This window comes from Streptomyces sp. CB01373 (genome assembly GCF_002803075.1).
Taxonomy (GTDB): domain Bacteria; phylum Actinomycetota; class Actinomycetes; order Streptomycetales; family Streptomycetaceae; genus Streptomyces.
Genome location: NZ_NNBK01000030.1, coordinates 1 through 57,671, shown reverse-complemented (window position 1 = coordinate 57,671; position 57,671 = coordinate 1). Strand labels below are relative to the sequence as shown.

The 57,671-nt window shown below is 68.0% G+C and carries 39 protein-coding genes and 4 pseudogenes (1 of these 43 running past the window's edge); 26 read left to right on the top strand and 17 right to left on the bottom strand.

Features of this window, described 5'->3' with window-relative positions:
• From CG719_RS34225 to CG719_RS34215, 3 genes and pseudogenes are all read left to right on the top strand, one after another.
• Positions 1-262: the 3' portion of a transposase gene (locus tag CG719_RS34225; RefSeq protein WP_100572599.1), read on the top strand. 44 nt of this gene lie to the left of the window's left edge; the window shows 262 of its 306 coding nt (coding positions 45-306); its start codon lies beyond the left edge, outside the window; it ends in the stop codon at positions 260-262.
• Positions 259-861 (top strand): annotated as a pseudogene (locus CG719_RS37670) (IS3 family transposase); the annotation flags it as partial. The gene CG719_RS34225 and the pseudogene CG719_RS37670, both read left to right, overlap by 4 nt.
• 55 nt (positions 862-916) lie before the next feature.
• A complete protein-coding gene (locus tag CG719_RS34215; RefSeq protein WP_100572598.1) occupies positions 917-1,153 on the top strand; it encodes an integrase core domain-containing protein in 237 nt (78 codons plus the stop codon).
• Here CG719_RS34215 and CG719_RS34210 read toward each other — a convergent pair.
• The 4 genes from CG719_RS34210 to CG719_RS34195 form a co-directional block, all read right to left on the bottom strand.
• Positions 1,143-1,340 (bottom strand): transposase, encoded by a 198-nt coding sequence (locus CG719_RS34210; RefSeq protein WP_100572597.1) that lies wholly within the window; start codon positions 1,338-1,340, stop codon positions 1,143-1,145. The two genes, CG719_RS34215 and CG719_RS34210, sit on opposite strands and share 11 nt — an antisense overlap.
• Before the next feature lie 185 nt (positions 1,341-1,525).
• A complete protein-coding gene (locus CG719_RS34205) occupies positions 1,526-2,053 on the bottom strand; it encodes a hypothetical protein (protein WP_100572596.1) in 528 nt (175 codons plus the stop codon).
• Positions 2,050-5,022, bottom strand: coding sequence for a CHAT domain-containing protein (locus CG719_RS34200; protein ID WP_159025024.1), 2,973 nt, complete (start codon positions 5,020-5,022; stop codon positions 2,050-2,052). The genes CG719_RS34205 and CG719_RS34200 overlap by 4 nt, the downstream gene beginning before the upstream one ends.
• On the bottom strand, positions 5,015-6,163 hold the full coding sequence (locus CG719_RS34195; protein WP_100572594.1) for a hypothetical protein: 1,149 nt from the start codon (positions 6,161-6,163) through the stop codon (positions 5,015-5,017). Before CG719_RS34195 ends, CG719_RS34200 begins: the two co-directional genes overlap by 8 nt.
• A gap of 323 nt (positions 6,164-6,486) precedes the next feature.
• On the opposite strand from CG719_RS34195, the gene CG719_RS34190 reads away from it, so the two are divergent.
• The 4 genes from CG719_RS34190 (at position 6,487) to CG719_RS34175 (ending at position 10,840) form a co-directional block, all read left to right on the top strand.
• Complete coding sequence (locus tag CG719_RS34190; protein ID WP_159025023.1) at positions 6,487-6,777, top strand: hypothetical protein; 291 nt, start codon at positions 6,487-6,489, stop codon at positions 6,775-6,777.
• 328 nt (positions 6,778-7,105) lie between these two features.
• Positions 7,106-8,518: a family 2B encapsulin nanocompartment shell protein gene (locus CG719_RS34185; RefSeq protein WP_100572592.1), complete on the top strand. Its 1,413-nt coding sequence runs from the start codon at positions 7,106-7,108 to the stop codon at positions 8,516-8,518.
• Positions 8,519-8,601: 83 nt separating this feature from the next.
• Complete coding sequence (locus CG719_RS34180; protein WP_100572591.1) at positions 8,602-9,948, top strand: family 2 encapsulin nanocompartment cargo protein terpene cyclase; 1,347 nt, start codon at positions 8,602-8,604, stop codon at positions 9,946-9,948.
• Positions 9,949-9,976: 28 nt separating this feature from the next.
• Positions 9,977-10,840, top strand: a complete 864-nt coding sequence (locus tag CG719_RS34175) for a geranyl diphosphate 2-C-methyltransferase (protein WP_100572590.1) — start codon at positions 9,977-9,979, stop codon at positions 10,838-10,840.
• 171 nt (positions 10,841-11,011) lie between these two features.
• Here CG719_RS34175 and CG719_RS34170 read toward each other — a convergent pair.
• Positions 11,012-11,464: pseudogene (locus CG719_RS34170) on the bottom strand (response regulator); the annotation flags it as partial.
• A gap of 388 nt (positions 11,465-11,852) precedes the next feature.
• On the opposite strand from CG719_RS34170, the gene CG719_RS36035 reads away from it, so the two are divergent.
• Complete coding sequence (locus CG719_RS36035; RefSeq protein WP_199836889.1) at positions 11,853-12,110, top strand: hypothetical protein; 258 nt, start codon at positions 11,853-11,855, stop codon at positions 12,108-12,110.
• 632 nt (positions 12,111-12,742) lie between these two features.
• On the opposite strand, the gene CG719_RS34160 is transcribed toward CG719_RS36035, so the two are convergent.
• From CG719_RS34160 to CG719_RS34140, 5 genes are all read right to left on the bottom strand, one after another.
• On the bottom strand, positions 12,743-13,027 hold the full coding sequence (locus CG719_RS34160) for a hypothetical protein (protein ID WP_100572589.1): 285 nt from the start codon (positions 13,025-13,027) through the stop codon (positions 12,743-12,745).
• Complete coding sequence (locus CG719_RS34155) at positions 13,024-13,740, bottom strand: HNH endonuclease family protein (RefSeq protein WP_100572588.1); 717 nt, start codon at positions 13,738-13,740, stop codon at positions 13,024-13,026. The genes CG719_RS34160 and CG719_RS34155 overlap by 4 nt, the downstream gene beginning before the upstream one ends.
• A gap of 368 nt (positions 13,741-14,108) precedes the next feature.
• On the bottom strand, positions 14,109-14,975 hold the full coding sequence (locus tag CG719_RS34150; protein ID WP_100572587.1) for a hypothetical protein: 867 nt from the start codon (positions 14,973-14,975) through the stop codon (positions 14,109-14,111).
• A complete protein-coding gene (locus CG719_RS34145; protein WP_100572586.1) occupies positions 14,972-20,224 on the bottom strand; it encodes a caspase family protein in 5,253 nt (1,750 codons plus the stop codon). The genes CG719_RS34150 and CG719_RS34145 overlap by 4 nt, the downstream gene beginning before the upstream one ends.
• Before the next feature lie 158 nt (positions 20,225-20,382).
• Positions 20,383-21,054 carry a transposase family protein gene (locus CG719_RS34140; protein WP_199836888.1) on the bottom strand — a complete coding sequence of 224 codons (672 nt, stop codon included), beginning with the start codon at positions 21,052-21,054 and terminating at the stop codon, positions 20,383-20,385.
• Between the two features lie 184 nt (positions 21,055-21,238).
• Here CG719_RS34140 and CG719_RS34135 point away from each other — a divergent pair, with 184 nt between their 5' ends.
• Together CG719_RS34135 and CG719_RS37470 are read left to right on the top strand one after the other, a co-directional pair.
• Complete coding sequence (locus tag CG719_RS34135) at positions 21,239-21,658, top strand: hypothetical protein (protein ID WP_159025022.1); 420 nt, start codon at positions 21,239-21,241, stop codon at positions 21,656-21,658.
• Between the two features lie 95 nt (positions 21,659-21,753).
• Positions 21,754-22,143 (top strand): NUDIX domain-containing protein, encoded by a 390-nt coding sequence (locus tag CG719_RS37470; RefSeq protein ID WP_324839396.1) that lies wholly within the window; start codon positions 21,754-21,756, stop codon positions 22,141-22,143.
• Between the two features lie 962 nt (positions 22,144-23,105).
• On the opposite strand, the gene CG719_RS34120 is transcribed toward CG719_RS37470, so the two are convergent.
• Positions 23,106-23,294 (bottom strand): hypothetical protein, encoded by a 189-nt coding sequence (locus CG719_RS34120; protein ID WP_100572583.1) that lies wholly within the window; start codon positions 23,292-23,294, stop codon positions 23,106-23,108.
• A gap of 812 nt (positions 23,295-24,106) precedes the next feature.
• Between CG719_RS34120 and CG719_RS34110 the strand changes: the two genes are divergently transcribed.
• Complete coding sequence (locus CG719_RS34110; RefSeq protein ID WP_159025020.1) at positions 24,107-25,117, top strand: hypothetical protein; 1,011 nt, start codon at positions 24,107-24,109, stop codon at positions 25,115-25,117.
• Positions 25,118-25,364: 247 nt separating this feature from the next.
• On the top strand, positions 25,365-25,673 hold the full coding sequence (locus tag CG719_RS34105; RefSeq protein ID WP_100572581.1) for a hypothetical protein: 309 nt from the start codon (positions 25,365-25,367) through the stop codon (positions 25,671-25,673).
• A 121-nt stretch (positions 25,674-25,794) separates the two neighbouring features.
• Here CG719_RS34105 and CG719_RS34100 read toward each other — a convergent pair whose 3' ends face one another.
• The gene (locus CG719_RS34100; protein ID WP_100572580.1) at positions 25,795-26,718 is read right to left on the bottom strand and encodes an RNA polymerase sigma-70 factor; all 924 of its coding nucleotides are present in this window, start codon (positions 26,716-26,718) and stop codon (positions 25,795-25,797) included.
• Positions 26,719-26,875: 157 nt separating this feature from the next.
• Entirely contained in the window at positions 26,876-27,349 is a 474-nt protein-coding gene (locus CG719_RS34095) for a carboxymuconolactone decarboxylase family protein (RefSeq protein ID WP_100572579.1), read from the bottom strand.
• Between the two features lie 932 nt (positions 27,350-28,281).
• Here CG719_RS34095 and CG719_RS34090 point away from each other — a divergent pair.
• The 4 genes from CG719_RS34090 to CG719_RS36970 all read left to right on the top strand — a co-directional run bounded on the left by CG719_RS34090 (position 28,282) and on the right by CG719_RS36970 (position 30,749).
• Entirely contained in the window at positions 28,282-28,506 is a 225-nt protein-coding gene (locus CG719_RS34090) for a hypothetical protein (RefSeq protein ID WP_100572578.1), read from the top strand.
• Positions 28,503-29,567, top strand: a complete 1,065-nt coding sequence (locus tag CG719_RS34085) for a sigma factor-like helix-turn-helix DNA-binding protein (protein ID WP_100572577.1) — start codon at positions 28,503-28,505, stop codon at positions 29,565-29,567. Before CG719_RS34090 ends, CG719_RS34085 begins: the two co-directional genes overlap by 4 nt.
• Positions 29,564-30,382: a hypothetical protein gene (locus tag CG719_RS34080; RefSeq protein ID WP_100572576.1), complete on the top strand. Its 819-nt coding sequence runs from the start codon at positions 29,564-29,566 to the stop codon at positions 30,380-30,382. The genes CG719_RS34085 and CG719_RS34080 overlap by 4 nt, the downstream gene beginning before the upstream one ends.
• 106 nt (positions 30,383-30,488) lie before the next feature.
• Positions 30,489-30,749, top strand: a complete 261-nt coding sequence (locus CG719_RS36970; protein WP_324839413.1) for an ATP-binding protein — start codon at positions 30,489-30,491, stop codon at positions 30,747-30,749.
• On the opposite strand, the pseudogene CG719_RS34075 reads toward CG719_RS36970, so the two are convergent.
• Both CG719_RS34075 and CG719_RS34070 read right to left on the bottom strand, forming a co-directional pair.
• A pseudogene (locus CG719_RS34075) lies at positions 30,644-31,303 on the bottom strand (Helicase associated domain protein); the annotation flags it as partial. The gene CG719_RS36970 and the pseudogene CG719_RS34075 overlap by 106 nt on opposite strands.
• 2 nt (positions 31,304-31,305) lie before the next feature.
• Positions 31,306-34,257 (bottom strand): DUF4365 domain-containing protein, encoded by a 2,952-nt coding sequence (locus CG719_RS34070; protein WP_159025019.1) that lies wholly within the window; start codon positions 34,255-34,257, stop codon positions 31,306-31,308.
• Positions 34,258-34,552: 295 nt separating this feature from the next.
• On the opposite strand from CG719_RS34070, the gene CG719_RS36965 reads away from it, so the two are divergent.
• The 7 genes from CG719_RS36965 to CG719_RS36960 all read left to right on the top strand — a co-directional run bounded on the left by CG719_RS36965 (position 34,553) and on the right by CG719_RS36960 (position 44,806).
• Positions 34,553-35,716: a tyrosine-type recombinase/integrase gene (locus CG719_RS36965; protein ID WP_234375902.1), complete on the top strand. Its 1,164-nt coding sequence runs from the start codon at positions 34,553-34,555 to the stop codon at positions 35,714-35,716.
• Complete coding sequence (locus CG719_RS34060) at positions 35,713-36,255, top strand: hypothetical protein (RefSeq protein ID WP_100572574.1); 543 nt, start codon at positions 35,713-35,715, stop codon at positions 36,253-36,255. Before CG719_RS36965 ends, CG719_RS34060 begins: the two co-directional genes overlap by 4 nt.
• Positions 36,256-36,530: 275 nt before the next feature.
• A complete protein-coding gene (locus CG719_RS34055; RefSeq protein ID WP_100572573.1) occupies positions 36,531-38,600 on the top strand; it encodes a Shedu anti-phage system protein SduA domain-containing protein in 2,070 nt (689 codons plus the stop codon).
• A 464-nt stretch (positions 38,601-39,064) separates the two neighbouring features.
• Positions 39,065-39,982, top strand: coding sequence for a hypothetical protein (locus CG719_RS34050; RefSeq protein WP_234375901.1), 918 nt, complete (start codon positions 39,065-39,067; stop codon positions 39,980-39,982).
• Positions 39,967-43,482 carry a DEAD/DEAH box helicase gene (locus CG719_RS34045; RefSeq protein ID WP_100572571.1) on the top strand — a complete coding sequence of 1,172 codons (3,516 nt, stop codon included), beginning with the start codon at positions 39,967-39,969 and terminating at the stop codon, positions 43,480-43,482. Before CG719_RS34050 ends, CG719_RS34045 begins: the two co-directional genes overlap by 16 nt.
• A gap of 245 nt (positions 43,483-43,727) precedes the next feature.
• Positions 43,728-44,033 (top strand): hypothetical protein, encoded by a 306-nt coding sequence (locus CG719_RS36030; protein ID WP_199836892.1) that lies wholly within the window; start codon positions 43,728-43,730, stop codon positions 44,031-44,033.
• Positions 44,030-44,806: a hypothetical protein gene (locus CG719_RS36960; RefSeq protein WP_234375900.1), complete on the top strand. Its 777-nt coding sequence runs from the start codon at positions 44,030-44,032 to the stop codon at positions 44,804-44,806. The genes CG719_RS36030 and CG719_RS36960 overlap by 4 nt, the downstream gene beginning before the upstream one ends.
• An 830-nt stretch (positions 44,807-45,636) precedes the next feature.
• Here the strand turns inward: CG719_RS36960 and CG719_RS34035 are convergent.
• Positions 45,637-51,798 (bottom strand): DNRLRE domain-containing protein, encoded by a 6,162-nt coding sequence (locus tag CG719_RS34035; RefSeq protein WP_234375899.1) that lies wholly within the window; start codon positions 51,796-51,798, stop codon positions 45,637-45,639.
• Between the two features lie 379 nt (positions 51,799-52,177).
• On the opposite strand from CG719_RS34035, the gene CG719_RS34030 reads away from it, so the two are divergent.
• Together CG719_RS34030 and CG719_RS34025 are read left to right on the top strand one after the other, a co-directional pair.
• Positions 52,178-52,648, top strand: coding sequence for a hypothetical protein (locus CG719_RS34030; protein WP_100572570.1), 471 nt, complete (start codon positions 52,178-52,180; stop codon positions 52,646-52,648).
• Positions 52,645-53,016, top strand: a pseudogene (locus tag CG719_RS34025) (GntR family transcriptional regulator); the annotation flags it as partial. The gene CG719_RS34030 and the pseudogene CG719_RS34025, both read left to right, overlap by 4 nt.
• Before the next feature lie 355 nt (positions 53,017-53,371).
• Here the strand turns inward: CG719_RS34025 and CG719_RS34020 are convergent.
• A complete protein-coding gene (locus CG719_RS34020) occupies positions 53,372-56,026 on the bottom strand; it encodes a DEAD/DEAH box helicase (RefSeq protein ID WP_100572569.1) in 2,655 nt (884 codons plus the stop codon).
• Positions 56,027-56,940: 914 nt separating this feature from the next.
• Here CG719_RS34020 and CG719_RS34010 point away from each other — a divergent pair.
• On the top strand, positions 56,941-57,351 hold the full coding sequence (locus tag CG719_RS34010; protein WP_234375898.1) for a hypothetical protein: 411 nt from the start codon (positions 56,941-56,943) through the stop codon (positions 57,349-57,351).
• The last annotated feature ends 320 nt before the right edge of the window (positions 57,352-57,671 follow it).

Below are 57,671 nucleotides of genomic sequence, written 5' to 3'. Positions count from 1 at the left end.
CAAACGGGACGCGGTTGCGCTCGTTCGCTCCTCCGGGAAGACCGTCACCGAGGTGGCCCGGGAGATCGCGGTCAACGCCGAGGTACTGCGGAACTGGGTCAAGCAGGACACGATCGACCGTGGGCAGGGGGCGCCGGGAGAGCTGACGACGGCCGAGCGTGAAGAGCTGCGCCGGCTGCGGAGGCCGGCCGCCGAGCAGGCCGAGACGATCGAGGTACTGCGAAAAGCGGCGGTCTTCTTCGCGAAGGAGAGCGATCGATGAGCGATGTGTTCGCATTCATCGAGACGGAGAAGACCACCCATAACGTTGCTCTGTTGTGCCGGCTGCTGAAGGTGGCACGCTCCTCCTTCTACGCGTGGCTGGACGGCGAGAAGACGCGCTCGGCGAGGAAGGCCGCCGATGACGCCCTGGCCCACGAGATCACCGTGCTGCACCTCGCCTCCAAAGCCACCTACGGGGTGCCGCGCATCCACGCCGGGCTGCGCCGGCTCGGACACCGCGTGAACCGCAAACGGATCGAGCGCGTCATGCGTGAACGCGGCATCAGCGGTGTCACCCGGCGCAGGCGCAAGGGCCTGACCCGCCCGGCCAAAAGGGCGGTGCCCGCCCCGGACCTGATCGGCCGCGACTTCACCGCACCGGCGCCGGGGATGAAGCTGGTCGGCGACATCACCTACATCGCCACCGGCGAGGGCTGGCTGTATCTGGCGACCTGGCTGGACCTCGCCACCCGCGAGATCGTCGGCTACTCGATGGCCGACCACCACCGCGCCGGCCTGGTCGTGGACGCGCTGAAGATGGCCGCCGGACTCGGGCAGCTGAAGCCCGGATGCATTGCGCACTCGGACCGCGGCAGTGAATACACCTCCGACGAACTCCGGCGTGAAATAGGCAGGTTGGGACTGCGGCAGATTCATGGGCCGCACCGGCTCATGCTTCGACAACGCCGCCGTCGAGTCCTTCTTCGCACTGCTGAAGGAGGAGATCGGAACCCGCAGCTGGCCCGACCGGCCCAGCGCCCGCGCGGACATCCTCGCTTTCGTCGAGACCTTCTACAACCGACAGCGCCTACGCCGCCATCCACGCTGGGGCTACCTCACCCCGCTGGAGACCCGACAGCGCCTCGAACAAGAACACGCCCTCATGGCGTAAGCATCGAGTGTCCAAGATCAGGGGGAAGCTTCGTGTCCTGCTTGACCCAGTTCTGCAGTCCCTCGGCGTTGACCGCGATCTCCCGGGCCACCTCGGTGACGGTCTTCCCGGAGGAGCGAACGAGCGCAACCGCGTCCCGTTTGAACTCCTCCGTGTACCGCCTGCTGCGGTTGCTCTTACTTCCCACCTGGCACTACTTCCTCTGGAACCTCACGTCCCAGTCTCCAGGTGTCCACGATCAAGGGGAAGGTTCAACCGCTGTACCCCAAGGCCGGGATAGGACGGTCGAGTCAGACGGTCCTCGCCAGATGGCAGGGGTACCCGCCCAGACCCGACAGCGGAGATCTACCAGAAGATCTCTGACTCGGGTCACTAGGCCAGCGGCGGGGGTCCGGGGGGACCGCCGCCGAGGAGGCGGGCGACGGCCTCGGACAGTTCGCGCAGGAGCGGGGTGGACGCGGAGGGCTTGGACAGCCGGAACTCGAACTCCGACTTGCCCTCCTTGCGCTTGATCCGGATGTCCACCTTGGTCTGGAGCCAGGCGACCAGCGAGCCCAGTACGACGGCCGCCGTGACGGCGCTCTCCACGGACATCTGCTCGTCCGCCGGCGGGTCGGCGAGCACCACACCCGCGGGCCCTGCGGTGTCCGGGTCCGCTGCGATACGGGCGAGCAGCCCCCGGGCGACACTCAGCAACCGCTCTTCCGGCAGCCCGGAGACGGCGACGGGGGGCTGCCCGCCGGCCGTCAGCAGCGCCGCGAGCAGGGACTCGGCCTCGTCCATGTCCAGGGGGGCACGGCCGGTGTCGGCCGTGCCGATGTCCTCCGCGATCTCCTGCAGGGACAGCAGTACGGAGCGGTCGGAGAGCAGCCCGACCGTGTGGGCGGCGGACGTGGTCATGGATGCCTCCAGTCGTCGGAACCGTCGCTGAAGAGGGCGAGGGCCGCCCAGTGGTAGGGGTGGGCTTCCCAGGGCGTCCCCGGGGTTTCGAGCATGTTCTTCTGCGCCTGCCAGAAGGCCCGCCACAGCGGTTGGCCGGGATCGGAGCGCAGTTGGCTGTAGAAGTCGACCAGGAAACGCCGTGAGCTGTGCTCATCGACGTTCCACAGGGCCGCGACGACGGTGCCCGCGCCGGCGTACAGCAGGGCTTGGACCAGCCCCTCGACATCTCCGGCGGAGTGCTCGTCGCGCAGGCCCGAGGCACAGGCCCGCAGGGTCAGCAAGCGGGTGGGCAGCACGTTGCGGGCGAGGTCCCGGGCGGTCAGCATGTAATCGAGCCGGGCGATCAGGGACTGTCCCCCAGGCATCTTGCTAGGACGGCGGCCGTGCTGCGCGAGCAGCAGTCCCGAGTCGAGAGGTTCGCGGGTGTCGAAGTACCCGTGGCACGTGATGTGCGCGACGGTGGCCGTGCCGAGTCGGTCAAGGACCGCCTGCCTGGTGGCGTCCTCCCCGGTCAGCGCGGTGGCCGGCCAGCCCGCTGCCTTCAGCAGCCCGGCATCACCCTCCAGCCGTCCGGGTACGGGGTCTTCGCGGGCGGCCACCGAGGCGCAGAAGACCTCCGGCGGTCCCGCCGGCCGGTCCCGCCGCGCCTGGTCACGGGCGGCCGCGTACAGCAGTGCGCTCGCACCGCTCACGTGTGCGACGGCGTGCCGGGCCCCGAGCGGCGGACCCTCCGGGGTGGGCACCGCCGAGAGCGGCAGACCGTGCAGGGGGCCGTCGCTGCAGACGTAGAGCAGGTCACGGCCGGCGGTCAGCGGCAGGAACGCGACCAGCAGCGGCGTCAGTTCGGCCAGGAAGGAGATGTCGCGGCGCCCGGGACGCCGCGGGTGCAGCGGAGCCAGCGGCGGGAAGTCGTGCGGTGAGCCGTCGAAGGTCCGTCGCAGCCGCTGGCCCAGCCCGGTCAGCTGCGATCTCCCCACCGGCACCCGTGTGGCGGTCAGCCGGTCGGCGCCCGGCACGTACGTGAAGACGGTGGTCTCCCGGGCGCCGCAGTGAAAGGACACGTAGGCGATGTGCCCGGCGCCGGGCCGGGAGCGCAGCCAGCGTCGCAGGTCCGCGAACCGGAACGGGCGGCCCCGGCGCAGCCGTACGTAGTCAGGGGCGTGCGCCGCCATGAGGTCGTGGACGCCGGCGAGCCGGGCCGCTGCGGTGCGTTGGTGTCCGGGGTCGGACGCCGGGTCGGTGAGCGCGGCCAGCAACTCCTCTTCCGCGCGCCGCAAGTCCTCGGGGACGCCGTCGGGAGGCGTCATGGGCGCCCGCGCCATGTGCTGGAGGAGGGCTCCCGCCCGGATATCCTCGTGCAGGTCGAACGCCAGCTCGGTGGGCGTGCGGGAGTCGGGCAGCCGCAGGTCCTGTCCGTGGTCGAGCAACAGGTCCGCCAGCCGCCCGTGGACGTGGCGGTAGTCCGTCACCACCGCGTGGTGGTCGGCGGAGGTGCCCGCGATGCCGTCGAGGTCCGCGGCCATCCCCGAGCAGGCCTGCCACAGGACGTCGAAGGCCTCTTGAAGGGTCCCCGGCGGGCCTTCCTGTCTGTGCCACAGCAGGAGGCCGTCGACGAGCTCCCCGGCTGCCATCAGCCGCCACTTGCGCCCCTTGGTGGCGGCGTCAGCGGCGAGTGCGCGCAGGAGCACCACCGCGGACTCGTGACGTCCGCGGCGCTGCAGGAGTCCGCCATAGCCGCGCCGCACGGACCAGGTCAGCAGCCAGTCGTCCCGTTCCTCTGCCAGGAGGGGCGCTGCGAACACCACCGCCGTCTCCAGCAGTTCGTCGTCCCCGGGCAGGACCTCGTGCAGCCGGGTCAGGGTGTCGACGACGCCCTGCCGGGTCGCCTTGGCGGCGAGTGCGCTCCAGAAGCCCTGGGTGTACGCCGTGAGCGCCCGCTCCAGGTCCGCCTCGTCCCGCGCCAGGTCGCCCAACCGGAACCAGGCCGCGGACTGGCTGACGCCGGTCACCTGGAGCTGCTGGAAGACGGCGAGGACGTGCAGGTGGTGGGAGCGCGCGGCGTCCCGGTCCCCGGCTTGGCGCAGTGCCGTCCCCAGGTTGTTGAGGGCCGCGACGAACCATCCCGGGTCGCTCAGCGTCCGCGTGAACGCCACGATCCGGCGGTACTCGGTGAGCGCCTGCCGGTTGCGACCGGACGAACTGTACGAGGCCGCGAGGCTGGTCCATGCCCGGAACTGCCAGGACCCGTCGCCGGAGCGCACGGCGTGGTCGATCGCCCTGCGGTAGGAGATCCGGCCGAGGCGGTGGTCGTAGACGTCCTCGTGGAGGGAGCCGCACAGGATGTGGAAGCGGGTGGCGAAGATCTCCGTGGTCACCGAGTCCGCGAAGACGGACTCCGGCAGCTCCAGGTCCGCCAGGACGTCGAGCGCCTCCCGGGGCCGTCCAGCCCCGCGTAGCCGCTCCGCCAGGTTCGTCCGGACGCTGACGACGGCGAGCGACTCGCGCGGGTCGACGAGTGGCACCCCGGCGGCCTGGTGCGCTGCCTGCAGTGCCAGGTCCAGCTCTCCCCGGTCGAGCAGGTCGGCGACGTCCCGTTCGCGGAGCGACCGTTCCAGGTGTTCCGGGGGCTGCCGGTTACCGGGCCAGGTGCTGCGCCCGTGGCCGGCTTCCCTCCGGGCCTGCGCCTGTGCCATCAGCTCGAACAGGTCGCGACGTTCCCCGACCTCGTCGGCCAGGGCCGCCACCAGCGCTGCCTCGGCAGGGCGCCCGTTCTCCAGCAACCACTGCTCACAGGCGCGGAGTTCATCGATTACGGCGTTCGCGTCGTACGGCTCCCGACCGTACGACTCCAACAGGACCGCTTCCACCTCCTGGGGCGTCTGTGCCGCCAGGAGCCGCTGCGCCACGTCCCGCTCCCGCTCATGCATCCCCGGCCACCCCGGTGATCAGCGCTTCGGCCCCGACGACCCGCAGCATCACGCCGACCTCTTCTCGGTCCTGCGCGGTGGGAGCGGTCTGCACGGCACGCACGCAGTGCCGGCGCGCCTCGGCGAGGTCGCCCCGGTGCCAGAAGAACTGGGTCAGGTGGAAGTGCGCGTAATGGTCACCGTCCCGGTCCGCGGCGAGGGCCTGGGCCGCACGCAGGGCTTCCGCCCGCTCTCCCCGCGAGTCCAGTGCCGCGATCAGCCCGATCCGGTACTCGGTGGCGTCCGGATACTGCCGCAGCCGGTCGCGGATCTCCGCCTCGGCCTCCGGGTCGCCTTCGATGGTACGGCCGATCAGATCCCTGGTGCGGCTCGTGAACGCATCGACGTCCGACTCGAAGGACGGATTCCGGCGGGACAGCTCCCGCAGCCTCGCCAGCACGTCCGAGTGCGGGGCCGTCTCTTCCAGCTTGCGCAGCGCTTCCGTCTGTTCCTCGACCAGCTGGGCCTGGGTGAGCACCAACACGAGGAGCTCCAGCACGGCCGCGTCGGACGGGGCCTCGGCATGCGCGGTGCGGGCCGCGGCGAGCACCTCGTCCACGGTGACGTTGCCGCCCGGGGAAAGCATCACGGTGCGCAGCAGCCCGGTCAGCCGGAGCCGGTCGCCGGCCTCGCCGCAGCCCGCGGCGAGGCGTTCCCGGAGGGCCGCGATCTGGAGTTCCTGCAACCGCAGTGTCTGTGCGGCCCGGCCGCGGGCTCCCTGGAGTTCCCGTGCCCGCGCGTCAATCAGGGCCACCGCCTCCGGGTGGTGGGCGAATGCCTCCCGGGCCCGCCGTAACGCGTCGGCCGCACCCTCGGGCCGGTCACACAGCACGCGTGCGAAGGCCAGGTTGAACCACACTGGGAGCGATGACGGTTGCAGGCGCGTCAGGTCCGCCCACTCCCGGGCCGCCAGTTCCGGTTGACCGCGCAGAGACAAGGCCAGCGCATACCGCCTCAGATGCGCCGGGTCACCCCCGGCGGCCCGCTCGCGGAGCTCCGCCAGCCGCTGCCCGGCCGAGTCCGGGGGCAGGCCGGGGAGCTCCTGCGCCAGCTCGACCTCCCCCGGAGTGTGGTCGATCGCCCAGTTCCATGACACCGACACCCGGCAACCCCCGTCGTCCCCCGCGCACCCGGCCCGCCATGGCGCACGCCTTCCGACGTCCGCCGCAGCAGAACCGAATGTACGTCACCCGGCGCACGGCGGGGTCCCGAATCGGATGGCCGCCAGGCGTTCGGGCGGCGCACCGTTAGTGTGATGCGCCTGAAATGGTGGCTCTTAAGTCTGTAAGCTAATTTCATGGCGTCTCGGGGTCCTCGTGCAGTCGAAGTCGTGCTGTCTGCCGAGGAGCGTGCGGAGCTGGCATGTTGGGCGGGTGGCGCGGTGTCGGCCCGTGTGCCGGGCACGGCAACCCGTGGCGCAAGGGGATGATCGGTGAAGCGGCGATGGCCGCGGCCCGGACCGACACCTTCCTCGGAGCCCGCTACCGCAGACTCGTCAAACACCGGGGACACAAGAAGGCCATCGTCGCGGTGGCCCGGTCCATGCTGGTGATCGTCTGGCACATCATCAACGATCCCGCCGCCCGCTTCGAAGACCTCGGGCCCGACCATCACCAACGCCTGGTCAACCCCGTCCGCAAGACCCAAGCCCTCGTGCGCCAGCTCCAGGCCCTTGGCCACCAGGTCGCCCTCACCCCCATGGAAGCTGTGGGCTGAGCACCACAACCGCTCCAAGCCCGTCCGCCCGGCTGACGCCGAATGGACGCTGCCGCCTGCCCGGCTGATCTGGGATTTTCCGTTCAGAGGGTCTGGCTGGAGTACTAGGCGCTGTTACATCACCGGCCGTTAAACCGCCTGCAGTGGGTTGTCACTGTTTCGAGGTAAGCATCTCGTCTACTTGATGGACGGGAGCCCTTCGGCGGCTAGCTTGCTGGTGGTGGACGGAGTCTCTGGCTCCCCCGCTCGTTGCCCACTCCTCCCTGTCTCCCGGTCGGCGCACCTTTGTGTGCCGGACGCCCTGTCGTGCAAGGAGAAGCTGCATTCGATGACCGTCGACAGCAGTTCGGAAACTCAGACCACGGCCCCGCAGCAGTCCCTGAGTACCGCCGCCGCCCGCAACCTCGCCACGACCACGAAATCCGTCCCGCAGATGCAGGAGATCACCTCTCGGTGGCTGCTGCGGATGCTGCCCTGGGTCGAGACCAAAGGAGGCGCCTACCGGGTCAACCGACGGCTGCGCCATACCGTGGGCGACGGGCGCATCGAGTTCGTGCAGGAGGGCGCCACGGTCCGGGTGATCCCGCGGGAGCTCGGCGAACTGGCCCTGCTGCGCGGCTTCGAGGACACTGACGTCCTGACCGCCCTGGCGGACCGCTGCACACAGCACGACTTTGCGGCAGGCGACGTCCTCGCCGAGCGAGGCAGCCCCGCCGACCGGATCCACCTGATCGCCCACGGCCGTATCAACCAAACCTCCGAGGGAGAGTACGGCGAAGAGACCGCCATCGCGGTCCTCGCCGACGGCGAGCACTTCGGTGCAAGCGCCGCCCTGCTGGACCCCGACGCCCGCCACAACTGCACCTTCACCGCACAAACCGCAGGCACCCTGCTCACGCTCTCACGCACCGACTTCGCCGCCGTTGTGGCCTCCGCGCCTCAGCTGCAGAGCCACGTCGACGGGTACCGCTCCCGCAGCCGGAAGCGGCAGAACAAGCACGGTGAGGCGGAGATCGCACTGTCGGCCGGCCATGTCGGTGAGGTCGACTTGCCCGGCACCTTCGTCGACTACGAGCTGAAGCCCCGCGAGTACGAACTCTCCGTCGCTCAGACCGTTCTGAGGATTCACACCCGGGTCGCCGACCTCTACAACGGGCCGATGAACCAGACGGAGCAGCAACTCAGGCTGACCGCTGAGGCCCTGCGTGAGCGCCAGGAATACGAACTGGTCAACAACCGCGAGTTCGGGCTGCTGCACAACGCCGACTTCAAGCAGCGCATCCAGCCCCGCTCCGGCCCGCCGACCCCGGACGACATGGACGATCTGCTCTGCCGCAGGCGCGGCACCAAACTCTTCCTCGCCCATCCCCGGACCATCGCCGCCATCGCACGCGGCTTCAACGCCTGCGGTCTCTACCCCGACCACGTCGACCTCGGCGGACAGTCGGTCCCCGCTTGGCGTGGCGTCCCCATCCTGCCCTGCAACAAGATCCCGATCAGCAAGGAACAGACCAGTTCCATCATCGCTATGCGTACGGGGGAAGACAGCCAGGGCGTCATCGGTCTGCGGCAGACGGGACTGCCCGACGAGTACGAACCGGGCCTGTCCGTGCGGTTCGCGGGCATCAACGAGCAGGCGATCATCTCCTACCTCGTCACCACCTACTACTCCGCCGCGGTGTTGTTGCCCGACGCTCTTGGCGTGATGGAGAACGTGCAGATCGCTCCCCGGCCGCACTGAAACGCGGGGCCGCGCGGCATGCCCTGCCCCCTTGGGCCGCTCGGACAACGCAACGCCCACCTCACCGCACCAAGGAGCCGTCGATGCCCAATTCCGGGTCCCTCGGACCACCCTCTCACCACTCGCGGCCGACGCCGCCTTCAGCCGTACCGGACGCGGCCGCACATACAGCCGTACCGGACGCCGCCGCAACGACCACCCCGGGTGCTCCGGCCCGGTCGTCCGCCGCCGATTTTTTGGCGGCATTGCATCCGCCCGTCGCGATTCCCGCCCCGTCACCGCCCCCGGCGGCCGCCCCTGCGTACACGCGTGAGGCCACAGCGACGAGTTCAGCGCTGCAGCGGATCCTGCGCGGGCCAACCGGATTGGGCACGAGTGCCCTCTCCCTGACCCGAAGAGATGAACCCCTGTTGCCGGATCCGACGCCCGCGGTGGCAGCGTCGCCCGCCGAGGGACAAGCCGTCCCCGGCCTCTACCACCACCCCGTCCCGGAGCCCGACCCCGTACGAGTCGAGGAGGTGAGCCGCCGGATCAAGCGCTGGGCCGAAGACGAGATCCAGCTCTACCCCGAGGAATGGGAGGGGCAGTTCGACGGCTTCTCCGTGGGCCGCTACATGGTCGGCTGCCATCCCGACGCACCCACGGTCGACCATCTGATGCTCGCCACCCGCCTGATGGTCGCAGAGAACGCCCTGGACGACTGCTACTGTGAGGACCACGGCGGATCACCCGTCGGTCTCGGCGGGCGCATCCTCCTCGCACACACCGCGCTCGACCACCTCCATACCACTGCCGAGTACACGCCGGCATGGCAGAAGTCGCTCACTTCGGACGCCCCGCGTCGGGCCTACCACAGCGCGATGGACTACTTCGTCAGCTTCGCCACGCCCTCCCAGGCCGACCGCTACCGGCACGACATGGCCCGGCTCCACCTGGGCTACCTCGCCGAGGCCGCTTGGGCAGAGACGGATCACATCCCGGAGGCGTGGGAGTACCTGGCAATGCGCCAGTTCAACAACTTCCGGCCATGCCCCACGATCACCGACACAGTCGGCGGCTACGAACTGCCCGCCGACCTGCACGCCCGACCCGACATGCAGCGGGTCATCACCCTCGCGGGCAACGCCACCACCATCGTCAACGACCTCTACTCGTACACCAAGGAACTCAACAGCCCAGGTCGGCACCTGAATCTGCCCGTGGTCATCGCGGAACGCGAGCAGCTCTCCCACCGCGACGCCTATCTGAAGGCCGTCGAGATCCACAACGAGCTGATGCACGCCTTCGAGGCCGCCGCGGCCAACCTCGCCAAAGCCTGCCCCGTGCCCACCGTGCTGCGCTTCCTCAGGGGCGTGGCCGCCTGGGTCGACGGCAACCACGACTGGCACCGCACCAACACCTACCGCTACAGCCTGCCCGACTTCTGGTAAGGAAACGGACCTCTCTGTGACCACTGACATGACCTCCACCGGCACCGCGAAGATCCCGGCCCCGGCGACGCCCTACCAGGGGGACATCGCCCGGTACTGGAACAACGAGGCACGACCGGTCAACCTCTGCCTCGGTGACGTGGACGGGCTCTACCACCACCACTACGGCATCGGCGCCGTGGACCACGACGCACTCGGCGACCCGGCCCACAGCGAGCACGAAAAGAACCTCATCGCGGAGCTGCACCGGCTGGAGTCCGCACAGGCAGAGTTGCTTCTGGACCATCTCGGGCCCATTCAGCCGGGCGACACCCTCGTCGACGCCGGCTGCGGGCGCGGGGGAACCATGGTGATGGCCCACCACCGCTTCGGCTGCAACGTCGAAGGCGTCACGCTGTCCGTGACCCAGGCCGACTTCGGCAACAAGCGCGCACGGGAACTGGGCATCGCAGACCACGTTCGCTCCCGCGTGTGCAACATGCTCGACACACCCTTCGACAAGGGCAGCATTGCCGCCTCGTGGAACAACGAGTCGACCATGTACGTCGACCTGCACGACCTGTTCGCCGAGCACTCCCGCTTCCTGAAGGTGGGCGGCCGGTACGTGACGGTCACCGGCTGCTGGAACCCCCGCTACGGCCAGCCTTCGAAATGGGTCTCCCAGATCAATGCACACTTCGAGTGCAACATCCACTCCCGCCGGGAGTACCTGCGCGCCATGGCCGACAACCGGCTCGTCCCGCAGACCATCGTCGACCTCACCCCCGACACCCTGCCCTACTGGGAGCTCCGAGCCACATCCTCGCTGGTCACCGGGATCGAAGAGGCATTCATCGAATCGTACCGAAACGGCTCCTTCCAGTACGTCCTGATCGCAGCGGACCGCGTGTGAGCCGTGTTCGCGAGTTGGCCGGCCAACGGCGACCCCGGCCCCGCCGCGTGCTCCCGCCCATCTGCGGGCCCGCAGCGGCTGTACTACCGGCGGGGCCGCAGGACATGCCGAAGATCCTTATCGTCGATGCTCGAGCGTCGCCAGAACTGCAGTCATCGCCAGCAGGTTGCGGTCAGCCTCCAACTGGTTGAGCCGCGTCTCCAGGTCGGCGATGCGCTGCGTCCGGTCCAACAGCGCATCGCCCAGGACGTCGCCGCGGACGCTGGACCGCCGGGAGACATGGTCGGCGTCAGCCAGCTGCTGCTCCAGGATCTCCACCGCGTGCTTGGGGGACGATGCGGCGTCTACCGCCGATCCGTACAGGCTCCGTACCAACTCGATGGCCTCGGTGGTGACTGCGGTCCCACGATGCTCGGCCACATCGGTGAAGAGGTCGCTGATTACCTGCCACGGAGGTAACCGGGTGCCGTTCAGGTAGCGCGAGACCGTGCCCGGATCGAGTCTGCGCCGGGCCGCGTACCGACGGACGGACAGGTGAAGGCTCTCGAAGAGCTCGCGCAACGCCTCGGCCAACGCCCGCGAAGCATCGTTGAGGTCGTCTCCCAGAGGTCGCAGTTCACCCATTGCTCTCCTCCTCGACCGTGCTGGCGCCAACGGTGTTTGGCGGCTGGAGGGCGCTGGCGAGCAGAAATACCAGGGCTGACCTCAGTGACAGCAGAGGACGGTCCACCGTGCTCTCCATTCATCCAACCCGCCGCTGTGCGACAGGACTTGTTTCCCATCCGGCCGATTGCGGATGGAGAAACCAGGATGAACGAAGACAGAGGTGTTGCAGTCCACGATCCGAAAGCGGGGCAGTACAGACTGCCTGTTGCGTAGGCGTTGTCGCCGTTCACGGGTCACTCCTGGCTGGTCAAGAGCTTGATAGCTGGCCTGTTGCCAGAGCGTTGCTCTGCAACGCTGCCGATCTTCAGCAGCGCCCACCGTGGAGCAGCTCAGGTCGGCGGACCGAATGCGTGGGCCGGGCCTGATCCGCCGACTGGCCCACCCGGCCGAGCCGAAACGCCCCCCCCGCACCCGCGGACACATCGTCCGTGCATGCGGTACCCGCAAGACCCTCATCGCGCTGCGCGCCGCCGAGAAACCGCAAGCCGCGCACCTGAGCCCCGGCGCCACCAAGGTGTGGGCGCCGCCCCGGATCCAGCAGATGCCCGGAGAGAGCTGCTGCACCGTCGGCAACGCCCTGGACCCGGCACCGGCACCGCACTGAATGGGGTGTCTGGCTCCGGCGAAAAGCTGCTTGCACCTTCCCCGCCGCCTCCGCTGTGGCCTAAGCCGGCCTCGTAGTGGGCCAGGCGCCTACGCTGGTCGAGGTTCTCACTCTGTGCGATTTCGAGAGCCTTGCGAAGTCTCGCAACCTCCTCACGAGAGCCTCTTGCTGCCGCGTGAGGCGGATGCTCAGTGGCCTCAGGCGGCGGAGGCCGAGGAGGCGCCTGGCGGATCGGCATGCGCCGGCCGAGATCGTCCGTGATGGACACAGCCGACCTCCTCAGGCTGAGGAAGCGCGTGCGCTGAACTTACAGGGCGGCCCCTGTCCAGTGCGCGGAGTGCGGGGCCGCCCCGGCCATGCGTCCTGTCAGCGCAAGGCACTACCCGAACGCTAAACCCCAGCCTTCGGCTTCGCCCCTTGCTGTGCATCGGCCGAGTGAGCACCGGCTACGGCCTCCCGCACGCGATACGCCCGACCGGCCGCACCCCCGGCGCCATGTTTCAGCAGCCAGCACGGACCGGGAGCCCTACTGAAGGCCTGCGCAAGCGGCAGCTTGCCCTCGCGTGATCGTGGTCGTGGGCTAGCAAGCTGAAGACGCCGGTTGTGCCTTCAGGGACGACGGTTGTGCGGGATCAGCGGGGTGCTTCGGCTCCGCCGCCGCGACGGACCCGTTCCAGTACCTGCTCATGGAGTGCGGCCATGCCTTCCGGCGGCACCAAGGCGGGGCTGCCGGTGAGGGTGTACCACTCGTCGGCTTCCGTGTACTGGATCGCGATGCCGGCGCGCCCGTCGGGCAGGAGGCTGGTGGCGATGGTGAGGTCGCCGGTGATGACGCCGACCTCGTCGGTCATCGCGCCACCGGGCCCGGCTTTCACCTCGTCGACGAGCCGTTCCTGCTGTGGGTCGTGGTCGCTCATGAGGGACAGGTGCCCAGCATGTCGGTGAGCGTGTTCTTCTCGGCCTCGGTCACCGACAGCTCATACGTCGCCTTCACCGACACCCACGCCCGGGCATAGGTACACCAGTAGGGCTTGGACGGCGGCTGCCACTCGTCCGGGCCCTGGTCGCCCTTGGACCGGTTCGACGCCGCGGAGACGGCCAGCAGCTGCGGGTGCGTCAGGTCGTTCGCGAACGCCTTCCGCTTCTCCTGCGTCCACTCGCTGGCACCGGAGCGCCACGCGTTCGCCAGCGGCACCATGTGGTCGATGTCGAGGTCGGAGGCATTAGTGAACGTCTTGTCGTCGTACGCGCTCGTCCAGCGCCCGGACACCGCCCGGCACTCCTCGTCGCGCTGCACCCCCGTACCGTCCCGCTCCAGCACCGTCTCCCGGGTGTCACACCTTTCACCCTGCTGAGCCCAGTGGGGGAACTTCGCGCGGCTGTAGCCGCTCATCGAGCCGTGCGGCGTCACCTTCAGCCCCGCCAGCTCCGTCCGGGCTTGTTCCGCGGTCGGTAGGCCCGGCAGTGTGCCGGACTCGGCGGCCTCACCGCCTGGAATGTCGGCGGGCGCGGACGGTTTATTGTCTGTCGCCTCGGGTGCCGGCCCTTGTTCGGTAGGTGAGCACGCGGCCAACGCCAGCGCGGCCACGGCCGCCAAACCACTTTTGAGCCACCATTGCTGACGCCCCATGACCTGTCATTTTCCCTTCGCTCGATGGCCGTAGTCGCAGCATACGTGCCCAGGGAGGCTGGCCTGACTACGACAACTCGCCCCTCACCCTGAGGGGTTAGGCGGGCTTGAGGTCGTCTCCTCCCGCCAGTGCGATGGCCCAGCCGACCTGGGCCGTCCCGGCGCCAGCCACCGGCACGAGGTTGTCCGTGGCGGCGACTATGGCAGAGATCCTGCCGGGCAGTCAGGAACCCAACGAGGTCCAGGGCGCGCCGGGCGTCCACTTTGGCCTGTGCGACATCGCTGATGAGCAGCGCCGTCGTGATGGTGGACATGGCTAGCCGTCCAAGGTGAGAGTGAACTCGCCGCCCACCGCGTCGTGCAGATTGTCAGGGTCGGTCGGCGGCTCTGTTCAGCCCGTCATTGATCGCCTGCCCTGTCTCCGCAGCGGTGAGGTAGGGCCGGACGTCATGTGCCTTGGCGCCGTTGTGAACCTGGACGTCGGATACACGGCCTCCGAAGTGCGGGGCCAGTTCTTTGGCGAGAGCTACGACATCCCCTCGGTCCGCGACGTTGGTCCAACGGCTTACGGGAGCCGGCCACCGTCCGTGCCCGTGCGTGGGCTTCGGCAACAAGCGGTCGAAGATCAGCCGCGGTATCGCGAGCGGGGAGCCGAGGGTGACGAGTTTGAGGTCGGGCCAGTCCGGGTGCGCGCACAGCGTCTCGTAGGCCACGACAGTGCCAAGCGAATGGGCCACGATCACTTCCGTGCTCTCGGTCACGGCGGCGGCGAAGCGGTCCCGGATCCGTGCACGCAGCTCCGGCTCGGTGAAGTAGCGGCGTACCTGTCGCAGGCTGTAGATCATCAGCCGCTCGCTCAGTCCAGCGAAGAAGGCCGAGTGACTCAGTGCGTTGAGCGCCCGCTGCACGGTGTCCGGCGTACGCATGCGCGCGGCGGTCTCCGGCCCTGGCACCCGGCTCTCCAGGCGAGCCGATGTTTCCCACCACTGGAAAAGCAGTTCACGCTCCAGGCCCTCCTCGACGTCAGCGGCGTCGAGTTCGGGAATGCCGAGCCCTCGATGACCGGCAGAGCGGAACATGTCGCCGTAGAACGCCATGGCCACCTCGTCCGGGCCGGGCCCCAGCCCACCGGCCAGGGTGACGCCATCACAGAGTGCGGGGTACCAGTCTGCGAGCAGCGTCTGGCTGCCTTTGAATTGCTGGGCTATGCCATGGACGAGGACGACACGAGTCACGATGCGTTCCCCTGTTTCCTGTCGGGTCCTGTCAGATGGATGCCGAGCACGACGGCTCCCATGTAGGTGGCAACGCAGAGTCGGTTGCCTCCCACCGCGACATCCGCGACTCCGCTGCCAATGTCGAGTTCCGCCGACCAAGTGGCGGACTTCATGTCCCACACCCGCACGACACCGTAGCTGTCGGCTGCAATCAGCGCCGGCGCTCCGTTGATGTCCGCCACTCGAAGGGCACGGACTGCGGACGGGAACGGCTCCAACTCGACGCCGACGTCGGTCCCATCCGTCGGATCCCAGAAGTGCAGACGTCCATCGCCGGCGCCCGCCACTACGACATGGCGGCCCAGGTACGCGAAGTCCACGCTGTACGCTCCTCTGCCGTGGCCGCCGATCGGTTCCGACAGCCGCTCACCCGTGCGCAGGTCCCACAGCCGGACGGTTCCGTCACCCGAGGCACTGGCGGCGAGATCGACGTGTCCGACCCGGCCTGCTCGCAAGCCCCACACCTGGGCGGTGTGACCGGTCATCGGCGGACACACCGGCGACTGAGTGCGCAGATCCCAGGCGTGCAGTACATGGTCGTTGTCAGCGGACACTACGAGGGGCCTGCCGTCCAGGGCATACAAGCACGCCCGCCAGGAAGAGCCGGACCGTCGCCCCAGCCTCCGCCGGGGTTCCAGAGCCCACGCCTCCGCCTGCGTCCAGCTGCTGCGGACGACGACGGTTTCGCCATCCACATGGGCGCTGGCCACGTTGAACGCCGTGCTTACGGCCGACGCGATGTGAGCGGCTGTCTGCGATCCGTTGCCCAGCTCATGGAACCGAACCGTTCCGTCGTTGCTTCCGGTGACAACGGTCTTGCCGCCTTCGGGGGAGGGGACGACATTCACCGAGATCAGGGAGTGATCCACACCGCAGAGCGGCTCGCCGATCGGCTGCATGGCGGTCAGGTCCCACGCTCGCACCTCACTCGAGTAGGCGGTGATCGCAGTCGGGCATCCGTCCACCCGCCCCAGTGCTGGGGCCGGGCAGTCCTCCCTACCGCTTAGCCTGACCATGCCGTCCAGCGGTGGTCCCAGGGCGGTACCGGCCTCCAGGTCCCAGACACGCGCCGTGTCGTCGAAGGCAACGGACGCCACCAGGGTGTGCGTGCCGATGCGTGCCAGGTTCCCCGCCATGATGCGGGCCGTGTGACCGAGCAGAGGGCCACTGACAGCGACACGTGTTGCGATGTCGTGCACATATAGACCGTTTCCCTCGCGGGTCGAGAGGACGACCGGACGGTCGTTGTGGAAGGCCACACCGACTGCCCTCGCGTTCGGAGTCAAGTCTTCGATGTTGAAGTGTGCGGTCGGTCCGCTCGGCCGATGCGGTCCCGCGCCGTTCACCTGCCACACGTAGGCGTGGTGGAGCGAGGTGGCGATGGTGATCTCCAGGTGCTGGGCGGTTGAGCGGACCGTCAGGTGGCGTACGGCGCCGATGTGGCCGGACAGCGGGGGAGCCATGAGTGCCCCGGCCCGTACAGACCAGATCCTTACCGTGCCATCCTCACCCCCGCTGACCACGACCGGCTCGTTGGCCAGCACGCCAAGGGCCACGCACTGTACGACGTTGGTGTGGCCCGTCAGCGGCATGCCGAGGGATTCCCCCAGCATTGGGTCCCAGAGTCGTACAGTGCTGTCGGCACCTCCTGTGACAGCCACCAGACGCCCGTCGACGTCACCCATGGCTACGGCGCGCACCTGGCCGCGATGTCCCTCCATGGGCGGGCCGGCCTGCTGACGGGTCCGCAGGTCCCATAGCCGGGCGGTGCCGTCGTCCCCGCCGGTGACCGCCAGTGGACGTCTGCGTACGTCACAGGAAAAGACCGAGAGCACCTGGCCGGAGTGGCCGTCAACCGGCTGATCGCTCGACAGGTCCCAGATGCGTGCGGTGCGGTCGTCGCTGACCGTTACTGCCAGCGACGTGTCCCTCCTGTCGGTGAGGGCGGCCGCGGTGATGTCATTTACGTGCCCGCGTAGTGGCGGCCCGAGTTGACGGAGCGTCCGCAAATCCCATAGCCGGGCGTCACGTACACCTGCGGTCAGGGCCACGGAGCGGCCGTGGAAATCACCGATCACGGCCGAGGCCACACCGCTTTGCGTCAGATAGCGATGAGCTGTCACCTGTTCGCCCATCTGGCGGCGTTCGGCTACATCCCACAGGCTGAGCATGCCGGACTTGTCGCCGACCAGCGCGACCGTACGGCCGTCCAACCGGCCCAGACACACCGCTGTAACCGCTTCTGCCGGGCCGATCAAAGGGCTGCCGTCGATGCGAGCGTCGCCACCGGTCGACAGGTCACTCAGGTCCCAGATGTAGACCGCCTTGTCCTCGCCGCCGGTGACCGCGACCGGATGCCCGTCGAGATCGCCCAGAGCCGCGTCCAGAACAGTGCGCTTGTGTGCGGCAAGATCGCAGCCGAGCTGCTTTCTGGCGACCAGATCCCAGATCCGCGCGGTGCCGTCCTGACTGGCCGTGAGAACGACAGGCCGGCCGTCCAGGGCACCGATCCGCATCGCCTCGATTCGGTTGGTGTGCCCCCGCAGCGGCAGCCCGTACTCCTGACCGGCCGACAGGTCCCAGATCCGCACCGTACCGTCGACGCCGCCGGTAAGAGCGACCGTGTAGTCCTCCATGTCTCCGATGGCGATCGCACTGACGGCGATGCCAACCGGTAACGGCTCGCCGATCTGCTGTTGGGTTGTTAGGTCCCAGATCCGCGCCGTACTGTCCTGACCGCCGGTCACCGCGATGGGTCTCCCGTCGAGATCACCGACGGCCACGCAGGTGACCCCCTTGGTGTGCCCACTGAGTAGCCGGTGCGCACCGCTCGCCGACCACCAGGCCCAGCGCGCGGTCCACGGAAGTTCCACCCCCAGCCGTCCGATGCGTTCCGCGAGTTCGTCGGCCTCGCAGCGCCGCGCCGAGAGTTGCAGATCGGCCGCCCGGCCACCGAGCGGTCGGTCTGCCGTTAGGCGATGCGCTACCTGCTCGTACGTGGTCCGCACGCGCCTGGCGCGTTCACCCTCGATCGAGGCGAGTGCCCGCAACAAGGCGAGTGGTTCACTGGCCAACAGGAACCCCGGGTCCTCGATCAGTTCGATGAGGGTGTCTGCCGCGTCGGCGTGAGTGGCCAGGTGTCGGCGAACGTACGGGGGCGCGGCGAACCAGTCGGGTCGATCGTTGCCGGGCATGGCGGGAACGACAGCCGCGAGGGCGTCGACGATGGTTTTTTGGATCTCGGCAGCCGGTTGGCCGGTGGTGGCGCGCAGATGTTCCGCCAGTGCTTTGTGGTAGAGCCGGTAGACCGAGCGCTGGTCGTCGTCGACGACCTCTGCGACATAGGCCCCGGCGACGTCCAGGAGCCAGGAGACATCCTGTTCCGTGCACTGAGTGCCGGAGAACACGGAGCTGAGCGTGGTCCACACATGCCCCCGGGGAAGGCCCTTGCCCTCGGAAAAGGCGAGTGGGAGCAGCATGCGGCGCACACGCGGCTCGTCCGGTCCGAACCGGGCCAGATAATCATCAAACGCCTCACCCACCTCGCTGGGCAGGGCCCTCTCCCAGCCCGGATGGGAGACGTCCACGACGGAGCAGTCGGATCTCAGCGTGCGGGCCGTGGTCCTGGCGTAGAGATAGACACCGTCCGCTCGGGCCGCCACACCCCTGGCCACGATTTCGGCGAGCTGAGGGGAATCCCGGTAAGGGGTGCGAACCTCCGGTTCCTCCGTCGCCAGCAGCACCTTGGCGACATATCCGGTGACGTCCGCCTCATCGGCGCAGTACTCGGGCAGGTCTAGATCGATGCACGTGAATGTGGGTCCCAGGGGCGTCACCAGTTCACGGCGGGTGCCCACCACCAGGCGGACACCGTGGATCTCCGACATCGGTCGCAGCAGTTCACGGGTAATGCGGCGTGGCTCGCCGTGCCCGCCGGCATCGGCCGCGGTGTCTGACCCCGCCTCGTCGACGGCGTCGACGACGATAACAACCGGTGCTCCCTGGCGGCCCCGGCGGGTGAGTTCCTGGAGCAGAGTCGCCGTGCCGTCCACTTCGACACCGAGAGAGGCTGCGATCCGTTCGACGACCTCCTCCAGTCGCTTGTGACGCGCATGCACGGCGGCCGTCACGCAGCCTTCGGGGATCACGGTGGCAGGATCAACACCCGTCAGGTCGAACCGCGCACGGTACTGGGCGTCCGATAGGGCGACGATTCTGCCCAGCACCGCGGATTTGCCGCACCCGGGGCTTCCTGTGATAACCCGGCCTTTGCCGTCACCGTCCTCGGCTATGAGCCATTCCACTAGTTCGGTCAGCACCCGCACCCGTCCGCTGAAGTAGAGCCCCTGCTCGGACTCGAACTCCACCCCACGCGAGCGGGGGCCGAAGTGCTCGGTCAGATCCCGGGCGGCCACGCGGCGCTGCACTTCTAGGTCGGTACCGACGGGCGGCAACTCTTCGCGGAAGCCGGGGTTGGGCAGGAAGGGCGCCAAGCCGGTCACCAGGCCGCTGGCGAGTTCGGCGCGTTGGCCACGCCCGTCGACGTCCAAGTACTCGTTGATCGCTTTGACGAGTTCGGTGAGGTCCAGGTACTGCTGCCGCTGCCCCGTACGACCGGTCGTGATCTCTACGGACGCGCGCAGGGCGGTCGCGAAGGCGCCGTCTTCGGCGATGTCCTTTCGCCGGGCGGAGGCGAGGAACCACAGTCCGCTGGACGTTCCGGTGCCCCCGTATCGGTAGGCGATGGACTGCAGGGCGACCTCGGCCGCCTCCGCGCTTCCCGCAGCGGCCGCACACGTGTCCAGGATGAGAAGGAGGTGGCGCAGGTCTCCTCGGCACAGGATCCGCACTAGATCCTCGGTGGCGAGGGCAGTGGTGGCCGGATCATCCTCCTGGGAGTCCCAGCACAGAAGATAGTGCCGGTCGCGGTCCTGCACGAGCCCGTGCCCCGCGAAATACACGACCACCACGTCATCACGGGTCAGAGATGTATCCGCCGACCAGTGACGCAGCTTCTGCCGTATCTGATCGGCCCCGTCGTACTCTCCGAGTCCCGGCAGCACCGCCTGGTACCCGAAACCCGTGAAGAGTTCGGTCATCAGGCATACGTCAGCAGGAACGTGACGTAGTTGCTCTTCGTCCGGAAGGTGACAGTACCGGCCGCTGCCCAGCCCTATGAAGAAACGCCGCTCCACTCGCAGCCCCATCCGCTCTGTCCAACTGGCCCACGGATGAACAGTACGAGAAGATCGCAATCCGTATCGGGCCTGGCAACAGCGGGCATTGTCCAACCTAACCTGAGAGTTTGACAGTTGGAGTGACGGACGAGTTGGGTTCCGGCTCACTGACGTTTTCTCAGCGGTGATCACTTCCAGATTCCGTTGAGGACGAGGGCGGCGCGGGCGATGTCGCCGATCAGGCTGGGACTGATGGTGACGTGTTGCAGCGTGCGCCAGCGCTGCTTGAGTTCGGCTGCGGCGCGTTCGCCGAGAGCTCGGATGTCCCTGATCAGGCTGTTGGTGGTCCGCGTGTCGGCGTGCAGGGCCTGTTCGGATCGCCCCTTCGGACGGCGGACCGGGACGAGGATGCCGATCCCGGCGCCGATGTAGCCCTTGTCGGCCAGGGTGGGCAGCCCCTCGGCTGCAGCCTTGTACAGCGCGGGAAAGGCGTGGATGCGGGCGGCCGTGATGTCGGGCGTGGAGCCGGGCTCGACGTCGGAGACCCATAGCGGCGCTCCGTCCGGAGCGGCCAGGAACTGCACGTTGCGGCCGAATGCCTTGTGCTTCTGGCTGAACCAGAGGTCGTTGCCGTTGTCGCGGACCCCGGCGAGGCGGTCTGACTCGATCAGGGTGCCGTCGAGGACCACGTGGGTCATGCCCTGGCGTCGGCAGCGGTCCAGGACTTCGTGCAGGTCCGGGGCCTGGCCTGCGAGGACGTCGATGCCTTCGTGGAGGTAGCGGTAGCCGGTGGCCTGCGAGACGCCGGCGTCCCGGGCCAGACAGTGCACGCAACCGCGCTCGCGGAACCAGCGCAGCATAGGTGACCAACGTGAAGCCTCTGGTGGTTACGGACATGATCTTGTGGTGAGACCTCTCCTACCAGGGGCTTTACGTCTGTCCGCAGCCGGGGGGGCCGGGCCCCAGCTCGTCCGACCTGCTCACGTCGCAGATAGGCCGTGGGCTGGTTTCTGGCCCCCGATAGGCGTCTGTCACCCTGGGGCCGTGCCAGCCCGTAACCGCCGCCTGCCCCGCAGTCTCTCGTGGCCGCTTACCACGTCCGACATCCGCGCTGCTCTCGGCGAGCAGATGGCCGATGCCGTCGACCTGAGCTTTGACGACCGCCCACACGATGACGGGACGCTCTTGCACGTCGAGTGGGTCCCGCCGATCTCCTCCAACTACGGCAACGGCGTCCACCCCGCGTGGTGGAACAGCATGCGGATCGGCGCCGCGCCGCTTCCGGCCACCGAACGGGCCACAGCCCGTCGTGCACTGCAGCAGCACGCCTTGGCCGAACTCGCCGCGTGGATCAGCGCCGCGCGGCGCGCGCCGGAGGGCTGGACCCTGACCCGACGCAGCCGTTCGTGGCGGCTGACCGGAAGCACCACTGCCTACCGCGACGACGGACAGCCATACCGCTGACGAACCACCGCGCAGTCGACTTTCGCTGCGACGGGACGGCTTCGTACAGACCATTTCGCTGAGAAAACCTCAGTGGCTCCTGCCAGCATGCACAGATGACCTCAACTGGCCACCTGCTCACCACCCCTGATGATCAGCCACGTGCCGACCTTCTTGAGCTGGTCGGCGCCATCGAACCGTGGGACGACCTGGAGCGCACCCATCTGGAGGCCGCCACGCAGTGGGTCGCCAGCGGAGCCCCGGTCTATCGGGTGCGCAAGCCGGATGTTCCGGCGATGCATTTGGTGAGCTACTTTGTCGTCCTCGACGACACGTGCGGGCAGATGCTGCTCGTTGCGCACCGCAAGGCGGGCCTGTGGCTGCCGGCCGGAGGACACGTCGAGCCGGGTGAGGATCCGTGGGCTGCGGTGGTCCGTGAATGCCGTGAGGAGCTGGGCATCGAGGCCGTGGCATCGCGGTCATCGGCGAGCGTCCCCTCTTCCTGACCGTCACCCGAACGCGGGGACAGCGTGCGCACACCGACGTCTCGCTCTGGTACCTCCTCGAGGCTGACGCCCACACCATCAGCTCCTACGACCAGGGCGAGTTCAGCGCGATCCGGTGGCTGACCGACGAACAGGTGATCGAGGAGTCGGCCGAACTGCTCGACCCCCACATGCACCGCTTCACCCGCAAGCTGCAGCACGCCCGGACCGGGAAGCACCGCGAGTAGCCTCCCCCCGGCTGTCCACGGTGCTGCACGACCCCGCCACACCGGGGCCGACACCAGCACCGCTCACGTCCGCCGTCCCCATGGGGAGCCGTGCCCGCGACGGTGGGGAATTACGTGACGCTCGAACAGCCGGAAGTGGGGAATTGCGTGACCGTCGACACCAACGTGCTGTCGGACGAGGCCGGGCCGGTGGCGTCGGTGAACTGCGAGGCATGAAGCGGCCCCGGCCCGCGAGAGCGGAGCCGAGGCAGAATCGGAGGCGGGCCGGTCGGGGCGGTAGGCCCGGCGCCCCCCGGGCGCCCGCCGCGGGCGCCCGGGGGGCGAGAGGGGGACGGTCATGGCCGGTGGAAGACCTGAGCGGCCGGGTAGAGGACGGGCGGTGTCTGTTACCTGTAGTAGCTATTTCTGATTCCCGGCCAGCGGGATTGGAGCATGGGGGACGTACTCTGATGCCGTGAAGAGACGGCGCTGGTGGTCTGTGATCAGCTTGTGGGTTGCGTGGTGGGCGGCTATCGCCGCAGCTTTTTGGGTCTTGGGAATGGTTCTCGACCAGCCGACGAGCCTCGCGGGCTGTGCGGCGAGTGCTGTGCTGGTGATTGTCGTAGGCGAAGTCGGTGACCGGCTGCGGCGACGCTTCGTTCATCGTCGGAAGACAGGCTGACGGATCGGCCGGACGGGGCCTACGCGTCAGGAGCCGCGTTCGGCAAGGTGATCGGCAGCCATGAGGTGTGACGCTCACGGGGCAAAGGTCGCGGACAGGATCCGGGTGACCAGGGCGAGGTCGTTGCCACCGCCGGTGGTGGGATTGAAGGAGTACACCAGGCGGCGGCGCAGGTCGCGGGTGGTGAACATGCCGTTCGTGTAGCCGAAGGTAGTGCCGGTCTTGCCCCACACCGTCACGCCGTTGGGCAGAGTCACGCGCATCAGGCCGGCGGCGTAGTAGCGTGCCCTGTCCCGGGTCGTCGGCGGTGCCGCCGAGGTAAGGGACGTCGGGGACGTCGAACAGTTCCGCCTGCTCGGTCGGGGGCAGCAGTCGTCCCCGGAAGAGTGCGGTCAGGAAGCGGTCGAGGTCGGCGGTGGTGGAGATCATGCCGCCGGCGCCGGGATTCTGTTCGGTGATGTCGACCAGCTGCGATCCGCCGTCCGGCCGAGGTACGGCGATGTAGCCGTGGCAGCAGTTGTGCGTCAGCCGTATTCGGTTGTTGATTGCCTGGTCATGCGCTGTGTGCGTGGGCTGGTCTGCTGTCATGAGGTGACCAAGTGGCTGCCGTTTAGTGGCTGGGGCGGGGCAGGTTAGCTGTCGTGGGGGTGGCTGTTCATACCGGGATCTTCGTAGGTCGGTGCTGTCGGCATACCGTGACGGAGATCTGTGGCGTAGCTGTTGTGCGTGCTTATTGATCTTGGTTGTGGCCTGCTGTTGCTCAGCTGTACCGGGCGGTATGCCTGGTCCGCGGGGGAGGGATGCCCGAAGCGGAGATGCCAGCGTTGGATGGCGTGTGGGCTGAGCTGGCCTTTTTGTGCTGCGCAGTGAGCTGGGTGGGGCGCCGGGTTTTGCGCAGTCTGGTTGGCGCGCCTATTGGCACGGTACGCACGGGAGTTGTCGGTTGATGTGCCGGGGCCGGGGCCGGGGCCGGGGCCGGGGGCGGTGAGGGCGTGTGTGGTTCAGCGGGTGGTCAGGCGTTGCCGGAGCAGGCCTCCGCCAGGGACTTCGCCGGCCAAGCCCATAAGGTTCAGCTGTGGCATCAAGCGATTACATCCTCGGTCTTGTCCGTAAAGCACTGGACGAATTTGATGAGCGGCCTCTGGAGGTCTCCGTCCGGCGCGCCATACGTATCGCCAACCTGGTAGGTGAGACGAAGCACGCGATGCGGCTTGCCATGGAAGTCAGGCCCATTACTGGCGACCGCCAGACCAATGCTGAGACATCACGCATGCTCATGGCAGACCCCTCGATCTGGAGCTCCCTCGAAGGCCCGCATGAGGAGGCCATGCGACAGTACCTCGTCGACCGAGCTATTCGAGATGACTCCGGCAACGCTACCGACCAGATCGATTCTCACTCCCTGTCAGAGCTGCAGTTCTGGAACGACGAGTTCGAAGAGTTGAAGCGGAGCGGCGAACGGCTGGACTACAAGAGCGAGCTGGCAACCCGGAGCCGTACGCAACGGATCATCGGGCGGACCCGGCACCTCACGTTCGCACTGCTGTGCTCGTGGGAACGGCGCTTGGGTTACACCAGCATCAACGAGTCCATCTTCGGCGGCTACCGCGTCAAAGTGGACAAGCTCCTGGCCGAAAGCGCTCCCGAGTTCCTGCAGCAGTTCAACGCGGTCTACCGGCGACTCCAGGAGGCAGCTCAGACGGCCCCTGATCGGGATGCAGCGGAGGAACTGTCGCAGGCCATCACGACATGCCGCCGTATCCTCAAAGCTGTCGTCGACCACGTACTGCCGCCGCAGGAGCAGCAGTCGGACACGGGCCACTCCTTGGACGATGCCCATCACCGGAACCGGCTCTTTGAATTCACCAAGCGAGCGATCCAGAGCAAGTCGAACAACAAGCTGGCGGACGTCATGATTGCCGGACTCTACGATCGTTTCGTCGCGGTGGACACGATGACTAACAAGGGCGTCCACGCGGCCGTAGCCTTCGAGACAGCCAACCTGTGTGCGCTGAACACCTACATCGTCTCTGGCGAGATCATCAGCCTGCATGACCTCCCTGACACAGCTTCAGACGTCAGCTGATCGAAAGTAGACGGTCCGCTGGGAGTAAAGGGGGAGCGTCCCAAGATCCCAGGGCCTACACGCACACCAGTGCGATGTCGCAGCTCAGAAACCCTGGGCATCGCACCCCAGTGCGTGTAGGCCCTGGAACAAAGCCGCTGCGGGGTCGGCGGTTGCCCTCCGGCTGGCGCCGGGCTGGACGATGACCAAGTGGTGCGCGGATGAACTCAACCTGTGGCAATCTAGGTCCCGTTGGGGGGATCAACTGATGACCGAATACGTGTGCACGGAGTGCCCTTTCCAGGCTGACGGTCTCGAAGATCTGCAGCGGCACTCACAGGAGACGGGCCACGTCGGCATCTGCAAGAGCGAGGCCGCGCCAACTGGAGGCAAGCGCACCAAGCGTCTGGCGGCAGCTCTGGGCGTGACCTCTACCGCCCTCGGAGCCTCCATCGGCGCGTGCATCTACCTGTACGCCAAGTGGCAGGACGCAGAAGCCGAGATCGCCTACCTAAAGTCACCCAGTGGTGCAGGCCGCAACCTCAAGAACCACGACAAGGGTCGAGACAAGGAGTGAGCTGGGTGGGGGCGAGGCCTGCGCCGCCACTCACCAGCCGTCGGGTGCGCTACCCACCCACGCGATCGGCCGGCCCTCACTGTTGCGGCCCCAGTGCCGTTCCTCCATCGAGGTCCTGAGGTCACTGCGTCCGCTTGCGGGTCTGCTTCACTTCCTGGTCGACGGCCCAGGCGTCGGCGACCGGCCCGAGGTGGCCGAGCTTGTCGGGGTTGATGACCGAGCGGATGGTCTGGATCTGCCCGTCGAGCACGTCGAGGGCGAGGATGTGGAGGACCTTGCCTTCCCGGTCGCGGAAGGCGGCGCCGGGCTGGCCGTTGACCTCGTGCGGCTCGAACGTGACGTCGACCCGCGTCATCAGCGGGTAGACGGTGGCGAGCAGCCTGGCTACGTTCTCGGAGCCGATGACGGCCCTGGCCAGCTGCGGGGCCTTGCCGCCGCCGTCCCCGACGAGCTGGACATCGGCGGACAGCAGTCTCCGCAGACCGTCCACGTCCCCCTGTGACAGTGCCTCGAAGAACCGCTTCGCCAGTTCCTGTCGCTCCTGGTGGTCTGCCTCGAACCGGGGCCGTCCCTCGTTCATGTGGCGACGCGCTCGTACCAGTAACTGACGGCATGCTGCTTCCGAGCGCCCCACCGTCGAGGCGATCTCGTCGAAGCCGAAGGCGAACACCTCCCGTAGCACGAATACCGACCGCTCCAGCGGGCTGAGCCGCTCCAGGAGCAGCAACGCTGCCATCGACACCGAGTCGGCCAGCTCCGCCGTGCGTGCCGGGTCCTCGTACGGATCTCTCAGCAGAGGCTCGGGCAGCCACGGTCCGACGTACTCCTCCCGTCGTACCCGGGCCGAACGCAATACGTCGATAGCGATACGAGTTACTGTCGCCGACAGGAACGCCTTGACTGACACGGGACTTGTCGGCGAGGAGTCGAAGCGCAGCCATGTCTCCTGCACCGCGTCCTCCGCCTCGCCCACGCTGCCCAGAATCCGGTACGCGATCGAGAACAGCAGAGGTCGCAGTTCCTCGAACTCCTCGACCTTGCCCACGCCGTCTCCCTCTTGCAGTCCGTGTGTCTGGCCGGATCAGCGCCAGCGAGACATCCTTCGAAGATCATCTGATTCGTGGGCGGGGTGGGCAACGCTCGCGCACCGTGACCGCGCGCCGCGGCCCACGACCGCCGCCGGGGCCGGGGCCGGCGGCGGTTCAGTGGAACTGCCCGACCTCGTAGTCCCCGGCCGGCTGCCGGGTGATGACGTTCAGCCGGTTCACCGTGTTCATGAACGAGATCAGGATTACCAGCGCGGTGAGCTGCTCCTCGTCGTAGTGCTCGGCGGCCCGTGCCCACACCTCGTCGCTGACGCCGTCGGCCGCGTCCGCAACGCGGGTCCCCTGCTCCGCCAGCTCCAGCGCGGCACGCTCGGCCTCGGTGAAGACCGTGGCCTCCCGCCACGCCGAGACCAGGTTCAGCCGCACCGAGGTCTCGCCCGCGGCGGCAGCCTCCTTGGTGTGCATGTCGAGGCAGACGGCGCAGCCGTTGATCTGGCTCACCCGCAATGCCACGAGTTCCTGCGTGGTGGCCGACAGCGGTGATTCCTTGAGCTCCCGGCCTGCCGACATGAAGTACTTGAGGGCCTTGCCGGCGGTCGGGCTGGCGAAGTAGTTGAGTCGCGCGTCCATCGTGTGCTCCTCCGTGCTCGTCGGTGTCTTCACCCCCCGAGACGAGACGGCCCGCGTCCCTGTGACACGGGAAGGCGTGACCCACGTCTCCTCACTGGCCGGGTTCGGACATGTCACAGGCCGAGTCGCTGTCCCGCCTCCCTTCCGTCCGGCCCCTAACGCCGCCCAGCCCGCCGTACGTCGTGTCCGCCTCTGTGCACCCCGCCGGCGCCGTTCGATGGCGGCCGCACCGCTGCGGCCTCCCGTCCCACGCCGTCGCGGCGCCGCCCTGCGTATCCCGCCGCCCGCCCTGCCGTCTCCGAGCGGTATCGCGTGCGCCGCCCGCCTGGCTGTCTCGCGCAGTCAGTCCCTGTGTGTCCGTCTCGGGTTTCGGGGGCTGTCCTCCATGTCGCTTGGCGCGGGGTGTGGTTCGTGTAGTGGCCGGGGGTGATATGCGGGGGCGCACGGGAGCGCGGGTGGTAGCGAGGGAGGTGGGCTGTCGGTGGGGTCGGCTACCTTCGTGAAAGGTCCCGTGTGGACGGCGCGTTCCCGCCCGGCCTGATGGCTGCGGGCCGGGCGGGAACGGTGTGCTCGCCCCCCGGTTGTTCTGGCACGGGGGCGGGCTCTTCCGGATGGAAGACCGACACCAAAGGGTGCCCGGTGTCCATTGACGTCGGTTGGACGCCCGATTGCAAGGACAACCGGGAACTTCCACTCCAGAGCGAACGGGCCTGCGCGTTTTCCTCCGGTCGACGGTTCGTCCCGGTTCGGGGTGGACTGCTTGGCGACCGGCATTGTTCCGTGAATTCTTGATCACTTGGCGTGACAACTCCCTTTGCCTCCATGCTGGTTGCCCTCCCCGGCGGCGGCGGCGTGGCACCCATCCGTCGCCGGGGCCCGCGGGTCCCCCGGAGATCAGCGGGCGCAGGAAGACCGAAGACGAAGGGATCTTGATGGAACGCAAAGGCATAAGGCTCCTCATCGCGTTCGCCACGGCGATCGTGTTCGCGTGGAGCGTCGTAATGGTCGCACTCGGGCAGGTCGCGGCGATCGCCGTCCTTGCTCCGGTGCTGGGTCTGACGGTCCAGCAGATCGTGCGGGCCATCCGCTCGCAGCCCGGTCCAGTGGCCGGCAGACCGGCGGCCTCTGCGCCGGACAGCGGGGAGGAGGCGCCATGAACCAGTTCGACGACCCATGCGCGGTGCCCGACGAGCCGCCCCTTTCCGGCGAGCCCGGGCCGACTGACGGGTCCGGCACGCCGGCCACGACCGAGAAGGACCGCTCGAAGGATCCTGCCGGTCCTGGCCTGCCAGACCCGCCCGGCCCGCTCTCCGGCGCGGGCGAAGCCGCGCACGCACGGCGCCCTGGACGCCCGGGCCGGCCCCTCGGCCCGATCGCGGCGCACGTCTCCAGCGCGCACCGCGCCTGGCTGGGCCCGGTCCGCGAGGCCTACTTGACCGCCGCGCTGTCCTCCGGCCTGACGATGAGCCGGCTCGGCGAGGCGCTCTACATCTCCAAGCCGAAGATCTCCGAGCTGCTGAGCGGCAAGCTCTACCCCCGCTGGGAACTCCTCTACGACGTCGCCGACGCCCTGGGCGTCTCGGTCTGGCCGCTGTACCGGCTGTGGCGGCAGGCCGCGCTGGAGACGGAGAACAAATCCCGCGCCTGGATTGAGAAGTCCTCCGCCGCCCGCGGGACGATGATGGCCACCCGCGCCACCCCGCCCATGGAGCTCTCCGCGTTCCGCGAGATCACCGAGGGCGGCTACCACCTCTACGCCGGCGTCTTCCTCACCGGGTGCTGCGACGCGGCCCTCGAGGAGACCTACGACCAGCTCTGGCTCTCCTGGGACCGGGCCCTCGCCAGCCACGACACCCGCCGTTACGCCTTCACCGTGCTGCGCACCGCGGTCATGGCCCGCACCCCGCACATCGACGGCCGCCCCGAGTTCAGCGAAGCCGCCTTCGACACGATCGCCCTGCAGACCGTCACCGACGTCGGCGAGGCCGCCGAGCAGGTCGCCGAGTCCATCGCCCTGTTCAAGGCGATGAGCCGACTGCCCGACAACCAGCTTGACGTCATGGTGCTGCGCGTCCTCCACGGCATGACCGACGAGGACGTCTCCCACTTTCTGGGCCTGCCGCTGCCGAGGGTCCGCTCCGACGAGCGCCACGCGATCCGCTTCCTCGAGGACACCCTGTCCCCGCCGCCCCCTGCCGAAGAAGGAGACCAGCCATGACCCGCATCGACGGCATTCTCGCCCGGGCACGCCTCGCTACGGAACGCACCGCTCCCCGCGACATCGTCGACACCCTCTCCTGCCCGTCCGCCCGCTCCCCGCAGTCCCCAGCCGCTGCTCACGACCGGCCTACGGTGTCCGCTCGGCGGCGCGATGCCGAGGAGGCGGCCGAGGACCTGCGGGCCCTGTGCGAGACCCTCGTCTCCCACACCCCCGCCCACGAGGTCGCCAACTTCGTCACCGAGCAGGTCCCCGAACCCTGCAGTGCGCTCGTCCTGGCCTGCGTGCTGCAGCTGACCGACACCGACGACGGCGCACGCTTCTGGTGGCAGTACGCCGCCGGCGCCGGACAGCCGGCCGCCGCCTACTGCCTCTACCTCCACCACCTCGCCGCCGGCGAGGACACCACCGCGAGCTGGTGGCACCAGCAGACCGACGACGTCCAGCCCCCGCCCCCCGCCCCCACACCCAGGCCCGGCGCCGTGGGCGGGTGGGCACCCGCCCTGAACCCCGTCACCAGCACCTCCACCACCACGATCCTGCGCATCCTGCGCCACCTCGCCAAACAGACCGTCCGTGACCGCACCACCGCCGTGACCCGCCTCATGGCCTACATCCCCACCGCCGTCACCGTCGGATACCTACGCGAACCCGACATGGAACTCCCCCTGCCCGGTCATGACTTTGCCCAGCACGTCCGGGACCTCCTCGCCGCAGCGGCCTGCCGACCGGACGTCGCCGACACCCTCCCCGCCCGCACCTCACAAGCCGATCAAGACCTCCACGACCTCCTCCAGCAGGCGGCCAGCCACTGACTCCGCCAGCCCCACGGCAACAGCCGTCGTCCGCGGCACCCCCCTCAAGGGGACACCGCGGACGACGTGCCGGGTTTTGCCGCGCGGGGCGGGAGAGGCCGACTTGATGCTGGTGGATGCGTTGAGACAGCCCCGCGTGCTGGTGCTGGACGAGGCACAGCGCCTTCCGGGGCCGGCGCTGGAGTTTCTGCGCGGGCTGTGGGACCACCCGGACACGGACACGGCACTCGTGCTGGCGGGCGCGGGCAGCGAACGGGCGCTGCGCCGCTCCTCCAGCTCCCCGCCCCGCCGCGCCTTCCTCTGCTGGTGCACCCACCTTCCCAGGGGAAAGGACTTCGTCGTGCTGACCTCGGTCTCGGTGTCGTAGGGCACGGCGTAGAGGCCGGTGATCTCGTTCTCCTTCCGCCAGCGGATCAGGGCCTGGTAGCCCTCCAACCACACGAGTGAGTCCGGCCGGTAGACGCGGGTGCGCAGGAACGCGGCGATCGTTGCGGCGTCCTTCGGAGTGGAGAAGTGGAGCAGGGCCGATTCGGCGGCGGCCTGGGTGTCGTCGTGCTCCTGGTTCTCGCCGTCACCCGCGCCGTCGGCGCCGATGATCCGGCCTTCCTAGTCGCGCTGGACGTGCACCTTGCGCTTGCCATGGGTCAGGGCGCGGGAGGCGAGCTGCTCGACGAGTCATTCATCGTGACTGCGGAGCCCTTGGAGGATCGCTACAAGAGGGCGGAAGCTGGCGGAGGCGACCATGTCGGTGGGGTCCTCGCCGGGCTCCAGGAAGACCGGCACGATGATCCGCGCGACCTTGGTGGAGCCGTCCTTGTTGAGGCGCAGCGCCCGGCCGATGTTCTGCACGATCTCCACCTGGGAGCCGCGGGTGTCCGCGAAGCAGATCGAGTCGACTCCCCGCTCGCCGGTGATGTCGATTATCAAGGGGTATGCGCGGGGTGTGGTGTGTTTGTTTTTGATGGCGGGCTGGTTGTGGGGGTGGCTGCCGCGCGTACCAGGGCGGACATGTGTTGTTGGAGTCGGCTGGTCGGGACCCGCCGGTTCTCCTGGGCTCCTGATGTCTGCTGGAGGGCGTGGGCGATGGCGAGTGGTACGCGGCAGCCGGGTTCGTTTGCTGCTGTGTTGAGGGCTGCTTTGACGGCTGGCGTGGGATTTTCCGGGAGCCCGCGGGCGAGGGAAAAGGCTGCTGCGGTCCGGACTTGGTATTGCGGATCGCCGGTGAGAGCGACCAGCGTTCCCTGGATTACGGGGTCGTTCGTGTGATGGCTGAGGGCGGTCACGAGGTGGGCGGCGGATCGGCGCTGTGAGGCGGAGCCCCGCAGCCAGGTGAGAATGCGGTGGATTGCGGTAGTGCTGTCGACCGCCTTGAGGGCGAGGCCGAGGGTGAAGGCTGCCTGGGTGAGGTCTCCGGCTTGGTCGGTCAGGCCCGGTACGCCCCTGATCGTGGGCAGCCCGGTCTCGAAGGCAGCCCGCAGGCGGGCGGCGGCCGGGGCAGGGAGCTGGTCTGCGCGTGTGGTGAGGGCGCGGACGGCTCCTGCTTTGTGCTCTTGAGCGACTTGGGGGTCGAGCACGATGTTGATGACGGAGCCCCAGCGGGCGTACTCGGGGAAGAAGAAGTTGCACAGTGCCAGGAGGCGCGCCCAGTCCCAGCCGCCGAGTCCCCAGCTGTTTTGGTGAGCGTCGTCGAGTTGCTGCTGGCAGTGAGTCTCGGCCAGGTCGATCACGCGCTGGCCGGCGCTGGGGGAGAGATCCGCCAGTGAACGTACCTCGCCGATGGCGTCGATGTCACCGGCTTCGGTGCGGCGCAGCAGTTCGGCTTCGGCCGTGGAGTCGCCGCTGGCGATCAGCACGCCCAGGAGCGCGGCAGACATGCTCGGGTTGGAATGGCCTGTTGCGGCCGCGCGGAGTTGGTCGGAGAAGGCTGCGACGGCAGAAGGCCTCAGGAACGCAGCGAGTTTGATCAGGTCGGTTTCCGCTGACTCGCCCGGCCGGTCCGGCAGGATTCGCAGGAGCGTGTCTGCTGCTTCCGCGTGGATGGCGTCGGTGGCTGCGGGCAGCACCCGCCAAAGAGCCCTGTGGGCGTAGTGATCGATGGAAAACGTTGGCCGTACGCGTTGCGCGAAGGGTTCGGGGTCTTCGAGCAGGGTCAGACAGTGGCGTCCTGCCTGATCGGCCAGTTCGGTCGGGAGAAGGTCTCCGGCGTACCGGAGAAGGGCCAGTTTCGTGGGCGCGTTGGTGTGGGTCCACGGTGCCGTCACCGAACGCCGTACTGCGGCTTGTACCGGGCTGGCAGGCCCTGCCGCCCATAGGCGTTGTACGGCGATCTCCAGCGTCTTGGTGCAGCCGTGACATCTCAATTCGTCAAGCGCGTCCTCTATGCCGCGGGCGTGAGGGCCGGCTGGAACCTGGCCGGACTGACGGTCCTGCACGCTGAGTTCCGCTGCTGCATCGTTGCGCCATGACGCTTCGTGCTGGATGACTTCGTGCCGGGCATGCTGGGCGAGGGCGGCTGACGCGGGGCCCCGCGTTCCCGCGAGAGAGGCGCTCAGCCATGCGCTGAGCAGACGGTTCTGTGCTTCGTCTGATGGCCAGGTGCCTGGGTCTTCGCACTTTCCCCAGGCGCGGAATGCCTTTTCCTCGTGGTCTTCGAGAGCCCAGGCAACGGTTTGAGAGCGCCACCAGGAGGCGGCGGTGTCGACGGCCGTCATGGTGGCGCCCAGGTCTTTTGCTTCCCGCCCCGAGGTACGGAAGAGGAAGTCGGCAGCCGATGCGCCGATGGCAGCTGCGGTGACATCATCAAGATCAAGTGCGACCGTCCGCTGCGCCCCTGCGGCCAGGCGACGGGACGTGTCGAGGTCTCCTTGCTCACTCAGCACGATGGCTCGGTGCATGAGAGCCCAGGCCTGGTCGATGGGGAGGAGATCCTCTCCCGCCGCCTCCAGGAGGGCTTCTGCTTCCGCCAGCCGTTCGGCTGCGGTGAGGAAGACGGCACCGGTCACGACGCTGGCCGCGATCCGGTGAGCCTGTTCTGGTTTCGGCTTCCGCTCACCGGGAGTTGGCGGCGTGGGGCAGGTGGCTCTTGCGAGGTCGAGGAGCGGCTGGATGTTCGAATCAACCACTGCGTCGTGGTAAGCGGAGAAGAAGCGCCATTCCCACAGGTGGGAGCGGCTGTCGGCTCCGGCCAGATGAGGATTGGAACCCTTCTCGATGTACCACTGCAAATCCTGGATTCGTCCTTGGGTGATCAGGGCGATGGCCTCCTCGGGAGCGAGGGTGCGCTCGAAGCCGGTGTTGCGGTGCGGAGCGATAAGCCGGGGGGTCAGCAAAGCGTGGCGCAGAGCCCGTCCGGGAGCGACTGCCTTGGCTCCCGCAGCGAACGAGGTGCCCTGGAGCACGGGCTGCTGTTTTGCTGAGGCGGCGACCTCCTCCAGCGTGTCACGATTGCTTAGCTCTACCTTCTGGTGGATCGGGACATGGATCTTGAAACCGTTCCCTGTGCTCTGAACCGCTTCTTTCGTCACATGCGCCCAGTACGAGATACGGGTGGCGGCGTCGTGCATGACGAGCAGGTGGGGCAGAGCGTGCTGGACCCAATCCTCGAAGTGTCTGGCGTCGCTTTCCGCGTACCACCATCCGGTGCAGTTGCCCTGCTTGTCACTGGTCGGTGCGTCAAAGTACGAAGGCCCTGACTTGACCTGAGCTGCCATCAGGATAATGCGGTCAAAACGTCGCGCGTCGCGCACCTGCAGGAACAGATCGATGCCGAGGTCATGACGGTCGTTTTCTGCAGGGCCCCAGCCAAGGTCTGTGAAGTCTGCTATGACCCGGGAGACTCCGGCACCGCCGGTCTGTTCCTGCTCGCTGCCACGCATTCCCATTCCGCGGCCTCCTTCTGATAGTCCTGTCGCGCATCGGCAACGACGCCCGTTGCGATGCACTCCCTTGTGAAGAGGGGAAGCAGGCCCCCTGGACGCCCCCGGCCTCAGGCCGGTGATTATCCATAGGGGCACGGGCCTGTGGGGTGTGTTCGGTGTGGTTTCCACCTGGTCGTGTGGCAGCTGTCTGGAACGGACACCGCTCCTCGGTGGGGGCTGGTCTGTTTGGTGGGTGGAACAGACCTATGTCGCTGAGCGTTCGATCTCTCCGTCGACTGGTGTGGAGCGGTGGGTGGTGGCCGACGCACGCACCTTCGAGCTGCATGCCGAGGCGTGCGCGTTCTTGGCGGGGTTGCGCAGCAAGGGCCGCTCGCCGAACACGGAACGGGTCTACGCGGGCCGTCTCGCCCTCTATCTGAACTACTGCGCGGGGCGCCGTATCGAGTGGTGGCGTCCGAGTTTCATGGCGCTGTCCGGGCTGCAGCAGTGGCTGGTCACCACGCCGCTGCCCGCCCGCAGCCGCCGCTCCCCGACTACGGCTGTGCCCCGCTACCGTTCGCAGGGAACGGCGAACGCGGTGATGACGGCGGTCACGGACTTCCTGCGCTTCGGTGCGCTCCACGGCTGGGTCCCCGCGCAGACGGCCGGCTTGTTGTCGGAGCCGAAGTACCTGCGGTTCTTGCCGGCCGGTTACGACGCCGGCGAGCGTGGCCAGTGGCGTCAGGTGCAGGTGTCGGCTTTTCGTTTCCAGGTCAGCGAGCCCGGCTACGAGGACCTGTCCCCGCAGCAGATCCGCCGCATGATCGCGGATACGCCCCGGGCGCGGGACCGTTTTCTCATCGCGCTGCTCGCCGCGACCGGCCTGCGGATCGGGGAGGCCCTGGGCTTGCGCCAGGAGGATCTGTACTTCCTGGCCTCGTCACGCTCGCTGGGCTGCCCGGTGGAGGGCCCGCACCTTCATGTACGGCGCCGCACCGACAACCCGAACCGGGCCGTGGCCAAGTCCAGACACTCCCGCTGCCTCCCCGTCACCCCCGACATCGTCGCCTTCTACACCGACTACCAGCACGAACGGACCCCGGTGGCCGCCGCGGCTGAGACAGGCATGGTGTTCGTGAACCTCTTCCGGCCCCCGCTGGGGCGGGCCATGACCTACCCGAACGCCAAGAACGTCTTCGACCATCTGGCCCGCCGCGCCGGGCACCCGGCTCGCCCGCACATGCTGCGCCACTCCGCGGCCACCCACTGGCTGCGTGAGGGAGTGGACCGGGACGTGGTGCAAAAGCTGCTGGGTCACCAGCACGGCCCACGGCGGCAGCCCCAAGGCGAACTACTACCCGGGCTGGGTCAGCCTGGCCGCCGTTCCGGCCGTCCGCGGCACCTATCCCGTGACCACGCGGGTGGATCGGGGACGCGGCGTTCGACCGCTTCGTCAAGCTCGCCGGCGAAGGCGTGACCACCAACGTGCAACCGGCCCGCCCCGTGCTGGTCGGCCGCCGCCAGGTCCGCTTCGAGGGCGTACCGACCGGCCAGCTCCACCAGGACGGCAGCTTCTACGCGGCGATGCCCATCAACCTCCAGAGCGACCACACCAACGACGACGGCCCCAAGCGGCTGTTCCAGCGCGGACTCGAACTCGACCTTGTGGCCCTGGTACAGGCTGCCGCAGCCTGGGCGGCGGAGACCGGATCGGCCGGCGACCTGATGCTGTCCGCAGCACTCCACCGCTTCGACGACAGCGACAAGCCTGTGCACCTGATCACGTCGGAACACGCCTTCACCCACGGCCCCGCGACGCCGCTCCCAGCAGCTCCTGCACAGACGACCGGCGATCTCGCCGCCATTGTCACCGACCAGCGAGAGGCCGTCGTCGTGGCCTGCGCACTCGTCTCCGACCTCCTGGCCGACATGGGAGCGCACGAGCCTCACGTCCTGACCCCTGAAGGAGAGATCCTGACCGACCGGCTCGAGGGCTTCCGGCACACGCTGCGGTAGACACCCGCCGACTGGCAGCACGAGACCCCAGGCCTCCGAGGCCTGGGCCGGAGGGCAGGGAGTGGCCAGATCGCACTCGCCATGGTGGTCCCGCTCCAGCAACGGCCTCGCCGGAACGGGCCGCGCTGACCGCGGGTGGGCCGGGGCGGGCCGGTCGACCGTTCCCCCACCGCCCCGCTGCCGCACTGCGCTTCGTCGTCTGACGTCTCGTTCGACAGATTGAAAAAAGTTCCGATCGACCGGTACCTGACCGCCCTGCCCTCCATCCTGGACACATGACGTCCAGCGACCCCGCCCCGGCACACGCGCAGCCATCGATCACGACGGTGACGCGGCACGACATCTTCAGCTATCTGCGCGGGATATCGAGCCCCTGGTGGGGGAAACGGGACGAGGTCACGTTCCTGGAGGACCTCTACGACCTGGACCGACCTCCGTCCGAGAACGGCCGGCTCCCGACTGTCCGCGCCGACATCCAACAGCACCGGATTAACAACTACGACCTGGACGACGACTGGATCTTCGAGGACTCTCGGCTGGAGCTCTCCGACGGGCCGGACGAGGTGCTGCTTGCCTTCCTGGCACGAATGGTCCATCCCGAGGTTGCGGCCAGCATCGAGGAGGCGATGAAGCAGGTTGAGGAGCTGAACCGGCTGCTGGCACCGGACGGGTGGGGCCTGCGTTCCTACGAGTTCCTCTCCGGCCGCCCGATCTACACGCCGGTCCGGCTTCCGCCCACGGGCCCGTTGGTCCCGCTGCCGCTGAACGACGACGACACGGGCAAGCTCGACCTGGTCCTCGGGCAGACCTACAGCCTCCTGGACTGCGCCGGCGAGGAGACCGCACGCGACCTGCTGCGCACAGCTGTCCTGACCCTGCGCCGCGACGGCGGCTTCTTCAACCCCGTGCCTGGTGACGGCTGGACGGCGGACACCTACGAGGCGGTCCTGATTGTGGAGCGCGAGCTCCAGCCCACCTGTGCCCCAGAGACGAAGGAGACGATCTGGCGGACACTGGAGACTTTGCTCAGCCAGCTCGGACGCACCGACGTCCAGGACCTCGTGGTCGAAGGCGATACCCGGCCTCTGCCCCACATCCCGCCGGACTGGCGGGACCAAGCCACCGCACCCGCCACCCCCATCGTTCGCGGTCTCCGCCTCCCCTTCACCACCACCGAGTTCGACGTCACCCGCGGGGACTTCGCCAACCTGGAGATCCGTGCCTCGCATGACAACAGCGGGTTCCACTACCTCTACGACACCCGCGCACGCCGGATGATCACCGACTTCGTCCTCGACGACCGGCCCCAGGTGGCCACACTGTGCAGCGTCACCATCATCAAGAAGGGCAGCACCTTCACGCCGAGGATCAAGCTGTGGAAGAAGGACAAGAAGAAGGCCGGGGACGTCTCCGCCACACAGACACTGCCCGAGACCGGGACCACCCGGGCAGTCAAGGCGCTCGTCGACACCGGGGACGTCCACGAGAACTTCTGGAAGGTCATCAACTTCCTCCAGGGCTGCGCCGGGCTGAGCACGCCCGGCGACACCCTCCAACTCGTGGCCGGTGACGAGGCCCAGCTGACCCAGCTGCTGACCGGCCAGGACCGGACGATGGTTCTCGGCGCGGTCAGGACCGCGATCGGCGGCGGGCTCACCGAAGAGGACATCCGGCTGATCAGCAACCGCAGAGAGCAACTCCATAGGTTCGAGCGGCTGCTGAACGATCCGGACTACTTCCAGCAGGAGGAGAGCCGGGCAACGACGCGCGGGGCGGAAGCGGTCTGGCAGGCCTTCTTCGAGGCGAACCAGTGGATCTTCGGCTACGGACTCAACCTCATCGCCTGCGAATCCATCGACGACGGCAAACTGGAACGCATCACCACCGGGGCCGACATCTTCGGCGGAGCCGGAAAGCGCATCGACGCCATCATGCGTTCCAAGGGCCTGATCAGCAGCATGCTCTTCTGCGAAATCAAGACCCACGACACGGAGCTGCTAGCCAAGACCCCGTACCGCGCGGGCGTTTACCAGGCATCGAAAGAACTGGGCGGCGGCGTGGCGCAGGTGCAGAAAACGGTCAGCAAGGCCCAGCAGCTCATCTCCCGCAAGTTCCTCACCCACATCTACGACGACGACGGCACCCCGACCGGCGTCGAACTGTCCACCACCCGACCCCGGCAGGTCGTGGTGATCGGAAGCCTGCGCGAGTTCACCCACAACGGCCGTGTGAACCCGGAGAAGATCAACTCCTTCGAGCTGTACAGGACATCGATCCAGGACGTCGAGATCATCACGTTCGACGAGCTCTACCAGCGGGCGTGCTTCATCGTCGAAGATCGCTGAGACTCCCATCTGCGATGTGCCAGGTTGGTGTCAGTGGGTGGGTGTCAGTGACGGCTTGTCAGGCCGGGGTGTTTCCGCTGGTCGGGTGTTGAGGAAGGGCGAGGTCACTGCCGTGGGGCGGTTTCTGTAGCGGCGCGGCTGTCATGGGGCGGTACACCCCACTCCGCTCCACTGTCTTGGGAACGGCACTTCTGACGCCATCCCCGACCGAGCGTCACTCTGATTGCGACGACTTACCTCTATACCAGGCGCAGTTCTCATTTCGGTGTCGCATGATGCGGCTGGTTAGCGGTGGCGGGGGCGGAACATGGAGTGAGACCCAAGAGCGACACTTGATGAGAATTTCCAGCGCGCTGAGGTGAGCCGTCGCACCTTGGCTTCCGCCAGGACTGGCGCGGGCCGCTCGATAGGGTGACCTTGCCGAGGGACGCCTCGGCCCCCTGTACCCAACCGGTACGGCGCGGGTGGTCTGGGACGAGCTGGGGGTTCGGGTGGCGGACGTTTCGCCCGCGCAGGCGCTGGCCCGAGCGACGGCCGTCGGTGGGCGGCTGGTCGATCTGGTACGACGTGAGCCTCGAGGAGACGATCAGAAATGCCGCTGGGAGCTCGTCGTGACTCTCAGCGGCAGCGCTGAGGACCGGGCGGCCGCCGGGTGGATCGTCGCAGACGAGATCATGCGGGAACGCACCGGCGGGCGTCCACGGTCCTACGGAAAGTGGCGCGAGGCCACGTTGAACGGGGTGAAGCTGACCGGGAAGGATCACGTCCTGGTAGAGCACTTCGCGAAGCCCGTCTTCAAAGCGGCAGCCGCGATGGAGGAGCACAACCATGGGCTGGCCGGGCACGTGGGCGAATGGCTCTGGTTTCTCTTGACCCGCGACCTGCCCCAGGACCCAGCGCGCCCCGTGGAGATCCTCGGACCGCCGAAGGCGGCCGTCAACGACGGAGGCGGCGACGGACTCGTTGTTTACCGGGAGGACGGAACGGCCCGGGGCTTCTCCTTTCGTCTGTGGGAGATGAAGAAGTACACGGGGAAGGCGAACCGGCCGGATGGGGCGATCCACAAGGGCTGGACGCAGCTCAGCACCGAGGGAGCGACCTACCTGGGAATGCTCTCCTGGGGCGACAAGCACCTTGCTGACGACACCCGTGAGTTCGTGGGGAGTCTGGCAGAGCAGTGGGTCGATGAGGAGGAGTCGGCCGGCGGCGGCGTCAGCGTCGCGCTGAACACCACGGCGATCCCGAAGAAGGCCTTCCATCTCGCGCACGAGCACTTCACCACCCACAAGCATCCCGGCGCGATGCAGGGCCTGGTGGTGGCGATCGACGATCTCGAGGGCTTTGCCCATGAGGTGAGGAAGTACGTGTGGACCGCACTCTAGATCCGGCTGTTCTCGCGACTGCCCTCGGTGAACACCGCTCCGGCGGAATCCTGCCCTCGGCGCAGGAATTGCTGGCGGCCATCACCCAACTGGAGATCGCCGCCTTCGGCAGGGACCAGGAGATCCAGGACGACGTGCTGGCGACGGCGTGGCTCCTGCACGGACTGGCCGCGGTCGAGCCTGAGACACCCGGGTTCGACCCGATGCGGACCCGGCAGGCCCTCGCGGTCAGCGCGCACGTGATGGACCTTGCTCTGGCCGACGGGCGACAGTCCCCCTCCGAGCGGTTGAGGATCGCTTTCGCCGCCCAGGCCGGGTACCGCAGGTGCGAGCAAGAGCCCAACGCCACCGCCGTCTACCGCCAGGTCAAGAACCAGGTGAACTTCACCTCCTCGCTCGCGGCGCACATCGACACCCTTGCCCTGGAGGCCGGCGTCGTGTTCCTGGGTTTCGAGCGGTCCGACCTAAACAGGGCCCTGTCCGCATGGCGTCGGCAGTTCGCGGAGCTCCGTGAGCTGATGGACGGCGATCCGCTCGCAGGCACGATGTACGGGCCTGCTGAAGGCGTCGTCGAAGCGGTCCACCTCCTGCGCCTGTTCCTCTCGTTCGGCGATCCGGACCGCCTGCAGGAGGCACAGGACCTGCTGGGCAGCGTGCTCGATGGCCGGGCCGGCCGCAGTGACCCGACCGCCCGCTGGGTCGCGGCCCACCTCCTCGGTCTGAGCGGCGAGATGGCCGCCAGCAGCCCGTACACGCTGCTTCCGGAGGGAACGCCGGATGCGGTTGCCCGGACCTTCACGATGTCCGATCCGCCGGTGATGACCCTGTGGCGCCCGCAACGCCAGTTGCTGAACCTGGAGCGGGGCAACCCGGTCGACCCCGCCACCAGCCGGAGCCTGATCAGCGTGCCCACCAGCGCGGGCAAAACGCTGATGGCCCAGCTGGTGATCTGTTCCCACCTGGCGCAGAAGCCCGGCCGCGTGGTCTATGTATCGCCGATGCGCAGCCTGGGCCGGGAGATGCGAGCCGCCCTGCGGGGCCGGCTGCGGCTGCTGGAACGCAAGCTGGTCGCCGAGCAGCCGGACTTCCCGCTCGCCGACGGCAGCGGCTCCCTCGTCGGAGACGTGGACATCATGACCCCGGAGCGGCTCATGCACATGATCCGCAACAACCCGGGCGCAGCGCTGGACGAGGTCAGCCTCATCGTCGTCGACGAGGCCCACCACCTAGCGCAGGGCCGTCGCGGGTTCGTACTGGAGAGCCTGCTCGCCCTTCTGCGGACCCGCTCCGATACCCGTCTGGTGCTGCTGTCCGCCGCTGTCGGCAACCGGGGTGCCCTGGCGTCGTGGCTGGACCCGGCGCGGCCGCCGGAGGAGGTGTACTTCACCGACGACTGGCGCGGCCCGAGGCGACTGCACGGCCTCATGTACCCGCAGCTGCTCAAGGACCAGGCCGAGCGCACCCCGCGCAAGCCAAGCAAGAACCAGCCCTCCACCACCCGGGCCACTGTGCCGGTGGCCCCCCGGCTCGACATTCGGCCGACCGCCACCAGCGGAACCTTCGGCCTGACCATCCCCAGCGTCGCCACCAGGGCGTACGCCTCCCCCAACTCCTGGCAGTGGAAGGCTGCCACCAAGCTCACGGGCGGTATCGCGGACTACGAGGTGTTCGCCGCCGGCGCAGCCGCCCTGACCCGGGCCGGCAGCGTCCTGATGGTCGTCGCCAGCAAAGTCATCGCCAGGAACGCCGCACGCGCCATGGCCAAGCACCTAGACGTCCGCCCCAAGGCGGCGGCGCTCACCGAGTTCCTCGCCGAGACCCTCGGCGAGCAGCACCCCCTGGTCGACTGCACCCGCCACGGCGTCGCCTTCCACCACGCCGACCTTCCCGACGACGTCCTCCACGCCGTCGAACAAGGACTTCGTGACGGAGACCTGCTAGCCATCGCCAGCACCACCACCCTCACCGACGGCGTCAACCTCCCGGTGCGCACCGTCATCATCAATCACACGGTCGAGGGTGATCCCACACGCGGGAACCAGCACGGCCTCAGTCCCGCGAAACTGCTCAATGCCATCGGCCGGGCCGGCCGGGCCGGGCGCGAGAGCGAGGGGTGGGTGATCCTTACCCGCCCCTACCCGCCCCAGGCCGCGGAGTTCGAGACGCTCACCCCCGACAGCGAGCGGCTCACCGTCACCTCCGAACTGCTCAGCGAAGACGCCCTGCGGTCACTGGCCCATGCCGAGCTGCAGCTGCAGAGCTCGCTCGACGGCCTGTTCGGCGTGATGGGAACCGTCGCGGCCGACTTCGCCGCGTTCGTGTGGCTCGTCCTGCAGACCCACGCCGAGACCCTCCACGCGCCCGGAGACCGGCTGGACCCGGTGCGCTCGCTGCTCGCGATGGAACAGGCCGACGATCCTTCGGTCCCGGCCCGCTGGATGGCGCTCGCGGAGAAGGTCACCGCGGTCTACGACGCCACCGACCCCGTCTCGACCCGCCGGTGGGCCAGCACCGGAACCAGCATCGGATCCGCCCGCTTCCTCGACCAACTCGCTCGACGCCTTGCGGAACAACTCCTCGCCTACGCGGTCCCCGAGGACACCCCAGACCAGATCAGCGCCTTCTTCGGGCCGCCCGAGTGGCCGCTGGAGCGGACCTTGGACTTCCTTGCCGAGCAGGGCGCCTTCAAGGACCTTCTGCTGACGCCCGAGGCCCGCGGGAGCTGGAAGCTGACCAACGAGCAGAGCAAGAGCCTGACATTCGACGTGCCGATCGACAACGCGGTCCAGGACTGGATCTCCGGCACCTCCATTCCGGAACTGGCCCGCACCTGGATGCCCGACAGCATTCCGCCCCATCCCCAGATGCTGGAGCTGACCGTCCAGAGCATCAAGCAGGCATTCGAACACGCGATCAGCTGGACAGCCGGTGCCCTAGTCAACCTCGTCAACACTCACTCCCTGCTGACTCCCACCACCCCCCGCCTGTTCGCACAAACGGCCTGGCACATCCGGCACGGCGTCAGCACCGAGCAGGCCATCACGCTACTGACCTCCGGCATCACCTCCCGCCGCCTGGCCCACGAGATCGGCCGCGCCGCGGCCGAGGCCGGTATCGGCTCCGGCCAGCTCCGCACCTGGGTCGCCGATCAGCAGATCGACGGCTGGGCCACCGCGTATAAGGCGAACACGTACGAGATCGAGGACCTCCTCGACTATGTGAGCAAACCAGCCAACCCGCTCAACGAACTGCTGCGAGGCCGTCCCGTGACGATCCCTGTTGCACGGGTAGGCCCGGGCACCGGAGACGGGCCGGTCACCCTGACCCACCCAGGCAAGAAGCCGACGACCATCAGCGTCAACCGCGACGGCAACCAGATTGCCGTCATCCCCGCCGCCTGGCACCACGCCGTCCTCACCCTGATCGACAGCGGCCTCGACCTCACCCACCACCTTGAGGCTGGGCAACTGGTCACCACCTTGGCCATGGCCAGCCTGTAGGGCGCCCAGGGCTGGCCGGCGCCGGGCGGGTCTGGCCTCCCGGTGATCTTCTGTTGCGGGTCGTCAGCAGGGCGGTAGATAGCTCGATTGGTGTCCAGGCGCTGGAGGATGCCGTCCGCGGCGAGGTGGGCGTGTGGCGTATCCATGGAATGGGGCCGTGGAATACAGGTGGGTGAATCGCTCAGCGACACCGTGCACCACAGGTGTTGCATCGGCTACGGTCGCGTCGACGGCTTCTGAGCTGCGTGGACTCGAACCGCACGCTCGCGGTGCCCCGGAGAAACTGCGGCGACTTCGACTGCTCTGGCGAGGACATCGAGCGGGACTGGGTGGCGCGCACGGGCTGTTGGAGCCACACCGAGCGGGTGCTGCTGACCTACGAGCAGGTGCGCGCCTACGAGCTGCCCGCGACCGAGGGCAAGCGCGGCGATCCGAGGTGGCCTGCCTTCGCCCGCCGCTACGGCTTCGACCTGCCGAACTCCGGCGCCTGGTCCTCGCCGCCGTCGACCCGTACATCGACCGCCGTGCCGAGGACGCGCACGACCTGGTGACCAAGCTGCGCCGGTACTGGGAGTGGGGCCGGCTGCTGCCACGGGACGCGGACAAGCACACCGTAGACCTGGCCCGTTCCCGGCCGGACGCGATCGAGCACGTCGACCACGAGAAGCGGCTGTGGCGGCGGGTCTACCCGCCGCCCGGCCGGGAGGGCCTGGTGCCACTCGCGTTCGTGTTCGCGGACACCACCGAGGCGAAGGTCGCCAACACGGTCGCGGTGCTGGAGGAGGCTGGCCGCCGCTACTGGTCTCCGCGCCGGTACGGGAGCTTCTACCGCGAGGCGATCACGGCGAAGGACTACAGCCAGGCAGTGCCCGTCGTCGTCACCACCCTGGAGCAGCTCCAGGGGCACGGCGCGGACGCGGCGGTGTGGCGGCGGCTGGGGCGGGAGAGCGAGCAGACACTGACGGCCGCGCTCGACAACCCCGACGGCGATGCCTTCTTCCGTGAGCAGGAGGCCCGCGCCGAAGCGGAGGACAAGCGGCGCCGCGTAGCTGAGCGGGAGGCGCAGCGCCCCGTGTGTAAGCGGTGTGGGCAGAAGTTCACCGACCAGCGCTGGGAGGAGACCACCGCACACCGGACGGCCTGGAGTGCCGGGGACGTGTCCGTGTGCGGCACCTGCCACGCCGACGATGTCGCCCGCGAGGAAGCCGCCGCCGAAGCCGCCCGCCTTGAGGCCGCCGCGCCGCCGGAGCCGGAGGACGACCAGAAGCCGTGCCGGGGCCGCAGCCTCGGCCTCACGATCCGCTTCGAACCGATCTCAGCCTGACCTGCGAACTACACGTCATTTTCGTGTCAGACCCGCTCGGGGTGTTCCGCCTGTCCGGGAACGTACGCAGGGTGGCAGCGCATGCCAGCCGGGGAACGATGTCGGTAAGCCGGGTGCGCGAGAAGCGCATGCCCGGTTTGACGGGCGGGGGCTGGAAACGGAGCCTTCACAGGCCACCGTGCCAGTCCCCGCCCCTACTGAAATGTTGGGTCAGGTGGATGTCGACGATGAGTCTGGTCTACGGCCGGTACTTCCGTCGCGGTCAAACAAATGCCGCCTTTTCACGAGGTACCGCATCAGCAAAACCCAGGCAAATCCCAGAAGGAAGGATGAGGATTCCAGGAACGCCGGGCTACGAATGCCGTCTTCAATCCACAAGGCTATATAGACACCAATGGGAATCAACCCGAGAAGGAAGAATATGATCGAGCTGCGTACCAGGACAGGCATTTTGTTCATCGGAGGTTACTCCCGTTATTTCTCGCATCATGCGGGATTGTCCAGGTCTTCATCGCCCGGCCGAACGGCGCATTGCGAGCGACGCGTTGGCCGGGGCCGGGTATGGGCGGCGATGCCTCTTGCGAGGGCAGGTTTGGGCGCTCCCGGTTCCGCCCTGGAGGCCTCAATCTGCCCGTCCCCGCCTGAGGGAGGGGAAGATCGAGGCCGCTGTTCCTGACTACTTCTGCGTTTCAGCAGGCCCACGTGGCCGTTGTGGTGACCGAACAGCCGGCCCCCGTCAGGTCAAAGCTCTTGCCTGATCAGCCCGGGTTGATCTACGGGATGAAGAGCCGTCCGTGGCCGCGGAGGTCGCGAAGTGCAGCTGGAGCATATTAGCACCTCGTCCTGTACGGATAGGCATACCACATGGGCACATAGTTCACTACCTTGGCCGTTCCGAAAATCCCCAGGCACAGCCCTCGATTATAGGCGCTTGTGGCGGTCGCCTGGATCCAGATTCCGATCGTGAGAATGGTCGCCGCCACTGCCGGGGCCCTCCAGGACCATGCGGCGATCGCGCCGTACACGTAGTGCGAGTAATCTTTGATTTTTCTCGTCCAGCTGCGGGTGAACTTCATCCGCACTGAGGTTCCGGCGTGGTACCCATATGTCTGGGTCGAGAAGCGCCAGGACCAGAATTCCCATTTGTGGATGATGATTCTCCCGAAGAAGTAGTAGTAGGTCCTCCAGGTGTGCCACTTTCCGTCGAGGTCAACTTTGTTGACGGGATCGGCGGCTGAGTAGTCGTAGGAGTTTGCATTTCCTCCGTAGACGGGGTCAACCGAGAGGAACCGCCCCAGGGCTGGGTCGTAGAGCCGAACGCCCATGAGTATTGCCCCGGTGAGGGTTTCGCTGGAGCGTTGCTTTTCACCGAGCCATCCGTAGCGGGTGGTGGTGCTGCCTGATACGGGATTGCCGTACTCGTCCTGGCGCAGGACCGTTGGGCTCTTGGTGGTGTCGAGCGGAAGCTGCACACCGACGTCACCGTGGATGTTGGTCAGTTGGAGGACGGCGTGACCGGATGCCGAGGTGACGGCCTCCATGTTGCCCGTCAAGCCTTGGACGTTGCGGGCGATGGTGCCGTTGGAGTCCTCGACAATCCAGGACGGGCTGTCGCTGTCCGAGGCGTAGTGGCTGGTCTTCCGGCCTGTCTGGCTCCAGGTGCCGCCGGTGCCTTGCGTCTCCGTGGTCCAGGAAGCAAGGCGTCCTGCTGCGTCGAGGTCCCAGGTCTGACGTTGGGAGCCATTGGTCTGTCGGTGGACCAGGTCGTTGGCGTAGTAGCCGATCGTGGCGCCACTGCTCTGGGTGGTGGTGCGGCCGAAGGCGTCGTAGGTGATGCCGGTAGCGATGAGCCGGTCGGCGCTGTCGTAGGTGTTGGTGGCGGTTGTGGTGCCGGTGTCGGTGCACGCCGAGCCTGGGGCGCTCGTGCTGGTGGCTAGGGCTGTGCGGTTGGTGTTGTTGTCGAAGATGTACGCCCGGCGGGTGCAGGTATCGTCTGCCGCGGTGTCATCGGTGCGGGTGAGCCGACCGAGCTTGTCGTAGGTGTACTGCTGTTCTGTGGTGTCGCCGGCGGTTCCGGCGTGGTGGACGATCCTGCCGTGCACGGAGTAGTCCACGGTGTCGGCCAGGACGACGGCGTTGTCGGTGTTGCGGGTGTAGATCGCTGAGGTTTCGTCACCTGTTTCGTTGAGGCCGGCGGTGAGGGTGTAGCCGCCGGGCAGGGTCTCGGAGGAGAGCTGGCCGTCGGCACCGTAGGTGGCAGTGAAGGCTCCGGCGACCGAGTCGGTCATGGACGTGGGGAGGCCCCGCGGGTCCTTGGTGGTGTCGTAGGCGTAGGTGGTGGTGGATGGTGCCGAGTCGGTGACCTTGACCAGGCGGTCGAGCAGGTCGTACTCGGTGGTAGTGGTGTTGCCTGAGCCGTCGTTGTAGGAGATCTGGCGGCCCAGTTTGTCGAACGCCGTGGTGATGGTCTGCGCGTTCGCCGACATCGTGGCCACACGACCGGTATTCGCGTCGTAGGTGGTGATGGAGTCGGGCACCGCGGTGCCCACCCCGCCCGTCACGGCTACCTTGGTCACCCGTCCCGCGGTGTCGGTGGACATGGTGGTGGTGCGGGTGACGCCGTTGGCGGTCTCCCTCACCGTGGCCGGCTGCCCCCACCAGTCGTACTCGAACGTCGTGGTGGGCAGTTGGGTCGGATTGGTACCACCGCCGGTGATTGCACCTGCTGGCCCGGTGGAGCAGACCAGGTCCGCCCATTCTGGACGCCCGTTACATGTGCCGGTACCGCTCGGCGACCAGTACGTGGTCACCGTGGCGCCGGCATCGGTGCCGGTCGACTTGGGCAGGGTCGTCTTGATCACCCGTCCTTGAGCGTCATAGGACGTCGTCTTGGTGACGTTCAGCCCGCCCGCATCCTCGACCGTGCTGAGTTGGAGTCCCTTGGCCCAGTCGTAGGTGGTCTTCGTGGCTTCTGCGTCCGCGTCGGACGGATAGCCGGCCACGTGGGCCCCCACGGTGACTGTGGTCGGCATATCGCTGACCTTCGCGGTGCCGTTGGTGGGCCGGCCCTCGTCGTAGGCGGTGACCGTGTGCTCCCGTGCCGCCACTTCGTCGCCAGCCGGCACGTCGGTGCCCCCGGTACCGACCTTGAGCGCGGTCGTCAGAGTCACCAGGTGCAGCGGGCCCAATACTTCCAGTTCCCGCTGGCCATCGCTGCTATAGAGGTAGGTGCTGGACAGCGACTGGGCGCGTTCCGCCGTCGAGGCATTGCTGATGCCCAGGCGTGTGAGCTTGTCCAGGCCTTCGCCGCCTGTGGCCAGGGCCAAGGCATGGTTGCCTGCGGTCAGCTCCCGCACCGTGTTGCCAATGCGGTCGTACTCGGTGGTGGTGATGTGTCCGCCGGGCGATGCGGTGTTGACCTCACGCCCAGAGGCGTCGACGTAGCTGATCTGGGCACGCTGGTAGTCGGTGGCGGTCAGAGTGCGGCCGTCGTGCGAGGCCGGCACAGCGTCGGCGGGGAAGACGGCGGTCGCGTCGGTGGGGACGTCGTTCTGGCCCCACGTCTCCACCTCCGCCGTACCCATGTTGTACGGGGCGGCGGTTCCGGTGAGGGGCACGTCGTAGACCATGTTGGTGGCCACGGTGCCCTCGATGATGTCCGCCGTGCCCTGCCGCAGCCCGGGGCGATATGCCTTGAGCAGCATGCCCTCCCCCGCGGTGGCGGCATTGCCGGCCTTGCCATAAGTGAAGGTCCATGCCAGCTCGCCGGGCGAAGTGAGCTTGGTGACCCGGCCGGCGGTGTCGTAGTCGTAGTTGGTCTTCAGTGACGGAGTGAGCTGCGGGTTCCACGCCTGGCGCAGGCGACCCGAATCGTCGTACGCGTAGGTCTGCACAGCCTTCGACGTCGCAGCCGACGCGCCGGGCTCAGTGGACCACAGGCGGATCTCCTTCACCTGGTCGCTGTAGTTACCGAACGCCGAACTGGTGGCGGTGGTGGAGGTGGCGTAGACGAATTCCAGGGCCCGGCAGCCCTTGGTCGACGGCGTGGCGACGCACGCGTCGGAGGGCACCGCGGAAGTCGAAGCGATCACCGACTTCGGTCGGGCCAAGGTCTGGCTGCCGGAGAGCACCTTCTCCGAGACGACCGTGACAGTGGAGTTGGACGTCGGCCCATACGAGGTGGCGGCCTGCCAGGTGGTTGCGGCAGGATCAACCTTCGCGAGCGTCGTGGTGACACCGCTGACGTCCTTCACTGTGAAGGACCCGGTCAGCGAGCCGGTCAGGGTGAGAGACTCCGATCCCGGCTCCGGCTTCCAGCCGCCCGTGCTGGTGGCCGTGAAGCCAACGCCGGCTCCGCTGGAGTCGAGCAGTTCCACGGACGTGGCCGAGGTCTTTCGGATGCTGCTCCAGTCCGAGCCATTCACATCGGCAGTGATGCCGGAGATCCAGTCGGGGCCGAAGATCGGCGCCTGCCCTTCCATCGTCACGTCGGAGGTGGCGCGACGGGACGACGTGGACCGCGTAACGCTCAGCCCGAGCGCGGAAGCGTCGGCCTCGGTCAGGGTGAGGTCGCCGGTGAGCATGTTCACCTCGCCTGGGCCCACCTCTTGCGTGGGCGCGTCGCCGGCTTCGCGGTCGACAGTGACCGTGACCGGCTGGGAGTAGCCGGTGGTGGTGCCGTCGGTGAATGCCGCCCGCACGTCGATCGGGCCGTCTTCAGCGAAGCTGTTGGTGATGTTCCACACCAGCGCCGGCGGAGCACCGTTGGGTGCAGCCAGCGGCCAGGAGGTCACGGCGGAGCCGTCGGAGTTCTTCCTGACGTCGGCCAGCCGGACGTTCTGCCAGGTGTCGGTCTCTCCGCGCCGGTACTGATACGTCACGCCGGTGTAGGTGGTCTTTCCGGTGGCGGCCAGTGCGACCCGCCGGGCAGGGCGGTCGCCGTCGCCCGGGGTGAGGATCGCGGCGCCGTCGGCGCCGACACCGAAGGTGTACGCGGTCGTGGCGGTGGATAGGTTGCCGCCGGAGTCGACGGTCTTGGCGTACAGGGTGTGCCAGCCATCGCCGGGCTTGATCGCCGCCGTGAGTGGCTTGCCGCCGGTGCCGCTGACCGTGTCGTACACCCGCTTGGGTATCGACGGGTCATCCAGGCCCCAGTAGTAGCCCATCCCGTCGCTGGAGGTGGTGGTGAAGGTGCACACCGCGCCGCTGTCGGACTTCGTCGTCCACGTCTTGGCCGTGTACGGGTCACAGGAGATGCCGGGCGCGGCGGGCGGGGCGGTGTTCAGCGCGAACCTCGTGTACGCGGACCAGGGCCCGTAGTCGGTGCCGTCATAGCCCCGCACGCGGAAGCGCAGGTGGCTGCCCGCGGGGAATGCGGACGCGGAGGGGATGGCCAGCTTGGCCGTCGCGCCGGACGCCACCGAGGCGGAGGTGCCGGTGTGGGTGTAGGTGGTGTCCGGTTTAGCTGGGTCGGCGACGACCTCGAACTGCGCCTTCACGCTGTCCCCATCGGCGTCCGTCACCTTCGCCGACAGCGTCGGCGTCAGCGACGTCACGTACAGCGTGCCGTTGTATGGGTTGGCAAAGCTCGGCGAGATCGCCGCCGACGCGGTGGTGGGGTAGGAGTTGTAGGTCACCACGAGCTTCGGCGCGTAGCCGGCGGTGGTGTAGTTCGCCGACCAGAACCGCCGCCAGTTGGTGAGGTCCTTCTCGTCCGAGCTTCTCAGCTGGATGCCGTTGTTCGCTGCGCCGTTGGCCCAGTCCTGGACCATGCCGGTCAGTGTCCAGTTCGACCAGGCGGCCGGGCAGGAGGTGTTGTAGCCCCAGTGCCCGGTGTTCTCGGCCATGTTGGCCGTGGTGGTCGACGGCTGTACACCCCAGGTCACGGTGTGGGTGTCCAGGGCGGAGGTGACTCGCTTGGCCTGGGTGGTGGCCGTACTGGTGCAACTGGAGGAGTAGTGCGAGTACAGCGACATCTTGGCGCTGGTGATGTGCTTGCCGTTGAAGGCGGAGGTGTTGAATTTCAGGTACGACCGGGCTGTATGACCGCCGCCGTCGTACGTGCCTGACTTCAGCTCCGGCGAGGAGACTTGCGAGTCCGGGTAGTCCGGGTTCTGTACCCAGGTGTCGGTGGTCACCGCGAGCGTCGTGGTCGGATCCACCGTCACCGGATACGTCGCCGTCGTCAGGAAGTCCTGATCCGGGGTCAGGACTAGCGTTTGCGAACCGTCAGCGGCGGTCTCGATTTTCGTGTCCACCCGCTGCTGGTGCGCCGACTCACCCGACACCTCGTCCTTGGACGCATCCCACATCATCGGCGCCGGCGCTTCGGCCACCAGGGCGCCACCGCTGTTCTTCAGCAGCAGGTGCCCCGAGCCGGTCTGGGACAGCTTCAGTCCGTCCAGGTTCAGCGGAATCCGGTAGGACAGGGTGTCGTTGTCGGGCCGCTGGGTGAGCTTGATGTTCTCCGAGAAGCCCTGCGGTAGCGCGGTCACCGACAGGGTCTGGCCACCGCCGAGGCTGTAGGAGGCGGTGTCGTCCTTCACCGACGGGGTGGGGAGTTTGTCCTTCCAGCCCAGCCCGAACGACTCCCTGCCCTTGGCCACCGACACCAGACGGGTGTCACCGCCGTTGGAGACCGTGATATCCGCAGCGGCCGCCTGCGGCTCCAAGGCGTCTCCGGTGTCGGACAGCGAGGTGTCAATGTCCTTCCACACCCCGTCCCGCTGCACCCGCACCGGACCCGCGAACGCCTCCGTCTGAAACCCCCCACTGGGCAGCGCATACGTCGCCGAGTCCGCCGTCCGCGCCGACAGCACCTCGATCTTCCGGTCCTGCAGACGGGCCATCAGCATCGCAGACGCCTCGTCCTGCGCCTCCGCAGGACCCTCCGCCTTCGTCGAATCGGTCGGTGCGGACGACGTGGTGACGGCCAGCTCTGACGCGAACACCAACCCACTGTCCTGCGCAACCAGTGCCGTCTCGGCTGCCATCGTCAACACCACGCCGACGGCTATCTGCCGCAACCGACGTGACCTCTGTGCACGTCTGGAACGTGATCCATCAAGGATCACCGGTCTATGACGCACGATCAACTCTCCCTCGTTCGTAATCAACACAACGAGGTGATCATGACAATACGTAGCGAGGCCGACGCCACTAGTCACCAACATGGGTCAAAGGAAACCCATAGAAAAGTCAAAACTTTGCGAGTTTGCGTGACGGAATGGCGAGTCGACGAACGCCGGGCGGACCGTTCGCCAGCTTCGCCCGTTATGGAAACGTAAAGCAGTGCTCTGCTTCAGTGCGAGACTTTCCCAAAAACTGAAGGAAGAGATGGAGTAACCGTGAAGAACTCGACAAGATCGACTGGTGGCCCTGCTGGCGATCGCCGGCGCGGTGGCCACGCCGGACGACCTCGGGCGAGCCGGCCGCGAACTCACTCTCACCTGCCGGGACATGACCGAGAGCCACAGCCCCTGGCCCGGGTTCTACTACGGCGTGCCCATGCTGGCCTCGCTCGCCGTCGCCACGATCGCGTGCGGCTGGTCGCTGCGGCGGATCGCCACCCGGCCCGGCGACGAACGGTCACGCCGTGACCGCTCACTGGCGATCGTGGCCGCCTGGGGCATCGTCGTCTCCACCTCGCTGCTGGGCACGGCCTCGACGGCCTCGGGCGCCCTGACGAGCATGACGTGCGACGGCACGGCCGGCACCGCCGCAATCGCAATTCTGCTGCCGCTGGCGCTGGTCTCCCTGCTGACCGTGCCGTGGATGCTCTTCACCGTCTGCTCGCCCCGGGCGGCATGGCAGCGCCGGACGGACCGAGCGGCGCACCGGTGAGCGGCGCCGCAGTCCGGATCGACACGACCAGCCCTGTCCCGCCCTACGAACAGATCCGCGCTCAGCTCGCCGACCTGATCGACAGCGGCCGGCTGGCCGAGGGCGAACGGCTGCCGACGGTACGGCAACTGGCCGCGGACCTCGGCCTCGCGGCTGGCACCGTGGCCCGCGCCTACCGCGAACTGGAGGCGGCCTCCCTGATCCGGACCCGGCGCGGCGCGGGGACGCGGGTGGCTCCCCCGCCACCGGGTGCCCACCGCCGCGAGCCACCCGAACTCACGGCGGGGACCAGAGACTTCGTCGCCTGGGCAGCGGCCCTGGGCTTCGAAGAGGACACCGTGTTGGAGGCTGTACGGCGCGCCTTCCGGGAGCAGGAGACGCAACGCGTCCGTACCCGTACGCCGGGCGAGGAAGACGGCAGGAGAACAGGCGGCCGGAACGTGGACGGATTACCGCCAGGACCAGACTCACGGCGCCTCTGACCGTCATGCCACGGCGAGCGGGAAGCCCTGCGCCTCGCATAGCACGTGCAGTGTTCTGGCCTTCTAGGCTGGCGTGGCGAAGGCCTCCTGCAGCGTGGTGGCCATGCTGCCCACCGTGATGCCGCGGGTGCCGGTACCCGGATAGCCAGGTCACGTTGCGCCGGTAGACCGGGCCGACCGGCCCGGCCGCCGCCAGAGGCCCAGGCCCCTGGCCGCTGCTGTTCGGACGTCTTCGCCCGCGTCACCCACGGCGGGGCTGCGCAGCCCAGGCATAGCCCAGCTCGGCCAGGGCGGCCCGCTGTTTCGTATTCAGCCGGTCACGCCTGGCCTTCTGGTTACTCAGAAACACACCCAGCTTGATCGCCGAACCGTCCGGCAGCACCTCAATGTGCGCCCTTCCAACGACGGTTCTACCTTCCCGCTGGATGTACTGGGTAAGGGCTGTCAAGCCGTGCTGGAAGGCTGATGCCTTCCCGGCGCCCTTGGCCGCTGTGACCGGGGCGGGCCGCTCGGCGGGTTTCACGCCCAGTGCTGCCAGCCGCTGCTGTTGCTCTTCGGAGAGTTCCGTCCAACTGCGACGTTGCTGCTGGAGCCACCGTCCGATGTCGTCACCCTCGAAGACGACGCCCGGCGCGATGTCGGGCAGCTGGCCGTCGGCGTCGACCAGGTCCGCCAGGACGCGGTAGTGCCGCTGCCAGTCCAGCGGCCACGGGCAGTCCCAGTCCGGGTCGATCTCCGTCAGCTGCGCCGCGCGCTCCGCCGCCCGCTCAGGGTCCTTGCCCAGGCCGTTCTTCGCGCCCTTCCGGCGGAGGTTGGCCATGTGCTGCCCGACCGGCACCATCGCCTCGCTCTCGCCCCACACCGCGTCCTGGCGCGGCGCGAGGTGGCCGGTGGCCTGCCGGTAGGAGCGGAGCGCGGCGAGCTTGGCCTCCCATGCTTCCTCGCCCGGCTCCCAGAGCATCCCGGCCTCCGGCAAGTCGAGCAGCGTCTTGCGCCGTTCCTCCAGCTCCCCGGCCCGCAGTGCCTTCCTCTGCTGGTGCACCCACCTGCCCAGCGGGAACGCTTTCGTGACGCCGACTTCGATCTCCGTGTCGTACGGGACGGCGTAGACGCCGGTGATCTCGTTCTCCTTCCGCCAGCGGATGAGGGCCTGGTAGCCCTCCAGCCAGACCAGGGACTCGGGCCGGTAGACCCGGGTGCGCAGGAACGCCGCGATCGTGGCGGCGTCGCGCGGGCTGGAGAAGTGGAGCAGGGCCGACTCGGCAGCGCCGGCGGTGCCGCCGGGCTCCTGGTCCTCGCCGTCGCTCTCGCCGCCGGCCCCGACGATTCGCCCGTCCTCGTTACGCTGGACGTGGACCTTGCGCTTGCCGCTGGTGAGCGCGCGGGAGGCGAGCTGCTCGACCAGGCGCTCATCGTGGCTGCGCAGACCCTGGAGCACGGCCACGAGCGGCTTGAAGCTGGCGCTGGCGACCATGTCGGTGGGGTCCTCGCCAGGCTCCAGGAACACCGGCACGATGATCCGCGCGATCTTCGTGCTGCCGTCCTTGTTGAGGCGGAGCGCGCGGCCGATGTTCTGCACGATCTCGACTTGGGAGCCGCGGGTGTCGGCGAAGCAGATGGCTTCCACGCCTCGCTCGCCGGTGATGTCCACGCCCTCTCCGAGTACACGACAACTTGCCAGGAACGCCCGGTGGACGCGTCGGCCCGTGGCGTCGATCCCGTTGGCGAACTGGCGCAGGACCTCGCGGCGTTCGGTGACGAGGTGGTCGCCGCACAGCCACGCCGACCACACCCGGCCCGGCGGAACGTGGCGGCCGGCCTCCAGCTCGTAGAACTCCGCGTCGATGGAGGACTTCGGCAGCTTGTCCGCGGCGGCCAGGTCGTCGTCGGACGCGTCGTTGACGTACAGCTCGGCAGCGGTCTTCGGCAGCTTCTCCGCGAACGCGGCGGCCTCCTCTACTTTCTGGTGGAACGTCATGACCGTACGGAGGTTGTACGCGGCGGCGTGCTCCAGGAGGGCGGTCTGCAGGAGCGCCAGGCGCCGGCCGCGCCGCGCCTCCTCCGACTCCCCGAGAACGGGGGAGGGGTCGCGGATCTCCAGGACGTCGATCTCGAACCCGGCGAGGATCTCCCGCTCGATCGCTTCCGAGAGTCCGAGCTCTGCGAGCCACGCGCCGTAGGTGCCCTTCGGGTCGTCGGCCATGGTCGCGATCTCCGCTTCCTGGCCGCCGGTGCCCTTCTGCGGGCGGGCCGCGGCGAGGATGCGCGGGGTCGCGGTCAGGTAGAGCCGGAAGTCCGCCGGGATCCGCTGGTTGTCGTGGATCGCGGCCCACGGCCGACCAAGATCACCGGCGGTTCCGTGGGCCTCATCAACGATCGCGAGGTCGAAGCCGTCCATGCGCTGGCCGTAGAGCCGGTCTCCGCCCGCCAAGGCGGCCTCCAGCGGCCCGCGGACCTTCCGCTGGCCCTCGGGTGCGTCGATGTCCTCGCGGTCTACGAGGGAGGCGTACGTGGCGAACATGACCACCGGCCCTGACCTGGCCCACAGTGCGAGCTGGATGGGGTTGGTGGTGGTGTGCACCCCGAGCTCGTTCAGGACCGGGTCGTTCTCCAGCGAGCACACTGCGACCATCGGGGCCCGGTGACCGACCAGGCGCCACGCCTGGGCGGTCTGCACGAGCAGGTCCAGGGTCGGCACGGTCACGAGGATCCGGCCGCCGGGGAAGCACTCCAACGCGCTCGCGGCGGCCGTGATCGTTTTGCCGGACCCGGTCGCGGACACGATCGTGCCCCGCGCCCCCTCCGACGGTACAGCTGATCTTGCAGGGAATCCCACCCACTTACGGAAACTCGCTTTCTGGTCTACCTGGTGTTCCCGAAGCTGAATACCCAGCATTCCCGCACTCCTCTTCTGCTTTCTTTTCAATTTGCTTCGGAAATCACTGGGCGGCGTGAAGGGCGAGGACGGACACCGTGCCGTCCTCGCCCACGACGATCCGCTCGGCAAGCTGGGCCAGGACCTGAGAGGGGCGCAGCCCTGCCCGGTCGGCCATCATCCGGATCCGGCAACCGGCCGCGGGGGCAGCCAGACCTCCGCTCGCAGTTCACCCGCTTCCTCATCCGCGCCGCCGACTTGCCGCTGTGTCCCGAAGGCGGCCTGTGCCGCATGAGCACCAGCACGCCGTTCCTCACGCTCGCGATCCCACACTGAGCCCTGAGTGTCCTGTTTCGGCTCGTACACGTTCCAACCGGCTGTAGTCATCAAGTCCCTGACGCGCCGCCACTCAGCCGTGTTTGGCCAGTCAGATGGCAGCCATCCGCTCCCGGTCCATCTCGAACTCGTAGAAGGAACCGTTCCCCCTCAACTGCTCTGCGGTTCCCCGCTCACGACAGCGGCCTCCGCGACCTTTTCCGCAACGGCGGCGACGTCCAGGTCATTCGCCTGACGCCGGATCTGATCCCGCGCCACGTCCTGAGCATTCCACATGCGTTTTCCCTTTTCCGCAGAGCGAGCATCCAGGCTCGCATCGGGTGGGTGGTGGTGTCCCGTGTTCTCGCCAACGGTACATGGTGCATCAACTTGATGCACTCACTACACTGAAGCCCTCACGAACGAGCAACCCCCGCCCCCTGCAGCCAGCCCGGCCCAGGAGCGCAGCGGATGGGCCTCACCAGTCCTGGATCACGCCCCGAGCTGACCTTGGTGCACACTCCGGCTTGCGACGCATGAGTTTGAGTACTCATGCGGGGTGGCTTTCCCGCACGTCACACTGTCCGTGTCATGACAGATCGTCAGGAGGGGCAGGCGTGATGAGCAAGGGCAAGACCGTGGCAGTGGCGATGCTGGCAGCTTTTGGGGCAGTGGGGGCAGGGGCCGCGCCAGCCGCGGCAGCTGGTGGCCTTCTTCCTCACCCCGGGCCTGAAGGTCTGGTGTGGGTGGAGGAGTGGACAGGGGATGGCGGGGTCGCGTCCGGTGGGGCATGGGAGGGGCTGTCGACCGTGCTCACCGTGGCCTGTGAAGGCGGAGGCAGTGTGGTGGTGACGATGGAGTCACAGCAGGTGCGGGTGGCCGAGTTCACGGTGGACTGCCCTGCCGGCAGTGCGGGTGTGGGCTCGGTGACCATGAATGCAGGTGTCGTACAGCCGGGCTCTTTCACGGTGGGCGTTGATGCTTCGGATGAGAGCATCCGCTGGGCTTTGACGGTGACCCAGCCCGAGTAGAGACCAGCCCGCAACACTCCGCCTTTCACCGGCGCCCGGGCCGCAGGCCCGTTGGCCAGTCCCGCGCAGCGGGGCTGGCCCCTTGGTGGCGCGCAGCGCCGCGGGGGGCTGGAGCGCAGCGGAGGCCCCTTCACGGGGGCACAGCCCCCGCCGGCTCCGGGAGCGCAGCGGACGGAGCGTCACCCGGCTTACTGCGCAAGCCGGGCGAGCGGGACGCGCAGCGTCCCGCAGGCGCTCCCGCGGAGCGGGAGCGCAACGCCCGTGCGCAGCACGGGCGTTCGCTTGCACATCGCGCAGCGATGTGGTACCCGCTCCGCGGG

Bases quoted from the DNA above. Each gene is read 5' to 3' on its own strand.
- CG719_RS34215 (WP_100572598.1), top strand. From the start codon at position 917: ATGGGCCGCACCGGCTCATGCTTCGACAACGCCGCCGTCGAGTCCTTC.
- CG719_RS34205 (WP_100572596.1), bottom strand. From the start codon at position 2,053: ATGACCACGTCCGCCGCCCACACGGTCGGGCTGCTCTCCGACCGCTCC.
- CG719_RS34200 (WP_159025024.1), bottom strand. From the start codon at position 5,022: ATGCATGAGCGGGAGCGGGACGTGGCGCAGCGGCTCCTGGCGGCACAG.
- CG719_RS34190 (WP_159025023.1), top strand. From the start codon at position 6,487: ATGATCGGTGAAGCGGCGATGGCCGCGGCCCGGACCGACACCTTCCTC.
- CG719_RS34185 (WP_100572592.1), top strand. From the start codon at position 7,106: ATGACCGTCGACAGCAGTTCGGAAACTCAGACCACGGCCCCGCAGCAG.
- CG719_RS34180 (WP_100572591.1), top strand. From the start codon at position 8,602: ATGCCCAATTCCGGGTCCCTCGGACCACCCTCTCACCACTCGCGGCCG.
- CG719_RS34175 (WP_100572590.1), top strand. From the start codon at position 9,977: ATGACCTCCACCGGCACCGCGAAGATCCCGGCCCCGGCGACGCCCTAC.
- CG719_RS36035 (WP_199836889.1), top strand. From the start codon at position 11,853: ATGCGTGGGCCGGGCCTGATCCGCCGACTGGCCCACCCGGCCGAGCCG.
- CG719_RS34160 (WP_100572589.1), bottom strand. From the start codon at position 13,027: ATGAGCGACCACGACCCACAGCAGGAACGGCTCGTCGACGAGGTGAAA.
- CG719_RS34155 (WP_100572588.1), bottom strand. From the start codon at position 13,740: ATGGGGCGTCAGCAATGGTGGCTCAAAAGTGGTTTGGCGGCCGTGGCC.
- CG719_RS34145 (WP_100572586.1), bottom strand. From the start codon at position 20,224: ATGGGGCTGCGAGTGGAGCGGCGTTTCTTCATAGGGCTGGGCAGCGGC.
- CG719_RS34140 (WP_199836888.1), bottom strand. From the start codon at position 21,054: ATGCTGCGCTGGTTCCGCGAGCGCGGTTGCGTGCACTGTCTGGCCCGG.
- CG719_RS37470 (WP_324839396.1), top strand. From the start codon at position 21,754: ATGACCTCAACTGGCCACCTGCTCACCACCCCTGATGATCAGCCACGT.
- CG719_RS34120 (WP_100572583.1), bottom strand. From the start codon at position 23,294: ATGCGCGTGACTCTGCCCAACGGCGTGACGGTGTGGGGCAAGACCGGC.
- CG719_RS34105 (WP_100572581.1), top strand. From the start codon at position 25,365: ATGACCGAATACGTGTGCACGGAGTGCCCTTTCCAGGCTGACGGTCTC.
- CG719_RS34095 (WP_100572579.1), bottom strand. From the start codon at position 27,349: ATGGACGCGCGACTCAACTACTTCGCCAGCCCGACCGCCGGCAAGGCC.
- CG719_RS34090 (WP_100572578.1), top strand. From the start codon at position 28,282: ATGGAACGCAAAGGCATAAGGCTCCTCATCGCGTTCGCCACGGCGATC.
- CG719_RS34085 (WP_100572577.1), top strand. From the start codon at position 28,503: ATGAACCAGTTCGACGACCCATGCGCGGTGCCCGACGAGCCGCCCCTT.
- CG719_RS34080 (WP_100572576.1), top strand. From the start codon at position 29,564: ATGACCCGCATCGACGGCATTCTCGCCCGGGCACGCCTCGCTACGGAA.
- CG719_RS36970 (WP_324839413.1), top strand. From the start codon at position 30,489: ATGCTGGTGGATGCGTTGAGACAGCCCCGCGTGCTGGTGCTGGACGAG.
- CG719_RS34070 (WP_159025019.1), bottom strand. From the start codon at position 34,257: ATGCGTGGCAGCGAGCAGGAACAGACCGGCGGTGCCGGAGTCTCCCGG.
- CG719_RS34055 (WP_100572573.1), top strand. From the start codon at position 36,531: ATGACGTCCAGCGACCCCGCCCCGGCACACGCGCAGCCATCGATCACG.
- CG719_RS34035 (WP_234375899.1), bottom strand. From the start codon at position 51,798: ATGGCAGCCGAGACGGCACTGGTTGCGCAGGACAGTGGGTTGGTGTTC.
- CG719_RS34020 (WP_100572569.1), bottom strand. From the start codon at position 56,026: ATGCTGGGTATTCAGCTTCGGGAACACCAGGTAGACCAGAAAGCGAGT.
- CG719_RS34010 (WP_234375898.1), top strand. From the start codon at position 56,941: ATGAGCAAGGGCAAGACCGTGGCAGTGGCGATGCTGGCAGCTTTTGGG.